This window comes from Streptomyces sp. NPDC029466, assembly GCF_055574515.1.
This window is the reverse complement of record NZ_JBVHZH010000005.1, coordinates 1-56,269: the sequence shown is the minus strand read 5'-3', so window position 1 is coordinate 56,269 and position 56,269 is coordinate 1. Positions and strand designations below refer to the sequence as shown.

51 protein-coding genes and 1 riboswitch (1 of these 52 cut by a window edge) are annotated in these 56,269 nt (G+C 71.7%); of the genes, 8 read left to right on the top strand and 43 right to left on the bottom strand.

Going from position 1 to position 56,269, the window contains the following annotated elements; translation table 11 throughout:
- Positions 1-861, bottom strand: the 5' portion of a protein-coding gene (ribD, locus tag ACZ4XD_RS06815) for a bifunctional diaminohydroxyphosphoribosylaminopyrimidine deaminase/5-amino-6-(5-phosphoribosylamino)uracil reductase RibD (RefSeq protein WP_468038887.1). The gene continues 267 nt to the left of window position 1, outside the view; the window shows 861 of its 1,128 coding nt (coding positions 1-861); the start codon lies at positions 859-861; the stop codon falls past the left edge of the window.
- Between the two features lie 153 nt (positions 862-1,014).
- A riboswitch (FMN riboswitch) is annotated at positions 1,015-1,145 on the bottom strand.
- A 174-nt stretch (positions 1,146-1,319) separates the two neighbouring features.
- On the opposite strand from ribD, the gene ACZ4XD_RS06810 reads away from it, so the two are divergent.
- Positions 1,320-2,102 (top strand): SDR family oxidoreductase, encoded by a 783-nt coding sequence (locus ACZ4XD_RS06810; protein ID WP_468038885.1) that lies wholly within the window; start codon positions 1,320-1,322, stop codon positions 2,100-2,102.
- A gap of 267 nt (positions 2,103-2,369) precedes the next feature.
- Here the strand turns inward: ACZ4XD_RS06810 and ACZ4XD_RS06805 are convergent, their stop codons facing one another.
- Complete coding sequence (locus ACZ4XD_RS06805; RefSeq protein ID WP_468038883.1) at positions 2,370-3,815, bottom strand: ROK family transcriptional regulator; 1,446 nt, start codon at positions 3,813-3,815, stop codon at positions 2,370-2,372.
- A 69-nt stretch (positions 3,816-3,884) separates the two neighbouring features.
- Between ACZ4XD_RS06805 and ACZ4XD_RS06800 the strand changes: the two genes are divergently transcribed.
- A complete protein-coding gene (locus ACZ4XD_RS06800) occupies positions 3,885-5,114 on the top strand; it encodes an MFS transporter (protein ID WP_468038881.1) in 1,230 nt (409 codons plus the stop codon).
- Between the two features lie 87 nt (positions 5,115-5,201).
- On the opposite strand, the gene ACZ4XD_RS06795 is transcribed toward ACZ4XD_RS06800, so the two are convergent.
- Positions 5,202-5,702 carry an acyl-CoA thioesterase gene (locus ACZ4XD_RS06795; RefSeq protein WP_468038879.1) on the bottom strand — a complete coding sequence of 167 codons (501 nt, stop codon included), beginning with the start codon at positions 5,700-5,702 and terminating at the stop codon, positions 5,202-5,204.
- Positions 5,703-5,853: 151 nt separating this feature from the next.
- Here ACZ4XD_RS06795 and ACZ4XD_RS06790 point away from each other — a divergent pair, with 151 nt between their 5' ends.
- Entirely contained in the window at positions 5,854-6,462 is a 609-nt protein-coding gene (locus ACZ4XD_RS06790; protein WP_468038878.1) for a hypothetical protein, read from the top strand.
- 278 nt (positions 6,463-6,740) lie between these two features.
- Positions 6,741-7,151, top strand: coding sequence for a RidA family protein (locus ACZ4XD_RS06785; protein WP_468038876.1), 411 nt, complete (start codon positions 6,741-6,743; stop codon positions 7,149-7,151).
- A gap of 63 nt (positions 7,152-7,214) precedes the next feature.
- Here the strand turns inward: ACZ4XD_RS06785 and ACZ4XD_RS06780 are convergent, their stop codons facing one another.
- Complete coding sequence (locus ACZ4XD_RS06780; RefSeq protein ID WP_468038874.1) at positions 7,215-8,600, bottom strand: uracil-xanthine permease family protein; 1,386 nt, start codon at positions 8,598-8,600, stop codon at positions 7,215-7,217.
- A 316-nt stretch (positions 8,601-8,916) separates the two neighbouring features.
- Between ACZ4XD_RS06780 and ACZ4XD_RS06775 the strand changes: the two genes are divergently transcribed.
- Complete coding sequence (locus ACZ4XD_RS06775) at positions 8,917-9,678, top strand: DUF5995 family protein (protein ID WP_468038872.1); 762 nt, start codon at positions 8,917-8,919, stop codon at positions 9,676-9,678.
- A gap of 61 nt (positions 9,679-9,739) precedes the next feature.
- On the opposite strand, the gene ACZ4XD_RS06770 is transcribed toward ACZ4XD_RS06775, so the two are convergent.
- The 3 genes from ACZ4XD_RS06770 to ACZ4XD_RS06760 form a co-directional block, all read right to left on the bottom strand.
- Positions 9,740-11,440: a flavin monoamine oxidase family protein gene (locus ACZ4XD_RS06770; protein WP_468038870.1), complete on the bottom strand. Its 1,701-nt coding sequence runs from the start codon at positions 11,438-11,440 to the stop codon at positions 9,740-9,742.
- Between the two features lie 94 nt (positions 11,441-11,534).
- Entirely contained in the window at positions 11,535-12,350 is an 816-nt protein-coding gene (locus ACZ4XD_RS06765; RefSeq protein WP_468038868.1) for a carbon-nitrogen hydrolase family protein, read from the bottom strand.
- 164 nt (positions 12,351-12,514) lie between these two features.
- A complete protein-coding gene (locus ACZ4XD_RS06760) occupies positions 12,515-13,450 on the bottom strand; it encodes a LysR family transcriptional regulator (RefSeq protein ID WP_468038866.1) in 936 nt (311 codons plus the stop codon).
- A gap of 54 nt (positions 13,451-13,504) precedes the next feature.
- Here ACZ4XD_RS06760 and ACZ4XD_RS06755 point away from each other — a divergent pair, with 54 nt between their 5' ends.
- Entirely contained in the window at positions 13,505-14,953 is a 1,449-nt protein-coding gene (locus ACZ4XD_RS06755) for an MFS transporter (protein WP_468038864.1), read from the top strand.
- A gap of 44 nt (positions 14,954-14,997) precedes the next feature.
- Here ACZ4XD_RS06755 and ACZ4XD_RS06750 read toward each other — a convergent pair whose 3' ends face one another.
- The 9 genes from ACZ4XD_RS06750 to fmt all read right to left on the bottom strand — a co-directional run bounded on the left by ACZ4XD_RS06750 (position 14,998) and on the right by fmt (position 24,637).
- The gene (locus tag ACZ4XD_RS06750) at positions 14,998-15,453 is read right to left on the bottom strand and encodes an Lrp/AsnC family transcriptional regulator (RefSeq protein ID WP_468038862.1); all 456 of its coding nucleotides are present in this window, start codon (positions 15,451-15,453) and stop codon (positions 14,998-15,000) included.
- A gap of 10 nt (positions 15,454-15,463) precedes the next feature.
- Entirely contained in the window at positions 15,464-16,936 is a 1,473-nt protein-coding gene (locus tag ACZ4XD_RS06745; RefSeq protein WP_468038860.1) for an amino acid permease, read from the bottom strand.
- 380 nt (positions 16,937-17,316) lie between these two features.
- On the bottom strand, positions 17,317-18,780 hold the full coding sequence (locus ACZ4XD_RS06740) for a GuaB1 family IMP dehydrogenase-related protein (RefSeq protein ID WP_468038858.1): 1,464 nt from the start codon (positions 18,778-18,780) through the stop codon (positions 17,317-17,319).
- Between the two features lie 166 nt (positions 18,781-18,946).
- Complete coding sequence (locus tag ACZ4XD_RS06735) at positions 18,947-19,390, bottom strand: barstar family protein (protein ID WP_468038856.1); 444 nt, start codon at positions 19,388-19,390, stop codon at positions 18,947-18,949.
- The gene (locus ACZ4XD_RS06730) at positions 19,387-19,854 is read right to left on the bottom strand and encodes a guanyl-specific ribonuclease (protein ID WP_468038854.1); all 468 of its coding nucleotides are present in this window, start codon (positions 19,852-19,854) and stop codon (positions 19,387-19,389) included. Before ACZ4XD_RS06730 ends, ACZ4XD_RS06735 begins: the two co-directional genes overlap by 4 nt.
- 238 nt (positions 19,855-20,092) lie before the next feature.
- Positions 20,093-21,109, bottom strand: coding sequence for a sugar-binding transcriptional regulator (locus ACZ4XD_RS06725; protein ID WP_042156821.1), 1,017 nt, complete (start codon positions 21,107-21,109; stop codon positions 20,093-20,095).
- Between the two features lie 220 nt (positions 21,110-21,329).
- On the bottom strand, positions 21,330-22,013 hold the full coding sequence (gene rpe / locus ACZ4XD_RS06720; protein WP_042156824.1) for a ribulose-phosphate 3-epimerase: 684 nt from the start codon (positions 22,011-22,013) through the stop codon (positions 21,330-21,332).
- Between the two features lie 53 nt (positions 22,014-22,066).
- Positions 22,067-23,500, bottom strand: a complete 1,434-nt coding sequence (locus ACZ4XD_RS06715) for an RsmB/NOP family class I SAM-dependent RNA methyltransferase (RefSeq protein WP_468038852.1) — start codon at positions 23,498-23,500, stop codon at positions 22,067-22,069.
- A 192-nt stretch (positions 23,501-23,692) separates the two neighbouring features.
- Complete coding sequence (gene fmt, locus ACZ4XD_RS06710) at positions 23,693-24,637, bottom strand: methionyl-tRNA formyltransferase (protein WP_468038850.1); 945 nt, start codon at positions 24,635-24,637, stop codon at positions 23,693-23,695.
- 251 nt (positions 24,638-24,888) lie between these two features.
- On the opposite strand from fmt, the gene ACZ4XD_RS06705 reads away from it, so the two are divergent.
- Positions 24,889-25,443, top strand: a complete 555-nt coding sequence (locus ACZ4XD_RS06705) for a hypothetical protein (protein ID WP_468038848.1) — start codon at positions 24,889-24,891, stop codon at positions 25,441-25,443.
- Between the two features lie 134 nt (positions 25,444-25,577).
- On the opposite strand, the gene ACZ4XD_RS06700 is transcribed toward ACZ4XD_RS06705, so the two are convergent.
- The 14 genes from ACZ4XD_RS06700 to pyrR all read right to left on the bottom strand — a co-directional run bounded on the left by ACZ4XD_RS06700 (position 25,578) and on the right by pyrR (position 42,244).
- A complete protein-coding gene (locus ACZ4XD_RS06700; RefSeq protein WP_468038846.1) occupies positions 25,578-27,716 on the bottom strand; it encodes a primosomal protein N' in 2,139 nt (712 codons plus the stop codon).
- Between the two features lie 113 nt (positions 27,717-27,829).
- A complete protein-coding gene (metK, locus tag ACZ4XD_RS06695) occupies positions 27,830-29,038 on the bottom strand; it encodes a methionine adenosyltransferase (protein ID WP_042156834.1) in 1,209 nt (402 codons plus the stop codon).
- Positions 29,039-29,290: 252 nt separating this feature from the next.
- Positions 29,291-30,526: a bifunctional phosphopantothenoylcysteine decarboxylase/phosphopantothenate--cysteine ligase CoaBC gene (gene coaBC, locus ACZ4XD_RS06690; protein WP_468038844.1), complete on the bottom strand. Its 1,236-nt coding sequence runs from the start codon at positions 30,524-30,526 to the stop codon at positions 29,291-29,293.
- A 126-nt stretch (positions 30,527-30,652) separates the two neighbouring features.
- Positions 30,653-30,925, bottom strand: a complete 273-nt coding sequence (gene rpoZ, locus ACZ4XD_RS06685) for a DNA-directed RNA polymerase subunit omega (RefSeq protein WP_005319902.1) — start codon at positions 30,923-30,925, stop codon at positions 30,653-30,655.
- A 71-nt stretch (positions 30,926-30,996) separates the two neighbouring features.
- A complete protein-coding gene (gmk, locus tag ACZ4XD_RS06680; protein ID WP_468038841.1) occupies positions 30,997-31,617 on the bottom strand; it encodes a guanylate kinase in 621 nt (206 codons plus the stop codon).
- A gap of 38 nt (positions 31,618-31,655) precedes the next feature.
- The gene (locus ACZ4XD_RS06675; RefSeq protein ID WP_006607450.1) at positions 31,656-31,979 is read right to left on the bottom strand and encodes an integration host factor; all 324 of its coding nucleotides are present in this window, start codon (positions 31,977-31,979) and stop codon (positions 31,656-31,658) included.
- Between the two features lie 215 nt (positions 31,980-32,194).
- Positions 32,195-33,052 (bottom strand): orotidine-5'-phosphate decarboxylase, encoded by an 858-nt coding sequence (gene pyrF / locus ACZ4XD_RS06670; protein WP_468038839.1) that lies wholly within the window; start codon positions 33,050-33,052, stop codon positions 32,195-32,197.
- On the bottom strand, positions 33,049-34,158 hold the full coding sequence (locus ACZ4XD_RS06665) for a quinone-dependent dihydroorotate dehydrogenase (protein ID WP_468039139.1): 1,110 nt from the start codon (positions 34,156-34,158) through the stop codon (positions 33,049-33,051). Before ACZ4XD_RS06665 ends, pyrF begins: the two co-directional genes overlap by 4 nt.
- An 81-nt stretch (positions 34,159-34,239) precedes the next feature.
- A complete protein-coding gene (carB, locus tag ACZ4XD_RS06660) occupies positions 34,240-37,551 on the bottom strand; it encodes a carbamoyl-phosphate synthase large subunit (protein ID WP_468038837.1) in 3,312 nt (1,103 codons plus the stop codon).
- A complete protein-coding gene (gene carA / locus ACZ4XD_RS06655; protein WP_468038835.1) occupies positions 37,544-38,686 on the bottom strand; it encodes a glutamine-hydrolyzing carbamoyl-phosphate synthase small subunit in 1,143 nt (380 codons plus the stop codon). The genes carB and carA overlap by 8 nt, the downstream gene beginning before the upstream one ends.
- Positions 38,683-39,294 (bottom strand): PH-like domain-containing protein, encoded by a 612-nt coding sequence (locus ACZ4XD_RS06650; protein WP_468038833.1) that lies wholly within the window; start codon positions 39,292-39,294, stop codon positions 38,683-38,685. The genes carA and ACZ4XD_RS06650 overlap by 4 nt, the downstream gene beginning before the upstream one ends.
- Positions 39,291-40,577 (bottom strand): dihydroorotase, encoded by a 1,287-nt coding sequence (locus ACZ4XD_RS06645; protein WP_468038831.1) that lies wholly within the window; start codon positions 40,575-40,577, stop codon positions 39,291-39,293. The genes ACZ4XD_RS06650 and ACZ4XD_RS06645 overlap by 4 nt, the downstream gene beginning before the upstream one ends.
- A gap of 5 nt (positions 40,578-40,582) precedes the next feature.
- A complete protein-coding gene (locus ACZ4XD_RS06640; protein ID WP_398831713.1) occupies positions 40,583-41,560 on the bottom strand; it encodes an aspartate carbamoyltransferase catalytic subunit in 978 nt (325 codons plus the stop codon).
- A gap of 93 nt (positions 41,561-41,653) precedes the next feature.
- Positions 41,654-42,244, bottom strand: coding sequence for a bifunctional pyr operon transcriptional regulator/uracil phosphoribosyltransferase PyrR (pyrR, locus tag ACZ4XD_RS06635; RefSeq protein WP_042156858.1), 591 nt, complete (start codon positions 42,242-42,244; stop codon positions 41,654-41,656).
- Positions 42,245-42,465: 221 nt separating this feature from the next.
- On the opposite strand from pyrR, the gene bldD reads away from it, so the two are divergent.
- A complete protein-coding gene (gene bldD / locus ACZ4XD_RS06630) occupies positions 42,466-42,966 on the top strand; it encodes a transcriptional regulator BldD (protein ID WP_018087605.1) in 501 nt (166 codons plus the stop codon).
- A gap of 205 nt (positions 42,967-43,171) precedes the next feature.
- Here bldD and nusB read toward each other — a convergent pair whose 3' ends face one another.
- From nusB to ACZ4XD_RS06565, 13 genes are all read right to left on the bottom strand, one after another.
- The gene (gene nusB, locus ACZ4XD_RS06625; protein ID WP_042156860.1) at positions 43,172-43,603 is read right to left on the bottom strand and encodes a transcription antitermination factor NusB; all 432 of its coding nucleotides are present in this window, start codon (positions 43,601-43,603) and stop codon (positions 43,172-43,174) included.
- Between the two features lie 2 nt (positions 43,604-43,605).
- Positions 43,606-44,172, bottom strand: a complete 567-nt coding sequence (gene efp / locus ACZ4XD_RS06620; protein WP_018087607.1) for an elongation factor P — start codon at positions 44,170-44,172, stop codon at positions 43,606-43,608.
- Positions 44,173-44,238: 66 nt separating this feature from the next.
- Entirely contained in the window at positions 44,239-45,345 is a 1,107-nt protein-coding gene (locus ACZ4XD_RS06615; RefSeq protein ID WP_468038827.1) for an aminopeptidase P family protein, read from the bottom strand.
- A gap of 68 nt (positions 45,346-45,413) precedes the next feature.
- Complete coding sequence (locus ACZ4XD_RS06610) at positions 45,414-46,328, bottom strand: Pro-rich N-terminal domain-containing protein (protein WP_468038825.1); 915 nt, start codon at positions 46,326-46,328, stop codon at positions 45,414-45,416.
- A gap of 254 nt (positions 46,329-46,582) precedes the next feature.
- Positions 46,583-47,041, bottom strand: a complete 459-nt coding sequence (gene aroQ, locus ACZ4XD_RS06605) for a type II 3-dehydroquinate dehydratase (RefSeq protein WP_468038823.1) — start codon at positions 47,039-47,041, stop codon at positions 46,583-46,585.
- Between the two features lie 5 nt (positions 47,042-47,046).
- Entirely contained in the window at positions 47,047-48,138 is a 1,092-nt protein-coding gene (gene aroB, locus ACZ4XD_RS06600; protein WP_468038821.1) for a 3-dehydroquinate synthase, read from the bottom strand.
- The gene (locus ACZ4XD_RS06595) at positions 48,135-48,692 is read right to left on the bottom strand and encodes a shikimate kinase (RefSeq protein WP_468038819.1); all 558 of its coding nucleotides are present in this window, start codon (positions 48,690-48,692) and stop codon (positions 48,135-48,137) included. The genes aroB and ACZ4XD_RS06595 overlap by 4 nt, the downstream gene beginning before the upstream one ends.
- Positions 48,689-49,873: a chorismate synthase gene (aroC, locus tag ACZ4XD_RS06590; protein WP_468038817.1), complete on the bottom strand. Its 1,185-nt coding sequence runs from the start codon at positions 49,871-49,873 to the stop codon at positions 48,689-48,691. The genes ACZ4XD_RS06595 and aroC overlap by 4 nt, the downstream gene beginning before the upstream one ends.
- A gap of 147 nt (positions 49,874-50,020) precedes the next feature.
- Entirely contained in the window at positions 50,021-50,848 is an 828-nt protein-coding gene (locus tag ACZ4XD_RS06585; protein ID WP_468038815.1) for a shikimate dehydrogenase, read from the bottom strand.
- The gene (gene mltG / locus ACZ4XD_RS06580; RefSeq protein ID WP_468038813.1) at positions 50,845-52,521 is read right to left on the bottom strand and encodes an endolytic transglycosylase MltG; all 1,677 of its coding nucleotides are present in this window, start codon (positions 52,519-52,521) and stop codon (positions 50,845-50,847) included. The genes ACZ4XD_RS06585 and mltG overlap by 4 nt, the downstream gene beginning before the upstream one ends.
- A 128-nt stretch (positions 52,522-52,649) precedes the next feature.
- Positions 52,650-53,114 (bottom strand): Holliday junction resolvase RuvX, encoded by a 465-nt coding sequence (gene ruvX / locus ACZ4XD_RS06575; RefSeq protein WP_018087616.1) that lies wholly within the window; start codon positions 53,112-53,114, stop codon positions 52,650-52,652.
- Positions 53,115-53,128: 14 nt separating this feature from the next.
- On the bottom strand, positions 53,129-55,798 hold the full coding sequence (alaS, locus tag ACZ4XD_RS06570) for an alanine--tRNA ligase (protein ID WP_042156878.1): 2,670 nt from the start codon (positions 55,796-55,798) through the stop codon (positions 53,129-53,131).
- A complete protein-coding gene (locus tag ACZ4XD_RS06565) occupies positions 55,798-56,142 on the bottom strand; it encodes a DUF6167 family protein (RefSeq protein ID WP_085924539.1) in 345 nt (114 codons plus the stop codon). Before ACZ4XD_RS06565 ends, alaS begins: the two co-directional genes overlap by 1 nt.
- Positions 56,143-56,269 lie beyond the last annotated feature (127 nt).

The following is a 56,269-nucleotide window of genomic DNA, read 5'->3' as shown; positions in this document are numbered from 1 at the left end:
CTGGAGCAGTGCGGGGATGTGCAGTCCGCGGCCGTCGGCGGCGCGCGGCAGCCGGACGATCGGGGCGAGCCCTTCGAGGTGGCCGGCGTCGGCGTCCTCGGCGACCGCGATGAGGGTGGGCGCGGTGCCGTCCAGGACGCGGGCGCCGGCCTTGACGGCGGTGGCGCCGGAGTCGACGACGACCCGCAGCGGCTGGCTGATCTCGTCGTCGGAGAGCCCGCCGATCCGGGCGCCGAGCTGCGGGTCGTCGGCGCGGGCGGTGCCGGAGCCGACGATCACGGCGTCCGCGGCGGCGCGCAGCCGGTGCACATCGGCCCGCGACTGGGGTGAGCTGATCCAGCGGCTGGTGCCGTCCGCGGCGGCGATCCGGCCGTCGAGGGTCGCGGCGTACTTCCACAGCACGAAGGGGCGGCGGCGCAGCACCGAGGTCAGCCAGGCCTCGTTGCCGGCGGCGGCCTCGTCGGCGAGCAGTCCGCCCTCGACGTCGATCCCGGCCTCGGCCAGGGTGACGGCGCCGCCGGTGGCGGTCGGGTTGGGGTCGGAGACGGCGTAGACGACGCGGGCGATCCCGGCGTCGATCAGCGCCTGGGCGCAGGGGCCGGTGCGGCCGGTGTGGTTGCAGGGTTCGAGGGTGACCAGTGCGGTGCCGCCCCGGGCCCGTTCGCCCGCGGCCCGCAGGGCATGGATCTCGGCGTGCGGCCCGCCGGCCCGCTGATGCCAGCCCTCGCCCGCCGTCCGGCCGGCGGAGTCGAGGATGACGCAGCCGACCACGGGGTTGGGGCTGGTGTGCCCGAGCCCGCGCGCGGCGAGCTCAATGGCTCGGCGCATCGCCGCGATCTCGACGGGGGCTGCGGTGGCCACCGGGTCCTCCTGCCTCTCAGGGCACGGACTCCGGGGCTGTCTGGACGACAGAAGCGGAAACGAGGCCACGGGAACACCGCGGCCGGAAATACGCGGACCGCCCGGCGAAATAGCCGGACGCGCCGCCGACGGCGGTGTACCGAAGCTCGCCCGCCGCGCACTGCCTCCCATCCGGACTTTCACCGTCGGTGCAGGAATTTCACCTGCTCAACCGGCCGCTGGCTGCGGACGGGTCGCGGACTATAACCGCCGGTTCGGAATTACACCGACCCCGGAGTGCGCTGCTGCTTTTATGTCAGTACAGCTTCAGTGTGCCACGCCGCGTCGTGGCCCATGCGAGCGAAGCCCTGTGGGCTGCCTCACAGCGCACGGCGCGCCGCCCGTGTCACACCCGGCTCGCGTAGGGCGTCATAGCGGGGACGCACCCGTCCCTTCTCCTCTGCAAGGACTGATCCGCGATGGCGACAATTCTGGTGACCGGCGGCACGGGCACACTCGGGCGGCCCCTGGTGCACCGGCTGCTCGACGACGGCCATGACGTCCGGTCACTGAGCCGGCGTCCGCACACCGGCACGGAGCGCCCCCGGCCGCAGTCGTACGCGGTCGATCTGCGCGACGGCACGGGTCTGCCCGAGGCGCTGACGGGTGTGGACGCGATCGTGCACTGCGCCTCGACACCGGCCGGCGGCGACATGGAGGCGGCCGGCCGGCTCGTCCAGGCGGCGAAGGCGGCAGGCGTCCCGCACCTGGTGTACATCTCGATCGTCGGGGTGGACCGGGTGCCGCTCCGCTACTACCGCACCAAGCTCGCGGTGGAGCGGCTGATCGAGGACTCCGGCATCGGCTGGACGGTGCTGCGCACCACGCAGTTCCACCAACTGGTGCTCCAGCTCATCAAGGCGGGCGCCCGGTCTCCGGTACTGCCGGTACCGACCGGGGTACGGGTCCAGCCGGTCGAAGTACGCGAAGTCGCCGCCCGCCTCGCCGAGTTGGCCGTCGCCCCACCGGCCGGCCGGGTCCCGGACCTGGGCGGCCCCGAGGTACTGACCGCCCGGGACCTCGTACGGACCACACTGGAGGCGGGCGGCCGGCACCGTCTCCTGATGCCGCTCTGGCTACCGGGCCCCACCGCCGCCGCACTGCGCCGGGGCGGAAACCTGACCCCGGAGCATGCCGAGGGCCGGCGGACTTATGCGGAGTTCCTGGCGGAGCGGGTGGGCGGGGGCCCAATGGGTGGGTGAGACCGGCCGGTTCGTGTGGCGGCTGCTGTTGGGGGTGCTCGTTTCGTCCGTTCTTGTGGGCCGCTGTTGAGAGTCCTCGTTCCGCCTGTTTTCGCGTGTCGGCTGATGTTCGCGGGTCCTCGTTCCGTCCGTTCGTGTTGGTCGCTGTCGGGAGTCTGGCCTGACTCTCCTCGTCCGGGAATACGCCCGGCCCCCCGGCACGTTGTGGCCCACAAGGGGCGCCCGCGCCCCCTACGGGATCTGTTCCCACCCCCCTGAAGGGATGCCTCAGGGACGCGGTGCCGCCTCCGGGCCCGCGGCTCCGAACAGGTCGTTCTGGGCGGCGTCCCGTGCGGCGAGCACCGCGCCGAGCAGTACCGCCCGTCCGCCCACCGCCCCGGCGCGTACGTCGGTACGCAGCGGGGAGAGCCGGGCCAGATGGCCGGTGACCCGGTCGGCGAGCTCGGCGCCGCCGCCGCGGCCGACCTCACCGCCGAGCACGACACACCCGGGGTCGAGTACGGCGCACACCGCCGCCACGCCGAGGGCGATCCGTGCGGCCAGTGCGTCGAGGAAGGCGGCACCGGCGTCGCCGGCGGCCACGGCGGCCCGGACGAGGGACTCGGCGGGCGGGCCGTCGGTGGCCTCGGCGCCGGGCGTTGGCTCGTACCTCCCGTCCGACCTGGCGGCCTTGCCGAACGACGACTCGTTCGTCCCAGCCGATCCGACGACATCACCGGACGACGGCACGCTCACCCCGGCCGCCCCGGCGGCCATGCCGGACGACGGCTCGCTCGCCCCCTCCGGCCCGGCGGCATTACCGGACGACGGCTCGTTCCTCCCGTCCGCCGCCCGGTCGGCGTCCCCCGGCGACAGACCGTGTTCCGCCGCGAGGGCGCAGATCGCGGCGGAGCCGGCCAGGGAGTGGAAGCCGCCGTCGCAGCCGTTCGCGGAGGGCAGCGCGCCGGTGCCGGGGACCGGCAGGAAGCCGATCTCTCCGGTGCCGCCCGAGGCGCCCCGCCGCAGCGCGCCGTCCAGGACCACGGCGGCGCCGGTCCCATGGCCGAGCCAGAGCAGGACGAAAGTGTCGCGGTCGCTGGCCGCGCCGTCGCGCTGCTCCGCGATGGCGGCGAGATTGACCTCGTTCTCCAGCAGGACCGCTACGCCCGTGCGTGCGCGCAGCGCGCCGACCAGCCCGACGTGCCAGGACGAGGTCCAGTCGGTGCCGGCGAGTCGCCCGGTGGCGGGGTCGACCAGGCCGGGCGCGCCGACGGCGATGGTGTGCGGCGCGTGTGCGCCCGCCGTGGCGAGCGCCTTGTCCACGGCGGCGAGGGCGGTGGCGACGGCAGTATCGGGGGCGCCAACCGGGCGGATGGCGATGGTGTGTTCGGTGCGCACCCGGCCGAGGAGGTCGGCGACCGCGACGGTGATGCTGTGCGTCCGCAGATCGAGGCCGACGAGATGGGCCCGGTCAGCGACGATCCCGTAGAGCCGGGCATTGGGCCCGCGCCGCTGCGCACCGCTCTCGCCGACCACGGCGATCAGCCCGGCCTCCTGGAGACGTTCGACGAGGTCCGCCACGGTCGGCCGGGAGAGTCCGGTCAGCGACTTGAGCTGACCTGCCGTCAAGGGGCCCTCGGACTGGAGGAGTTGGAGCGCTAGCCGATCGTTGATCAGCCGTGCCGTGGTCGGGGAGGCGGTGCGGCCGGCCACTGCCGCGCGCGGTGCATGCATGGCGGGATTCTTTCATTAGGCGGACCAACTCCCTTATTATCAGGCAGGGTTCCTGATAATTTACCGCGCATGGCTGGCATCAGCGTCCCCGACGGCGCCAACCCACTCCCCCACACCGAGCTGCGCCGGGCGCGCCGGTCCGTTGCCGCGGTGTTCCTCATCCACGGCTCGGTCACCGGAAACTTCGCGACCCGCATCCCCTGGATCCAGGACCACACCGCCATCTCACCGGGCCAACTCGGTCTGGCGCTCGCCTTCCCCGCGATCGGCGCGTCCCTGGCGATGCCGCTGGCCGGCCGGATCAGCCACCGCTTCGGCGCCCGCACCGCGCTCCGCGGTCTGCTCGCCCTGTGGACCCTGTCGTTGGTCCTGCCCGCCCTCTCCCCCGGCCTCTACGCCCTGTTCCCGGCGCTGCTGATGTACGGCGCGGCCTCCGGGATGTCGGACGTCGCCATGAACGCGCTGGGCGTGGAGACCGAGGACCGGCTCGGCAAACCGATCATGTCGGGGCTGCACGGGATGTGGAGCGCGGGCGCCCTGCTCGGCTCGGCGGCCGGCACCGTCGCCGCGCACGCCGACTGGGACGCCCGGCTCCATCTGACCGGCGCCGCCCTCGTGTTGACCCTGCTCGGCGTGCTCGCCTGCCGGGGCGTACTGGATCTGCGCAGCACCCCCGAGGAGCATCCGCCGCCGCGCTTCGCGCTGCCGCCGAGGTCGGCGCTGATCATCGGGGCCATAGGGTTCTGCGCGGTGTTCGCCGAGGGCGCCGGCCTGGACTGGTCGGCCGTCTACCTCCGCGACGAGCTGGGCACCGACGCGGGCCTGGCGGCCGCCTCGACCACCGCCTTCGCCTGCACGATGACGGTCGCGCGGCTGGCCGGGGACAAGGTGGTGGCCCGGTTCGGTGCGGTGCGTACGGTGCGGATCGGCGGCGTACTGGCCACGGCCGGCGGTCTGCTGATCGTCGCGGCGCGGCATCCGGCCATGGCGATGGGCGGGTTCGGCCTGATGGGCCTCGGCATCGCGGTGGTGGTCCCGCTGGCCTTCGCGGCCGCCGCGCGCAGCGGCCCCGCCCCCAGCCAGGCGATCGCGGGCGTCGCCACGATCACCTACACCTCCGGCCTCATCGCCCCGTCCGCGATCGGCGGCCTGACTCAAGCGACCTCGCTGCCGGTGTCGTTCATGCTGGTCACGACGCTGGCATGCGGGCTGCTGGCGGGCGCGCGGGTGCTGGGGATGCCGAGTCGTACGGCGTCGGGGAGCGCTCCGGCGGTGGCTGGGGAGTTGGAGAGGTCTTGAGTGGGGGGCGGTGAGGACGGGGCGGGCGGGGAGGTCTTGAGTGCCGGGCACGACGGTCAAGCGCCCCCACCCACGGCCCGGCGGGGCTCAGGCCGCCTCCGCCTCCGCGCCCGCCTCGGTGCCCGCGTCCGCGACCTCCGGCCGGAGCAGCCGGTCGGCGATGGCGCGGGCGCGGTCGGACCACGGGGTGGGGCGCAGCGTCTGCGCGTCGATGCGGACGAGCACCCGGTGACCCTGGGCGAAGGTCTCGGTGCCGTCGGCCGAGCAGAGCCGGAAGCCGTAGGTGAGGCCGGTGCGGCCGAGGCGTTCGACCCAGAGGTGCGCCGCGTAGCGGCCGGGCCGGGTGATCGGGCGCTCGTAGGAGACCTTCATCTCCTTGATGACGTTGCACATATCGCCCGCGGCGGCCCAGTCACCGTCGAAGGTGAAGCCCTGACCGTGCCAGTACTCCGCCCAGGCGCGCTCGGCGAGCAGCGGGTAGCGGGAGTTGTGGAGCATGCCGAGCGCGTCGAGGTCGTCGAAGTGGACGGTGACGGGCACCAGTTCGCCGTACGGGACGGTGCTGGTCTGAAGGGGTTCGACGCTCACGAAGGGTGCTCCTGGTTTTCTCGCGCTGACCGGCGCTGTTGGTGCGAAGGGTGCTGTTGGGGCGGGTGGGGCTCGTGTGACGAGCCGGGGCAATGGTAAGCGGCTGCTTAGAATGCCCGTTCGCCGGGATACCTCGGTCTAACCTCACCCCATGGGCATGGACATCACCGTCCTGATCGTCGACTGGGCGCACCTCATGGAGACCGCACCGGACGACCGGCTCGAGGTTCTCCAGGCGTCGGCGTACGCGGACGACGAAAGCGATGAGGTCGACGCGGGCTGGGTGTGGCCTGCCGAGCCGGACCGGTCCTGGCTGGGCCGGTACGAGTTCGGCGGCACCCTCGGCTCGTACAAGCCGCACTTTTGGGCCGCGCAGGCGTGGGAGGACGTCCGGGACGCCGCCGGGACCGCGCTGCGGACACCGCTGGACGACTTCCTCAATGCCCTGATCTGGTGGGGCCCTGAGGTCGAGAACGACACTGAGCACGTGGACGCTGACGTCTTCCCCTCCGAGGACGGCCTGTGGCGATCCGGGCCGCTCATCGTCCGCGGGCCCCGGTCAGTGGCCCGTCTGAACCGATGCTGGCGGGAGGCTGCCCCCGTTCTGCCGCAACTCCGTGCCCCGTTCGCGCGCCACGCGGCATGCCCGGGGCGCTGGATCGCGGACTTCGAGGAGTTCACCGCGCTGCTGTCCGGCTGGGCCGAAGTGGTCCGCGAAGCCGAACGACGCCGATGGGGACTGATGGGGCTCCCCATCTGAACCCGTCGAACCGCGACGCCCCCCCGTCAACGAGCATCGATACCCGGAGGATCTCCCCATCCCCCACCCCGTCCCGGCTCTTTCCCCAGACTTACTCTCGTCCCCGATCAAGAACGGAGCGCGCGGCCTCGCAGGCGGCGTCGTCTCCGCCTGCGAGACCTTCCCGGAGCAGGATGAGCCCACCGGAGCGGTCGCACCCGCCCGGAAATTGCGTCGAACGCGGAGTCGATCCTTGAGAAGGTCATGGGCGTCCCGGATCCACCGCGAAAGGAATGCCCGTGCCACGCGCCGTCACGTTGATTCGCTCCGCATCGCTGTCCGACGTTGCCGAGTACGCCTATGCGGCCACGGCCCCGGCCGAGGCGCGGCTGATCTTCCTCGCGGGTGCGTGTCCGCTGAACGAGGACGGCTCCACTGCGGCGATCGGGGACGTCGCGGGGCAGGCGGCCAAGGCCGTGGAGAATCTGCGGACCGCTCTGGCGGACGCCGGTGCGTCACTGCACGACGTCATCAGCACCCGCGTTCTCGTGGCCTCCACCCGGCAGGAGGACCTGGTGACGGCGTGGGAGGTGGTCCGGGACGCCTTCGGTGACCACGACGTGCCCAGCACCTTGATGGGCGTCACCGTGCTCGGCTACAACGACCAGCTGGTGGAGATCGAATCCGTCGCCGCCGTCATCGATTCCTGAGCCGCGGAACGTCGTTGCCGGGGCGGCCGACCTACTGAGCGTGTAGGGCGGCCGCCGGCCGCATCAGCTCTCCCCCTCGCCACGCTCCCCGTACTCGCTGGTCCCGGCGTCGAGGAGGGGCGTGCGGGGACGGCCCGCCGCGCTGGAGAGCCAGCGCAGGGAGTGGTAGCCGGTGAGCACGGTGAGTGTGCCCAGTGCGATGCCGCTGAGTTCGAAGTGGTCGGTGAACTTCAGCGAGACGCCGCCGATGGCGATGATGATTCCGGCCGCGGCGGGGATGAGGTTCAGGGGGACCGAGAAGTCCACCTTGTTCCGCACCCAGATCTGGGCTCCCAGCAGGCCGATCATGCCGTACAGGATGACGGTGATACCGCCCAGCACTCCGCCGGGGATCGCCGCCACCACCGCGCCGAACTTCGGGCACAGGCCGAAGAGCAGGGCGAAACCGGCCGCCGCCCAGTAGGCCGCGGTGGAGTAGACCCTGGTGGCCGCCATGACGCCGATGTTCTCGGCGTAGGTCGTGGTGGCGGGGCCGCCCACCGCGGTCGACAGGACGGTCGCCGTGCCGTCGGCGACGATGGCCATGCCCATCTTGTCGTCCAGGGGGTCACCGGTCATGGCGCCGACCGCCTTGATGTGGCCGGCGTTTTCCGCGATCAGCGCGATGAGGACCGGCAGCGCGACAAGGATCGCGGAGGCCGAGAAGTTCGGTGCGTGAAAGGTGGGAACGCCGATCCAGTCGGCCTTTTCGACGCCGGAGAAGTCGATGCGCCAGTGGTCCGTGAGCTTGCCCGCGCCATTGACGGAATGAATCTTTCCGGCGGTGCGGTCGAGAATCCAGGACAGTGCGTAGCCGAAGACCAGGCCCAGGAAAATGGCGATCCGCGACCAGAAACCCCGGAGCACGACGAGCGCGAGTCCGGTGAACATCATCGTCGCCAGGGCCGTCCACTGGTCCTGCGGCCAGTACGTGGAGGCCGTGACGGGGGCGAGGTTGAAGCCGATCAGCATCACCACCGCGCCGGTCACGGTCGGCGGGAGCACCGCGTGGATCACCCGGGCCCCGACGACATGAATGGCGATGCCGCAGCCGGCGAGGCAGGCACCCACCACGAGCATCGCGCCCGTCAGGGTGCCGGCGTCGCCTCCCTGGCCCGCGATCACGACGGAGACGCCCACGAAGGAGAGCGAGGAGCCGAGGTAGCTGGGGATGCGTCCGCGGGTCATCACCAGGAACAGCGCGGTGGCGACGCCCGAGGCCATCAGGGCAAGGCTGGGGTCCAGCCCCATCAGCACGGGGGCGACGAAGCACGCCCCGATCATCGACACCACATGCTGGGCGCCGAGCGCGATCGTCCGGCCCCACGTCAGGCGTTCGCCGGGCCTGACCACCTCGCCGGGCTTCAGATGGCGCCCGTCCCCATGCAGTTTCCACCCGAAGCCGGCCATGATCACTCTCCACTCTGCGACGCCCTGCACGTCACAGAGCCGAGGTGATTCATAGTCGAACGACTGCGTCTGGACAAACTGAAGCGGGCGGTCTTCGGGTAGCCGAGGAAAGGTGCGTATTTCAGCCGCTCTCCGCGCGGGGGTTCCGCGGTGTGCGGAAGGCCGCCGGGATCCGTGCGAGAAGGGCTGACCGGGCGGATTCCGGGGCGCGGCGGAGCAGGGCACGCCACAAGCGGGCGCGCCGTCGATTACCCCGTTTCGGTCATCGACGACCGGCGTACCTCACTATCCGCAATTCCACTGTCACGCTGAGTCGATGACGACAACTCAGGAATGCGGCGGTTCCGGCAGCCGTACGGACCCGGCCGGGGGATCCGCCGCCCGGCCCCCGACCGCCGCGGGGCCCGAGGCGAACCCGGGTGTGGCAGAGGTGCTGGCCCGGATGCGGGCGCTGGCCGCGGGGCTGCCCGCCGATGACGGGGTGGCGGTCTTCAACGAGGTCTATCTCGCCGTCACCGAAGCGGTGGCACGGCGCATCGGGGACGGTGCGTTCCGGGATCCGGCGGCCACCGGCGAGCTGGACATCCGCTTCGCGCGGCGTTACTTCGACGCGGTGGAGGCCGCGGCCGCCGGACTGCGGCCACCGGCCTGCTGGCGGCCGCTCTTCCAGCTCCGCCGCCACCCGGGGGTGCGTCCGCTCCAGTTCGCGCTGGCCGGGATCAACGCCCACATCGGCCACGATCTGGCACTGGCCGTACTGGACACCTGCCGGGCGCTGGAGTGCGAACCGGCGGCGCTGGAACACGACTTCGACCGGGTCGGCGGAGTGCTGACGAGCTTGGAGGAGCGGATCCGGGAGCTGCTGATGCCCGGCCCCGATGTGCTGGACGTCGCCGATCCGCTGACGCATCTGATCGGGTCATGGAGCCTGGACAAGGCCAGGGACGGGGCCTGGGTGGCGGCCCGGGCGCTGTGGAGCGTACGCCGCCTGCCGGATGTGACGGAGGAGCTCACCGAACGGCTGGACGCCGGGGTGGGGCTGGTCGGGAGGATGCTGCTGACTCCGCTGCCGGGCTGATCCGCCGGCGCGGGAGTGGATCACCGGGTGTGACCCACTCCTGCCATGCGCCCTGGTCCTCCTAGTCCTCCGGCAGTTCCACCGGTGCGATCTCGTCGTAGACATCGCCCGGGCCCGGGTTGGTGGCGTCCGTCGTGCCGCCGAAGTGGTGCATCACGCCCCACACCGCGTTCAGTGCGGTCTGCACCGCGCCCTCGGCCCAGCCGGCCGTCCAGGAGATGTCGTCGCCCGCGAGGAAGATGCCGCGCTTGTCCTCGGGGAGGCGGTCCTGCATGAAGTGCGTGAACAGGCGTCGCTGGTAGCGGTAGTGGCCGGGCAGGTTCGCCTTGAAGGCGCCCATGAAGTACGGCTCGTTCTCCCAGGAGACGGTGACCGGGTTGCCGATGATGTGCTTGCGGATGTCGACCTTCGGATAGATCTCCGAGAGCGACTTCAGCATGACCTCCATCCGCTCGTTCGCCTCCAGCGGCAGCCACTTGAGGCTGTCGTCGCACCAGGTGTAGGAGAGGCAGATGACGGCGGGTTCGTCCGGGCCGTTGTCGAGCAGGTAGGTGCCGCGGGTCATCCGGTCGGTCAGCGTCATCGACATGACGTCCCGGCCGGTGTCCTCGTCCTTGTCGAGCCAGAAGGGGCGGTCGACGGGGACGAAGAGCTTGCTGGACTCCATGTAGTGGGTGCGCTCCATCGCCGTCCAGTGGTCGATGGGGAAGAGCGAGTCATCGCAGGCGATCTTGCTCAGCAGCATCCAGGACTGCGCGGTGAAGACGGCGGCCTCGTAGGTGCGGATGTCGCCGTGGGCGTCGGTGACGGTGATGCGGTTGCCGGCGGTGCGGGTCAGGCGGGTGACCGCGGGCCGGGGCGTACCGTCGTGCAGCGACGACAGCGAGGTGCCCGGCGCCCAGTGCACGATCTTCGCCGGCTCGCGCTCCCACAGGCGCAGCGGCAGCTGCTGGCTGCCGCCGACGATGCCGCGGTGGTGGTCGTCGGCCTCGGTGTAGACGACCCGCAGGATCTCCAGGATGGAGTTGGGGAAGTCGGTGTCCCAGCCGCCGGTGCCGAAGCCGACCTGGCCGAAGATCTCCCGGTGGCGGAAGGACTTGAAGGCCGTCGAGTCGCAGAGGTAGCCGTAGAAGGTCTGGTTGTCGAGCTTCTCGACGAGCCGGGACCAGATCTCGCGGATGCGCGGGACATCGCGCTCGCGGATCGCCTGGTTCATGTCGGAGAAGTCCGCGCCCTCTTCCAGGCAGGCGTTCCAGGCGTCCATGACCTGGTGGTAGACCTCGGGAAGGTCCTCGACGGTACGGGCGTAATGCGACTCGCCCTTGAGGTCGACGACGGTCGACGGGGTGTCCGCGGCCAGCGGGTTGGGGAACGGCGTGGTCGTCAGGCCCACCAGGTCGATGTAGTGCTGGAGCGCCGTCGAGGACGGCGGGAAGCGCATCGCGCCCATCTCGGCGGTCAGGCCCGCGGCGTCGGCAGGGGTGCCCTCGAAGCCGACGGTCCGCAGCCGGCCGCCTATTCGGTCCGCCTCGTAGACGACGGGCTTGAGGCCCATCTTCATCAGCTCGTAGGCGGTGATGATGCCGGAGAGGCCGCCGCCGATGACCGCGACCTCCTTGCCGTGCTCGGTCGCGGGGATCTGGCCGAGGCCCGCCGGGTGGGCGAGGAAGTCGTCGTAGGCGTACGGGAAGTCCGGGCCGAACATGGTGATCGGCGGCTGGGCATCCGCGTGGTGGGCGGCGGTGGGCACCGTGGACGTCATCGGGGACGAGCTCCTTGCAGACAGGGCACAGCAGGCAGGGCAGCGCAGGCCGGGTGGGCCGGCCTGCGGCGGATCGGTGGGGCGGGGGGTCAGGTCACGTCAGCGGGCCGTACAGCTCCGGCCGGCGGTCGTGCAGATACGGGTTGTCCGCGCGGGACTGCTTCAGGAAGGCGGCGTCGACCTCGGCCCGGACCAGCTGCTCGGTGCGGCCGGCGCGGGTGCGGACCACACCGTCCGGGCCGGCCAGGCAGCTGAGGCCGACGAACTCGAACTCGCCCTCCGCGCCGACCCGGTTGACGTACGCGACGTACATCTGGTTCTCGAAGGCGCGGACCGGGATGACGGACTCGGCGACGAACTGGAAGGGGTGCATCTGCGCGGTGGGCACCAGCAGCAGATCGGTGCCGGCCAGCGCATGCGCCCGGACGTTCTCCGGGAACTCCACGTCGTAGCAGATCAGCAGACCGATCCGGAGGCCGGCCAGCTCGGCCTGGACGACGGTCCGCTCCCCCGGGGTGAACCATTCGTGCTCGAAGCAGCCGAAGAGATGGGTCTTGCGGTAGTTCGCGAGGCGCTCGCCCGAGGGGCCGATGAGCTGCGCGGAGTTGTACACGGCGGCGCTGTCGGGCTCGTCCTGCGCGGCGCGCTCGGGGTAGCCGTAGAGCACCGCGATGCCGTGCTCGGCGGCGATCTTCCCGATGGCCTGCGCGCTGTCGCCGTCGGCGGTCTCCGCGAGGCGGTGGACGTCGCCGCCGATGGCATAGCCGGTGAGGAAGAGCTCGGGGCAGGCGAGCAGTCCGGCGCCGGTGGCCGCCGCCTCGCGGGCCGCGTCCTGGAGCACCCGCAGATTGTGCGCGACATCGCCGGGCCGGCCCGAGCTCTGGAGCAGGGCGGTGTGCAGCGACGTCATGGGACCCCTCGGCGAGACGGTGCGGGCGGACGCATTGACGGTACGGGCCGCCGGTGATCCGGGACAAGGCGCCACCGTTGCGCGCCGATGGACGATTCATTGCGCGTTCAAGGGACTGTGCGGTGATTCGTTGCGCCGGCGCCGGGGCACGGCGCCGCGGCGGGTCAGCCCTCGCCGGGCGGCAGGTCCCGCAGGCTCTCCCGCACCGTCTCCCGGACCAGCCCGCGCAGCCAGCGGTGCCCCGCGTCGGCCTCCTGGCGCGGGTGCCAGGCCATCTCCATGGTCATCGGCGGCAGTTCGAGCGGGATCGGCAGCATGCGCAGTCCCAGACCGCGGACCGTCGCCACCCCGGCCCGCTCGCCGGTCAGGCCGACCGCGTCGCTGTCGCGGACCATCATCAGCGACGCGGCGAAGGTCGGGACGGTGGCGATCACCTTGCGCCGCAGCCCGCGGGCCGCGAGCGCCGCGTCGACCGGTCCGGTGAGCCGGCCGCGGCGGGAGAAAATGAGGTGTGACGCGTCAGCGAAGCGGCGCGCGGTGAGTTTCCCGGTGGTCAGCGGGTGGCCCTCGCGCACCACCGCGACACTGCGGTCGACGAACAGTTCCTCCCTGCGGATCTCCGGCTCCCGGCTGTCGATGACACCGAGCTCCAGGTCAGCGGCGCCATCCCGCAGCAGCGGCACATCGATATGGCTCTCGCCGAGGAAGCGCAGCACGACCTGCGGCGCTTCCTCGGCGACGCGGGCGACCAGGCGCGGCCCGAGGGAGGTGACGAAGAGGTCGTTGGCGTTGATGGTGAACACCCGGGCCATCCGGGCCGGGTCGGCCGGCGCGGTCGGGGCCAGGACGCCGTGTGCCGCCTCCACCAGCCGGCGCACCTCGGCCCTGATTTCCAGGGCGCGCGGGGTGGGCACCATATGGCGGCCGGCGCGCACCAGGACGGGGTCACCGATCGTGCGGCGGATACGGCCGAGGGCGCGGCTCATGGCCGGTCCGGAGAGCCCGAGCCGGTCGGCGGCCGCGGTCACACTCTGCTCTTCGAGCAGGGCGTCCAGCGCCGTCAGCAGGTTGAGGTCGATGTTTGCGTTACGCGCAATCATGGAGTGCACCCCTTGCAGTTGAGGTCAACTGAACGGGACCTTAGCGTCCCGGTCATGACCTCCACCGTTTCCCCTCCGGGCTCCCCTCCCGCGTCCGTCGGCCCCCTCGCCCGCCCGCGCCCGGTGACCGCCGCGATGTGTGCCTGTGTGCTGGTGGCGCAGTCGCTGGTGGCCGCGATGAACCTGGCGATACCCAAGATCGCCGCAAGCGCTCTGCACCCCTCCCCCGCCCAGCTGTTGTGGATCGTCGACACCTATGTGCTGGTCTTCGCGGGGCTGTTGATCCCGGCCGGCGCGGTCGGCGACCGGATGGGCCGCAAGGGGGTGCTGCTCACCGGGCTCGGTGTGTTCGCCGCGGGCGCGCTGCTGTGCGCGCCCGCGACCACGCTGCCGGTGCTGCTGGCGGGCCGGGCCCTGTCGGGCGCGGGCGCCGCGCTCCTGGTCCCCGCGACCATGTCCGTACTCCTGCACGCCGCGCCACCCGACCGCCGGGCCGGGGCCGTCGCCGCCTGGAGCACGGCGGTCGCTGTCGGCGGGCTGGCGGGCAATGCCGGCGGCGCGCTGATCCTGCAATTCCTGCCGTGGCAGGGGCTGTTCTGGGCGTATGTGCCCCTCGCCCTGGCCCTGCTGGCCTGGGTGGCAAGGGCCGCGCCCCGGATCCCCCGGCAGACCGCGGCGCTCGATCTGCCGGGCTCGGCGCTGCTGGTCCTCGGCGCGGCGGCGCTGCTCTTCGGGATCATCGAGGGCCCGGGGCGGGGCTGGGCCTCGGCCACGGTGACCGGCGCGTTCGCCCTGGCGCTGGTGGTGTTCGCGCTGTTCGTCCGGCACGGGCTGCGGGCCGCGCACCCGGTGCTGGACCCCCGGCTGTTCCGGCTGCCGCGGCTGCTCGCCGGGAGCCTCGGTATCGCCGTCACCTTCTTCGGGATGTTCGCGCTCTTCTACGTCAACGCCCAGTTCCTTCAGTACGTGAAGGCGTACTCACCCCTCCAGACGGGCTGCGCCATCGCGCCTCTGGCCCTCGGGATGATGGCGGTGACGAAGTACGGCATGCGCTGGGCGCAGCGGGCCGGCGAGGCCAGGACGGCCGGTGCGGGGCTGGCGCTGATCGCGGCCGGTCTGCTGCTGCTCGCCACCGCGGACGCCGGCACCCCGTACCTCTGCTACCTGGCGTTCCTGCTGGTGATGGCGGCCGGTGCGGGGCTGGCGATGCCGACGCTGTCGCATGCGATCGTGGCGTCCGTACCCGCCCGACGTTCCGGGATGGGGTCGGGACTCCAGGGCGCGGCACGGGAGTTGGGCGCGGCACTGGGCATCGCCGTGGTGGGCACCGTGCTGTCTGTGCGCTTCGCCGCGGGGACCGGGCACGGCGCCACGACGGTCACCGCGTTCGCCGACGCCACGGCGCTGGGCTACCGGATCGCGGCGGGGGTGGTGCTGGTGGTGGGATGTGCCGTGGTGTGGGGTCTGCGGGCCGGGACCCGGGCCGGGCGCGGCGGGTCTTGAGTGGGGTCGGGGGGCCGGCCCGGCGCCCTTGAGCGGGGCGGAAGCTAGCCCGGTGCCCCCGAGCTGTAGCGCCGCAGCAGCGGGGAGAGCACCAGCACGGACTTCGTCCGCTCCACGAACGGCTCGCCCGCGATCCGCTCCAGCACCCGCTCGAAGTGCCGCATGTCGGCGGCGAAGACCTGGACGACGGCGTCCGCCTCACCGGTGACGGTGGAGGCGGACGCCACTTCCGGGTAGCGCGACAGGCCGCGGTGGATCGACTCGGGCGAGGTGTTGCGGCGGCAGTAGATCTCGATGAACCCCTCGGTCTCCCAGCCGAGCGCGGCCGGATCGACCCGTACGGTGAATCCGGTGATCGCGCCGTCCGCCCGCAGCCGGTCCACCCGGCGTTTGACGGCCGGTGCGGACAGCCCGACCTCCTGGCCGATGTCGGCATAGCTGCGGCGGGCGTCCTCGGCGAGGGCGTGGACGATGCGTTCGTCGAGATCGTTCAGTCGCACTGCGGGTGGATCACTTCTCTGCGGTGGCCAATCGGGAGCGGCGCATGCCGTATCCGAAGTAGACCACAAGGCCCACGGCCATCCAGACACCGAAGACCACCCAGGTCACGGCGCCGAGGCTGCCCATCATGTAGACGCACAGCAGGAAACCGATCGCCGGGAAGAGCGGCGAGAGCGGAGTGCGGAAGCTGCGCGGCATGTCGGGCCGGGTGCGGCGCAGCACGATCACCGCGACATTGACCAGCGCGAAGGCGAACAGGGTGCCGATGCTGGTGGCGTCGGCCAGCTCGCCCAGCGGCACCGCCGCGGCGAGCACCCCGCAGAACAGCGAGACGATGATGGTGTTGGCACGCGGCGCACCGCTCTTCGGGTGCACCTTGGAGAACACCTTCGGCACCAGCCCGTCCCGGGACATCGCGAAGAGGATGCGGGTCTGGCCGTAGAGCACGGTCAGCACGACGCTGGCGATGGCGATGACCGCGCCGAAGGCGAGCAGCACGGCCCACCAGCTCTGCCCGGTGACCGCCTTCATGATCCCGGCCAGCGCGGCCTCCGAGCCCTCGAACTTCTGCCAGGGCATCGCGCCCACGGCGATCGCGGCGACCAGGCAGTACAGCGCCGTGACGATCACCAGCGAGAGCATGATCGCGCGCGGCAGGTCACGCTGCGGGTCCTTGGCCTCCTCACCGGCGGTGGAGGCGGCGTCGAAGCCGATGTACGAGAAGAACAGGGTCGCGCCCGCTGCGCTGACGCCCGCCATGCCCATCGGCATGAAGTTCGCGTAGTTGCCGGACCGCACGCCCTGGACGGCGACACCGCAGAACAGCAGCAGCGCGGCGATCTTGACGACGACCATGATCGTGTTGGCGCGGGCGCTCTCCTTGGCGCCGCCCAGCAGGAACACCATCGCGAGCAGCACGACCAGCAGCGCCGGCAGGTTGAAGACGCCGCCGTCACCGGGCGGCTGGGACAGCGCGTCCGGGATGGTGAAGCCGAAGACCCCGCCGAGCAGCTCGTTCAGGTACTGGCCCCAGCCCACGGCGACGGCCGCGACCGAGACGCCGTACTCCAGGATCAGGCACCAGCCGCAGACCCAGGCGACCAGCTCACCGAGGGTGGCGTAGGCGTAGGAGTACGACGATCCGGAGACCGGGATGCTGCCGGCCAGCTCCGCGTAGGACAGTGCGGAGAACAGGGCGGTGACCCCGGCGATCACGAAGGCGAGGATGACCGCGGGACCGGCGTCCGGGACGGCCTCGCCGAGGACCACGAAGATGCCGGTGCCGAGCGTGGCCCCAATGCTGATCATGGTCAGCTGCCACATGCCCATCGAGCGGCGCAGCGTTCCCCCCTGCCCCTTGCCGCCCTCGGCGACCAGCCGCTCGACGGGCTTACGCCGCATCAGCCGAGTGGCCAGGCCCCCTGACGAGGGGGGCCGGGGGTCGCTGGCCCCTGCGGGCGGGGCTGCGCCGTGCTCCAACACTGGGGTGGCTCCTTTATCGCTGCCGATCACATGACGGGTACGGATGACGGCGACCGGCAGCGGTCGGTTCACGGCATGCCGGAGCACACCGCAGCAGGAGACCGCCGAGCAGACGGTCTCCGCCACTCCACGTACAGCGCTTGACCTTACGGCCCGCCGCTGACCTGCCGTAATGCAGGTTCCTTGCGCAACAGTGCACGATCGTTGCGCACCGGCGCGGCGGGCGGTCGTTCGTTGCGCGCCAGGTTCTGATCGTACGGGTTCCCCCGCGTGGGACCGACCGGGGCCCCGGGTTCCACTTGCGCGAACGGCCCCGCACCGGGTCGGTGCGGGGCCGTTGAGCGGCGGTGATGACGGCCGGTGAGCGGCCGTGTGACGCGTCAGTTCCAGCTGTCGTGCAGCGGCTTGCCCTCGGCGTAGCCGGCGGCGCTCTGCACACCGACCACGGCCTTCTCGGCGAACTCGGCCAGGGAGGCCGCGCCCGCGTAGGTGCAGGAGCTGCGGACGCCCGCGATGATCGAGTCGATCAGGTCCTCGACGCCGGGGCGCGCCTGGTCGATGAACATCCGCGAGGTGGAGATGCCCTCCTCGAAGAGCCCCTTGCGGGCCCGGTCGTAGGCCGACTCGTCGCTCGTACGGTTGCGCACCGCACGGGCCGAGGCCATCCCGAAGCTCTCCTTGTACGGCCGGCCGTCGGCGGTGTGCTGGAGATCACCGGGCGATTCGAGGGTGCCGGCGAACCAGGAGCCGATCATGACGTTGGACGCGCCCGCGGCCAGCGCCATGGCGACATCGCGGGGGTGCCGGATACCGCCGTCGGCCCAGACGTGCTTGCCGAACTTCTTGGCCTCGGCGGCGCACTCCAGCACCGCGGAGAACTGCGGCCGGCCCACACCGGTCATCATCCGGGTGGTGCACATCGCGCCCGGTCCGACACCGACCTTGATGATGTCCGCGCCGGCGTCGATCAGATCGCGGACGCCCTCGGCGGAGACGATGTTGCCCGCCACGATCGGGACCTGCGGGTCCAGCGCCCGGACCGCCTTGATCGCGCTGATCATCGACTCCTGGTGACCGTGCGCGGTGTCCACGACGAGGGTGTCCACCCCGGCCGCCAGCAGGGCCTTGGCCCGGCCGGCCACATCGCCGTTGATGCCCACGGCGGCCGCGATCCGCAGCTTCCCGTCGGCGTCGGTGGCGGGGGTATACAGGGTGGCGCGGAGCGCGCCCTTACGGGTGAGGATGCCGATCAGCATGCCGTCCGCGTCGACCGCGGGCGCGAGCTTGCGGTTGGCGGCGTCGAGACGGTTGAAGGCGTCCCGCGGGTCGATGTCCGCGTCCAGGACCAGCAGGTCCCTGGACATGACCTCGGCCACCTGGGTGAAGCGGTCCACCCCGGCCAGGTCGTGCTCGGTGACGACGCCAACCGGGCGGCCGCCCTCGACGACGATGCCCGCGCCGTGCGCCCGCTTGGGCAGCAGCGCCAGGGCGTCCGCCACGGTCGCGACGGGGGACAGCACGATCGGCGTGTCCAGTACCAGATGACGGCGCTTGATCCAGGTCACGACGTCGGTGACGACATCGAGCGGGATGTCCTGCGGAATGACGACCAGGCCACCGCGGCGGGCCACGGTCTCGGCCATCCGGCGGCCGGCGATCGCCGTCATGTTGGCGACCACGAGCGGGATGGTGGTCCCGGTCCCGTCGTGCGAGGCCAGGTCCACGCTCTGGCGGGAGCCGACGGCGGAGCGGCCGGGCACCATGAACACATCGTCGTAGGTCAGGTCGTACGGCACCGAAGAACTCTCTTCGAGCGCGCCGTTCTTCGGGTTCAGGAATCGCATATGGCCAGGATACGGGCCCTGACCAGGGGTCATATGATTGTCCGAGCGTCTTGTCGGGCGTGTGTGCGATCCGCCAAGGGGCCTCGTGGCGCCCTCCGCGCGGGGAGGCTCCGCGCGGGCGGCCGACCACAGGACATCGTGGCTGGTCGGGCCGCCACGGCCGCCGTTACGCGCCCTGCCGGGCCCGCCCCCTGGCCATGATCACGGCCAGTCCGGCGTCCGTGTCACGCCAGTAACCCACCGCATCCGCCAGCACCCCCTCGACGATGCTCCACTCGTCGGGCGCCGCGGCCGCGTACCCGTGCCAGCCCGTCACCACGAGCAGCCGGCCGCGGTCGGCCGGGCACCAGGACAGATCGGTGAGGCAGTCGGCGAGCGCGTCCCAGTTGCGGCCGAACCACTCCGGCAGCCGCAGCGCGCGGGCACACCGCTCCATGAAGGCCGCCTTGTCCGCGACCCCGTCGAGATCCAGGGAGGATGCGGTCCAGCCGGCGTCCCGGGCGGCGGCCAGCGCGTCCGCCACCGCGCGCTCCGCGGGCCAGGGCAGCACCCCCGGGGGCGTGCTGCCGTCGAGCACCGCGGCGAGCGGCCGGGGTACGGGAGCCGTCATCGGAGCACCGCCTTGAAGGACCGGTAGTGATCTTCGGTGTAGTACGTCTCATGGCTCCGGCCGGTGACCAGCCGGCGGGCGCCGCGGTCCGGTGCGCCCGGCGTGCGAACGGTGTACTCGTGGTAGTAGCCGCGCGGCTGACGGGGCAGCAGTCGCTCCCGGTTGCCGAAGACCGTGCCGTCCTGGGCATACGGGAGGGGACCGCCGGCGTCGATGCGGCGCAGGGTCTCCCGTGCCTGGGAGGGCAGCGCGCCGACCGGCACGACCGGCATGCCCTGCGCCCAGTCCGGTACGCCGGAAGCGCGGGGCGTAGCGTCCACGGCCGTGGCGGTGGACCGCGGCACCACCGGTGAACTCCCGTTGGCGCCACCGCCCGTGGAGCACCCGGTCAGCACCAGGAGCAGCCCGGTGAGCAGCGCGCCGAAGACGGCGGCAGCGCGGCGCGGGGAGAAGCGGATCACCATGCGCCGATGCTGTCACAGGGCCGCGCAGGCTGCTCGTCGATGACCGCGCCCCGGGTGCCCGCCGGGGGCGCGGTCCCGGGCTCACGCGGACCGCGCCGCGCGGACGCCGGCTCCGGCCCGGCGTACGTCACGCACCGGGTCCGGGTCCGGGTCCGGCTGACGTCACCGCCTCGGCTCCGGCTCCGGCTCCGGCTCCAGCTCCGGCCCTGCCTACGTCACGCACTGGCTCCGGCGTACGTCACGCCCCGTCAGGGTCCGCCCGGTCCAGTGCGGGGCGCGGCCCCGGGCCGGTCTCCAGCAGCAGATGGTCGGCGGCGGCGGTGTCCGTGACCAGGCTCGTCACCAGCCCGGAGCGCAGCACCGCACCGATCGCGGCGGCCTTGCGCCGGCCGCCCGCGATGGCGACGACCTCCGGGATACGGCGCAGCCGGTCCGCCTCGACCGTGATGCACCGCTCGCCGAGGTCCCGGCCGATCCGCCGCCCCTCGGCGTCGAAGAGGTGCGCCGACATCTCGGCGGCGGCACCCAGCGAGGCGTAGTGCTCCCGCTCCTGGTCCGTCAGCATGTCGTAGACGGTCGAGACGCCCGGCTCCCAGGAGCCGATGGAGACACAGGCGACGGTGACCTTGTCGAAGTAGTCGAACGCGCGGGCGATGCCGGTCTGGCGGCGCAGCGCCTCGGCCGTCGCCGAGTCGGGCAGCAGCATCGGCGCGTAGATCGGGTGCGCCTCGCCACCGGCCACATCGGCCGCGCGGCGCACCGCCTCGACGGAGCCGCGGTCGGCGGTCCCCGCGTCGTAGACCCCGGTCAACTGCACGACGGTGCACGGCGGGAGGCGGTGCAGCGCGGCGGCCATGTGGATGGTCGACCGGCCCCAGGCCAGCCCCAGCACATCGCCCTCGGCGACCAGCTCACCGAGCAGGTCGGCCGCGACCTCGCCGAGGTTCTCCGGGTCGGCGGCGTCCTCGGGCGGGGTCTGGCCGCCGAAGGCGGGGGGAGCGTCGGCGGGCGACTCGACGACCACCGCGTGCCGCAGGCCGTAGCGGGCCCGCAGGGCGTCGGAGCGTTCGGCGTCCAGCTCGGAGGGCACCCGGATCTCGATCCGTACGAGATCACGCTCCAGCGCCGTCTCCAGCACCCGCGCGACCTTGAACCGGCTGACGCCGAATTCCTCCGCGATCTGGATCTTCGACTTGCCCTCAAGATAGAAACGGCGGGCCATGGCCGCGGCCTGCACCAGCTCGGCAGGGCCCATTCCGGACTGTGGGCGGCTGGCTACCACGAAATTCTCCCCTTTTGCGCATCTGATCGAGTCTTTGCTCATCCTTTCAGAAACCCGGCGGCAACGGGGACCATCAGCGCCCCGACCCTCATGAACGCTCGGTGGCGCCACGCACAAGCGGCGGCACGGCCGCGCCACGAGGAGATTCCGGTGGCCGGAATGGACCGGTCCGCCCGCGCCCCCGCCCCGGAATTCAGTGCGCGCAGCCCCAGCCCGCCGCCGCGGTCGCCGTCTCGGCCTTTTCCCGCAGATCCCGGACTGCCTTCGCCGGATCGTCCGCGCCGTACACCGCGGAGCCCGCGACGAACACATCGGCGCCCGCCTCCGCACACCGCTCGATGGTGGCCGCCGAGACCCCGCCGTCCACCTGAAGCGCCAGCTGAAGGCCGTGCCGGGAGATCAGCTCACGGGTACGGCGGATCTTCGGCAGCATGATGTCCAGGAACGCCTGGCCGCCGAAGCCGGGCTCCACGGTCATGATCAGCAGCATGTCGAGCTCGGGCAGCAGGTCCTCGTACGGCTCGATCGGCGTGGCCGGCTTCAGCGCCATCGACGCCCGCGCCCCCTTGGCCCGGATCTCCCGCGCCAGCCGCACCGGCGCGGCCGCCGCCTCCACATGGAAGGTCACGGAACCGGCCCCGGCCTCGATGTACTGGGGCGCCCAGCGGTCCGGGTCCTCGATCATCAGATGCAGATCGAGCGGGGTGTCCGTCGCCTTGCTCAGCGACTCGACCACCGGCACACCGAGGGTGAGGTTCGGAACGAAGTGGTTGTCCATGACGTCGACGTGCAGCCAGTCGGCGCCCTCCACCGCCTTCGCCTCCTCGGCGAGCCGAGCGAAGTCCGCGGACAGGATGCTGGGGTTGATCAAGGCCATGCCCCCAGTATGGCGTGCGGTCCGGGGGGCCAGGGAGGCGGGACGGCCGTCCCTCACGCCACCCGGCGCAGCAGGGCCAGGTACATCGCGTCCGTGCCGTGCAGATGGGGCCACAGCTGGACGTCCGGGCCGTCGCCGAGGGCCGGGACGCCGGGCATCAGGGGGCGGGCGTCGATCCATTCCGTCTCGACCGGTGCGCCGCCCCGGCCCTTGAGGACGTCGTCCACCACTGCGCGGGTCTCGGCCGGATGCGGTGAGCAGGTCGCATAGCCGACGACACCGCCGATCCGGACCGCCGCGAGCGCCTGCCGCAGCAGCTCCCGCTGGAGGGGGGCGAAGCCGTCCAGGTCCTCGGGGCGGCGGCGCCAGCGGGCCTCGGGGCGGCGGCGCAGCGCGCCCAGGCCGGTGCACGGCACGTCCACCAGCACCCGGTCGAAGGCGCCGGGCCGCCAGGCGGGGCGGGTGCCGTCGGCCGTGATGACCGCGTACGGGCCGGGGTTGCCCTCCAGCGCCCGGGCCACCAGACGGGCGCGGTGCGGCTGCTTCTCCGACGCCAGCAGGGCGGCGCCACGCTCCGCGGCGAGCGCCGCCAGCAGCGCCGCCTTGCCACCGGGGCCGGCGCAGCCGTCGAGCCAGGCGCGGTCGGGGCCCTCGACGGGCGCGTTCGCCAGCGCCAGGGCGACGAGCTGGCTGCCCTCGTCCTGCACCCCGGCACGCCCCTCGCGCACCGGGTCCAACGCGCCCGGCTCACCGCCCTCCGCGAGCCGCACGGCGTACGGGGACCAGCGCCCGGGGAGCGCGCTGTCCTCACCGGCCACCGTCAGCAGTTCCTCGGCGGTGCTCCGGCCGGGCCGGGCGACCAGGGTCACCTCGGGGCGCTCGTTGTCCGCCTCCAGCAGGTCCTCGATGCCGGCGCGGCCGCCGCCGAGCGCGTCCCACAGGGCCGAGACGATCCAGCGGGGGTGTGCGTGCACGAGGCCGAGGTGGTCCTCGGGGTCCTTGTCGTACTCCGGGGCGACCCGCTCCAGCCAGCCGTCCAGGTCATGCGCCGCGACCTTGCGCAGCACCGCGTTGACGAACTTCGCCCGGCCGTCGCCGAGCACCACCCGCGCCAGTTCGACGCTGGCGCTGACCGCGGCGTGGCTGGGGATACGGGTGCCGAGCAGCTGGTGCGCGCCGAGCGTCAGCACGTCCAGGACCGGTGGGTCCACCTCGCGCAGCGGCCGGTCCACGCACTGCGCGATGATCGCGTCGTACGTGCCCTGCCACCGCAGCGAGCCGTACACCAGCTCCGTCGCCAGCGCCGCGTCCCGGGCGTCGAAGTCACCGCCCTCACGCGCCTTGCGCAGCAGGGGCGGCAGGACCAGATTCGCGTAGGCGTCGCGCTCGTCGACGGCCCGCAGCGCCTCGAACGCGAGGATCCTGACCGGGTCCTTCTGCGGGCGGCGATAGGGCTTGCTGGGGCGACGGCCTGGCTGCTGACTCACAGAAAAGGTGCTCCGGATACGAGATGAGGGGTCCCTCCCAGCCTACGCGGACCCGGTGGCGGCGTCCCCGGGGGAGGAATGGGGATGCAGTGGTCGGCGGCGGCCGCCCCTCGGGAATACCGGCCCACCCCCGTCACGTTGTGGCCCCGAAGGGGGCACTTGCACCCCCTACGGGATCTGTTCGCCCACCCCCTACAGCTTGTCCCCCAGCCGCTCCCCGCCCTCGATGCGCACCCCGCGCGCCCAGTCGGCGGCCTTCATCGGCTTCTTGCCCTGCGGCTGGACCCAGATGAGTTCCACGGGGTGGCTGCCCGTGCCGACGTACACCGCCTTCTTGGTGACGGCGAGTTCGCCGGGCGCCAGGCCCAACTCCGCGTGGTCCGCGGCGGAGACGGCCGACATCAGCTTGAGGCGCTCACCGCGGAAGACCGTCCAGGCGCCGGGCGCGGGCGCGCAGCCGCGGATCACCCGGTCGACCCGCAGTGCGGGCGCCGCCCAGTCCACCTTGGCGTCCTCGACCTCGATCTTCGGGGCGAGCGTGACGCCCTCGGCCGGCTGCGGCACCGCCTGGAGCGTGCCGTCCTCGATGCCGTCCATCGTCGCCACCAGCAGCCCGGAACCGGCGAACGCCAGCCGGGTCAGCAGATCGCCGCTGGTGTCCGTCGGCCGGACCTCCTCGGTGAGCACCCCGAAGACCGGGCCGGAGTCCAGGCCGGTCTCGATCTGGAAGGTCGAGGCGCCGGTCACCTCGTCCCCCGCCAGCACCGCATGCTGCACGGGCGCCGCGCCCCGCCAGGCGGGCAGCAGCGAGAAGTGCAGATTGACCCACCCCTTGGCGGGAATGTCGAGCGCGGCCTTCGGGAGCAGCGCACCGTAGGCGACCACCGGGCAGCAGTCCGGCGCGATCTCCCGCAGCCGGGCCAGAAAGTCCTCGTCGCGCGGCTTGGCGGGCTTGAGCACCTCGATGCCCGCCTCCTCCGCACGCTCCGCGACGGGGCTGGCGACCAGCTTCCGGCCGCGTCCGGCGGGGGCGTCGGGCCGGGTCACCACGGCCACGACCTCGTGCCGGTCCGAGGCGATCAGGGCATCGAGGGCGGGTACGGCGACCTCGGGGGTGCCGGCGAAGACAAGCCTCATGGGTGGCGAACTACCTCTCACACGCAGCGGAACGACACACCAGTCTATGGGTCCCGCAGGAGGCCATGGGCGGTGGTTCGAGGGGGCGTACACGATTTCCCGCGCCTTGTAGGAAAGCTCGTACGCCCCCATACCGTGACCAGAGCCGCTGCTGTCGCGTTGGTCAAACAGCATTGACCCGGGCCGGGCCGCTCTGGCGGCCCGCTCGTATCACTTCCTTCCTATTTCACGCCGGTTCGAGAGGCTTGCTCATGGCCGACCACGCAACCCACGACGCCCAGGCGCGCGCCAGCCTGCATCTCCTGGTGCGGGACATCGAGCGGGTGCGCCGGCAGGTGGACGCACTGCGCACGCTGACCGCTCAGCTCGGCAACGTCTACCGGCCCCGGCGCACGGGCCCTTCCGCGGGCTTCGTCGTCTACGGGCGCGCGCCCGCTCCGACGGTGCGCCTCGCCCAGGAACTGCGGGACAGCATCGAAACCCTCGTCACGGCCGCGGTCGACTTCGACCGTTCGCTGGGATTCTCGTGGGACGCGGTGGGTTCGGCGCTCGGCGTCACCAAACAGGCGGTACACCGTCGTTACGGTGCCCGCAGAGCCGCGGCCCAGCCCGCCGCGGAGGCCAACGGCGCAGAGCCGGCGGTGCGTTCGCCCGAGTCCACCGCGACCCGTGCGGTGACCGTGGCCGCGGGGCTGCCCGGCGCGCCGTCCGTCCCGGCCGCCCGGTCCATGCCCTCCCAGCCCTCCGCGGCCGCCCGCGACGAACCGGCCCGGCCGGGCGCCTTCCCTGGCCCCCGCAACGGCTGAACCACCCGCGACACCGGGCGTCTTCGCCCCCACGCCGCTCGCCAACGCCCCGGGACGCCGCCCTCGGTCCCGGGGCGGCGCCATGTCCAGGGGTGGGGCCGCGCCGACGGGCCGCCCGGACCCCAGGCGGACGCTCACCCCAGATCGGGCGGATCGATCCGGACCCGTACGGCCTCCCCCTCCCGCTTGACCAAACGGGCCGCGCGGGCGGCCTTGAGCGCGGCGGCGAGGGCCGCACCCTGACCGGGGCGGACCCGGACCAACGCACGCTCCCACTGCTCGCCCGGCGGCGGGTCGCCCGGCCGGCGCGGGCGGGCGGGGTCCGGCACCGGAAGTGGTACGGGGCCCAACACCTCGGCGCCCGAAGGGAGTTCGGCGGAGCTCAACAGCTCGGTGACATCCTCGACGCGGCCCGCCACGGAGGCCATCCGCGACACCGGCGGGAAACCCAGCTCGGCCCGCTCGGCCAGCTCACGGACCGCGTGGCCGACCGGATCCCAGCGCACCAGCGCCTGCACCGGCCGCAGCGTCGGCTCCGCGATCACCGCGACTGTGCCGCCCGCCGCCTGGCCACGGACCAGCGCGGCGGCGCCCAGCCAGCGGCGCAGCGCCTCCTCCCCCGCCCGCAGATCCGGCCGCCCCAGCAGCGCCCAGCCGTCCAGCAGCAGCGCGGCCGCATACCCGCCGCCCTCGGCCACCGGCTCCGCGCCCGGGGTGCTCACCACCAGCGCGGGGGCACCGGGCACCGTGGCCAGCACATGGTCCCGCCCCGAGGTCCGCACCGGCACCGCCGGGAACACCCGGCCCAGCTCCTCCGCCGTCCGCCGCGCGCCCACGATCTGCGCCCGCAGCCGCGCGCCGCCGCACTCGGAGCAGTGCCAGTCCGGCTCCGGGCGCCCGCACCACGCACAGCACAGCTCGCCGGCCTCCCGCGCCTCCAGCGGGCCCGCGCAGGACCGACAGCGCGCGGGGGTACGGCACCGTTCGCAGGCCAGCCGGGGCGCGTACCCCCGGCGCGGGACCTGGATGAGCACCGGTCCGCGCTGGAGGCCCTCCCGCACCACCTGCCAGGCCATCGACGGCAGCCGGGCGGCCCGCGCGGCGGCATCCCGCGCCTCGTCACCGTCGCCGACCGTACGCACCAGTGGCGCCGCGGCCCGCACCTGTTCGCGCTCGGCGGTCAGCGGGCGCGCCCATCCCGTCTCGACCAGCTGGGCCGCCTCGACCGTGCAGCTCAGCCCGCCCAGCAGAAATCCCGCCCGCTCATGGACCGACCGCTGGATGAGGACCTCACGGGCATGCGGCTGCGGCGCATGCGGATCGCTGTGGCTGGCGTCCCCGTCGTCCCAGAGGGCGACCAGGCCCAGGTCGGCGACCGGCGCGAACATCGCCGCCCGGGTCCCGACCACGGCGCGCACCGCGCCCCGGCTCACCGCCAGCCAGCGGCGATAGCGCTCCTCGGGCCCGGCGTCGGCGGTCAGCAGCACATGCCGGCCGGCGCCGATCAGCTCGCCGAGCGCCGCGTCCACCCGCGCCGCGGCCCGCCCGTCCGGCACCACCACCAGCGCACCGCGGCCGCCCGCCAGCGCCGCGGCCGCCGCCCGCGCCAGCTCCTGCGGCCAGGTCGCCCCGGGCAGCGCCGTCCACACCGCCCGCGGCGCGTCCCCCCGGGTGAGCGCCGCGAGGAATCCGGCGCCGGCGCCGTAGCGCTCCCAACTTCCTGCTTCCGGGGGCGGGTTGGGCGGCAGAGGGGCGGGCGAGGGCTTGGCCTCCGCGCGCGCCCGTCGGGGCGGGACCGCCAGCTGCACCACATCGGCGAGCGTCCCGGCATAGCGGTCCGCGACCGACCGGCACAGGGCCAGCAGCTCGGGCGTCAGCACCCGCTCGGACGACAGCACCTGTGCGATCGGGGCGAGCACCCCCCGGTAGTCGCTCTCCGCGACCCGCTCCACGATGAATCCGCTGACCAGCTTGCCGCCCTCGCGCCGGCCGCCCTTCTCCCCCGCTCCGAAGCGCACCCGGACGCGGACGCCGGGCTGCGCCTCGTGATCCATCGCCGCCGGGACCGCATAGTCGAAATACCGGTCGAGGTGCACCAGCCCCTTGTCGACCAGCACCCGCGCCACCGGCAGCTCGGCGGCCAGCTCGGCCCCCCGCCAGGTCCGCGGCTTGGCCCGCTCGGCCTTGGTCTCCCGCACGGCCTCCCGGATGAGGGCCAACTGCTCGCCCGCATCCGCCGCCCCCGCCTCCGGTCGCCCGTTCTCCCTGCTCACAGCATCAGTCTTAGCAGACCGCACGGACAGTGCCCGGCGGGCTGTCAACAACCGAAGGCCCCGGACCGCCGAGCGGTCCGGGGCCGTGGTACCTCACACGGGCGTTACGGGACTTACAGCCCCGCGGCCGCCTTCAGGGCCTCCACGCGGTCCGTGCGCTCCCAGGTGAAGTCCTCCAGCTCACGGCCGAAGTGGCCGTAGGCGGCGGTCTCCGCGTAGATGGGACGGAGCAGGTCGAGGTCGCGGATGATGGCGGCCGGGCGGAGGTCGAAGACCTCGCCGATGGCCTGCTCGATCTTGTCGGTGTCGACGGTGGCGGTGCCGAAGGTCTCGACGAAGAGACCGACCGGCTCGGCCTTACCGATCGCGTAGGCGACCTGGACCTCACAGCGGGCCGCGAGGCCGGCCGCGACGACGTTCTTGGCGACCCAGCGCATCGCGTAGGCGGCCGAGCGGTCGACCTTGGACGGGTCCTTGCCGGAGAAGGCGCCGCCACCGTGGCGGGCCATGCCGCCGTAGGTGTCGATGATGATCTTGCGGCCGGTCAGACCGGCGTCACCCATGGGGCCGCCGATCTCGAAGCGCCCGGTCGGGTTGACCAGCAGACGGTAGCCGTCGGTGTCCAGCTTGATGCCGTCCTCGACCAGCTGGTTGAGGACGTGCTCGACGACGAACTCGCGGATGTCGGGTGCGAGCAGCGAGTCCAGGTCGATGTCGCTGGCGTGCTGCGAAGAAACCACGACGGTGTCGAGGCGGACGGCCTTGTGGCCGTCGTACTCGATGGTGACCTGGGTCTTGCCGTCGGGACGGAGGTAGGGGATGGTCCCGTTCTTGCGGACCTCGGACAGCCGGCGGGAGAGCCGGTGCGCGAGGTTGATCGGGAGCGGCATCAGCTCAGGGGTCTCGTCGCAGGCGTAGCCGAACATCAGGCCCTGGTCGCCGGCGCCCTGCCTGTCGAGCTCGTCGTCATCGCCCTCGACGCGGTTCTCGTACGCGGTGTCGACACCCTGGGCGATGTCCGGGGACTGCGCGCCGATGGACACCGAGACGCCGCAGGAAGCGCCGTCGAAGCCCTTCTTGGACGAGTCGTAACCGATGTCCAGGATCTTGTTGCGGACGAGGTTGGGGATGTCGGCGTACGCCTTCGTCGTCACCTCGCCGGCCACATGCACCAGGCCGGTGGTGATCAGCGTCTCCACGGCGACCCGGGACGTCGGGTCTTCCTTGAGGAGAGCGTCGAGGATGGTGTCGCTGATCTGGTCAGCGATCTTGTCGGGGTGGCCCTCGGTGACGGATTCCGAGGTGAACAGGCGGCGGGACACATCGCTCCCTGGGGTTGCAGCGGCTGCTGGCTGATCATTGGCGGACGGGCCGAGAGCTGCGCTCGGCCCGATCCACTCGCCAGTTTATCGGTCGGATGCGGCGTTCGGGCACACGGTCTCGATTTATGGACCCCCCGTGACCTGGGACACCGCGGCTTACGCTAGGACGATCACCTTGAGAATGTGCCGAGTCAAGGGGACATGCCCGATTTTGCAGGGCTGACGGAGTGATTCCGGGGCCGCTTCGGCGCTTCAGCGGCGAGTCTCGGCCAGGCGGGGTGCGACCAGGTCCCAGACCGTGTCGGCCAGGGTTTCTTTGGGCCCGAACGGCACCGGGGTCTCGGTTCCGTCGGCCGCGAGGATCACCGCTTCGTTCTCCGCCGAGCCGAAGGCCTTGTGCTCGCCGACCTCATTGACGACGAGCAGGTCACAGCCCTTGCGGGCGAGTTTGGCGCGTCCGTTGGCCAGCACGTCGTCGGTCTCGGCGGCGAAGCCGACCACGAGCTGGCCCGGGTGGGCCCGCTCCGCGGAGAGCTCGGCGAGGATGTCCGGATTTCGCACCAGGGCGATGGGTTCCGGCTCCTGGCCCTCCACCTTCTTGATCTTGCCGGAGGCGTAGACGGCGGGGCGGAAATCGGCGACGGCGGCGGCCATGACCACCGCGTCGGCATCCGCGGCGGCCTTCACCATCTCCTCACGGAGCCGGCCGGCCGTACCGACGGGGATCACGTCCACACCGGCCGGATCGGGCAGCTCGGTGTTGCCGGCGACCAGGGTGACCCGGGCACCGCGGGCCACCGCCGTACGGGCGAGCGCGTAGCCCTGCTTGCCCGAGGAGCGATTACCCAGGTAGCGGACGGGGTCCAGCGGCTCGCGGGTGCTGCCCGCGCTGATCACGACATGGCGCCCGGCGAGATCCTGCTCGGCCGCCCGCGCGCCGCGGGCCAGCACCCGGCGGCAGAACTCGAAGATCTCGACCGGGTCGGGGAAGCGGCCCTTACCGGTGTCGACGCCGGTCAGCCGGCCCACCGCGGGGTCGATCACCAGCGCGCCGCGGCGGCGCAGGGTGGCGACGTTCTCCTGGGTGGCGGGGTTCTCCCACATCTCGGTGTGCATCGCGGGCGCGAAGATCACCGGACAGCGGGCGGTGAGCAGGGTGTTGGTCAGCAGATCGTCGGCGAGGCCGTGCGCGGCCTTGGCCAGCAGGTCGGCGGTGGCGGGCGCGACCACGACGAGATCGGCGGCCTGGCCGATACGGACGTGCGGGACCTCGTGGACGGACTCCCAGACCTCGGTGCCGGCCGGGTTGCCGGACAGCGCCGACCAGGTGGCCTCCCCGACGAAGTGCAGCGCCGAAGCGGTCGGCACCACTCGTACGTCGTGCCCGGACTCGGTCAGCCGCCGCAGCAGTTCGCACGCCTTGTACGCGGCGATCCCGCCGCTGACCCCCAGGACGACCCTGGGCCGCTCCCGCTCCCGCTTGTCCATCGCTTCGCCGCTCCCCGGGCTAGGTCCCTACGTATGCCCCTATGACACACCAAGGGCCCGGCTGGGGGCCCCTCACAGCGTTAGCTGGGGGAGCGCCGCCGGGCCCTTGGTGAATGCGTCAGCTGCTTACTGGGCGGGGCCCTCGATGGCCTCCGAGGTCAGCAGACCCGCGTTGATCTCGCGGAGCGCGATCGAGAGGGGCTTCTCGTGGACGTGCGTGTCCACGAGGGGGCCGACGTACTCGAGCAGGCCCTCGCCGAGCTGGGAGTAGTACGCGTTGATCTGGCGCGCGCGCTTGGCGGCGTAGATCACGAGGCTGTACTTCGAATCGGTGGCCTCGAGAAGCTCATCAATGGGCGGGTTGATGATGCCCTCGGGTGCAGTGATGGAAGAGGACACTCTCTACCTTCCGAAGGGGGATGAAGCGTGGGTGTAACGCAGAAGTCCTGGTCGGCCGGGGAGCTGCGCGGTCAGCCGCTGGTGTTCCGGTCCCCGGATCGATTCAGCATCAAGGCTAGCAGCTCACGGCTGACGTCCTCGACGGAGGTGTTGACAAGCGTCACATCGAACTCTTTCTCCGCCGCCAGCTCGACCCTGGCAGCGGCCAGCCGGCGCTCGATGACCTCCGGCGCCTCCGTGCCCCGTCCGGTGAGCCGGCGGACCAGCTCGTCCCAGCTCGGCGGGGCCAGGAAGACCAGCTCGGCCTCCGCCATGGACTCGCGGACCTGGCGGGCGCCCTGAAGATCGATCTCCAGCAGGACCGGTTCCCCGGACGCCAGACGGTCCAGCACCGCCTTGCGGGGGGTGCCGTAGCGGTTGCCCGCGAACTCGGCCCATTCGAGCAGCTCACCGTTGGCGATGAGCTTGTCGAACTCCTCGTCCTCGACGAAGAAGTAATGGATGCCGTGCTGCTCCCCGGGCCGTGGCTTGCGGGTGGTGGCCGAGACCGAGAGCCAGACCTCGGGGTGGACCTTGCGCATATGCGCGACGACCGTGCTCTTGCCGACCCCGGAGGGGCCGGAGAGCACGGTCAGCCGCGGCTGTCTGGCCGGGGGCGCGGGGGTCGTCCCCCGGGAGACGTCAGAACTCATGCAGCGATTATTCCAGCTTCCCGGTGATGCCGGAAAATTCAGGAAGCGGTGCTGCCGAACTCGCGCTCCAGCGACGCGATCTGGTTGGAGCCAAGACCCCGGACTCGGCGGCTTTCGGAGATGCCGAGCCGCTCCATGATCTGCTTGGCGCGGACCTTGCCGACGCCCGGCAGGGACTCCAAGAGGGCGGAGACCTTCATCTTGCCGATGACGTCGTTCTCCTGGCCCTGCTTGATGACCTCATGGAGGGAAGCACCGGAGTGCTTGAGCCGATTCTTGACCTCGGCGCGCTCCCGGCGAGCCGCGGCGGCCTTCTCGAGCGCGGCTGCGCGCTGTTCAGGGGTAAGGGGCGGAAGAGCCACGCCTACGTCACCTCGGATGTCGAACTGTCGGATACGGACCAGTGTGGAACCTAGTCACCCCACACGTGCGGAGCAACGAGCAACGCGCTTACGTGCAGTGCTCTCGACGGAGACTAGCGGCCGAGGGCGCCGGAGTCAGCGAGAACAGACGAAAAGTCCTGGTCAGACTCTGCTGACCAGGACATTTCGGGACCAATGTCCCCGACTTTCCGCTCCTAGGCGAGCGCGGTGCGCACTTCGTCGGCGAAGCGGTCCGCCGCAGCTCGGAGCGCCGCGGCGTCCGGACCGTGCCGCAGCACCCCCCTGCTGACGCTCGGAACGACGTTGCGTACGGCGTTTCCGAAGACCTTCGGCAGGTCGGCGGGCGTGGCGCCCTGTGCGCCGATGCCGGGGGCGAGCAGCGGACCGTTGATCGCCAGATCGAACGAGGAGAGATCGCCGAGCGTGGCGCCGACGACCGCGCCGAAGGAACCCAGCGGTTCGGCTCCGGCGTTCTCGGCCGCAAGATGGCCGAGCATCGTCGCCGCGAGGGTGCTGCCGTCCTCGCGCACCGCCCGCTGGACCTCCGCGCCCTCCGGGTTGGAGGTGAGGGCGAGGACGAAGAGACCGGCGCCGCTCTCGCGGGCCAGGTCGACGGCCGGCCGGAGCGAGCCGTATCCGAGGTACGGGGAGACCGTCAGCGCGTCCGAGAACAGCGGGGAGTCCTGGCGCAGGAAGGTCTCGGCGTAGGCGGCCATGGTGGAGCCGATGTCGCCGCGCTTGGCGTCCATCAGGACCAGGGCACCGCGTTCGCGCGCCTCGACGACGGCGGTCTCCAGGACTGCCAGGCCGCGCGAGCCGAAGCGCTCGAAGAACGCGGACTGCGGCTTGAAGACGGCGACCGTCTCGCCGAGGGCCTCCACGACCGTGCGGGTGAAGCGGGCCAGGCCCGCGACATCGTCGTTCAGGCCCCAGTCGGCCAGCAGCGAGGCATGCGGGTCGATCCCGACGCAGAGCGGGCCGCGCTCGTCCATGGCCCGGCGCAGGCGTGCGCCGAAGGGGGCGGCCGGCGGGTGGGCGGCTTCCCGGGTCATCCGGTCACCTTCTTGTGCTCGGCGCCGACGGCGTCGGCGAGGGTGGCGTAGGGGCTGTTGCGCAGGCGGGCGGCCAGCCCCTTGTGGATCGCGCGGCACCAGAAGGGGCCCTGGTAGATGAAGGCGCTGTAGCCCTGGACCAGGGTGGCGCCGGCGAGGATGCGCTGCCAGGCGTCCTCGGCGGTCTCGATGCCGCCGACCCCGATGAGGGTGATCTTGTCGCCGACGCGGGCGTAGAGGCGGCGCAGGACCTCCAGGGAGCGCTCCTTGACGGGCGCGCCGGACAGTCCGCCGGTCTCGGCGATCAGCTTCGGGTCGGAGGTCAGCCCGAGGCCGTCGCGGGCGATGGTGGTGTTGGTGGCGATGATCCCGTCCAGGCCGAGCTCGACGGCGAGGTCGGCGACCGCGTCCACGTCCGCGTCGGCGAGGTCCGGGGCGATCTTGACCAGCAGCGGGACCCGGCGGTCGGTGACCGTACGGTCGGCGGCCGCGCGGACCTCGGTCAGCAGCGGGCGCAGATGCTCGACGGCCTGGAGGTTGCGCAGCCCCGGCGTGTTCGGGGAGGAGACATTGACGACCAGGTAGTCGGCGTGCGGGGCGAGCCGCTCGGTGGAGGTGACGTAGTCCGCGGTCGCCGCGTCCTCCGGTACGACCTTGGTCTTACCGATGTTGACGCCGACGGTGGCCGGGAACACCGGGTTGCGGGCCGCCAGGCGGGCCGCCACGGACGCGGAGCCGTCGTTGTTGAAGCCCATCCGGTTGATCAGCGCGCGGTCCGGTACGAGCCGGAACAGGCGCTTCTTGGGGTTGCCGGGCTGCGGCTGGGCGGTGACCGTGCCGATCTCGACGTGGTCAAAGCCGAGCATGGTCATCCCGTCGATGGCGACGGCGTTCTTGTCGAAGCCGGCGGCCAGGCCGAAGGGGCCGTGCATCCGGCGGCCCAGGGCCTCGGTGCGCAGCTCCTTGTAGCGGGGCGCGAGGGCGGCCGCTAGGAAGGTGCGCAGCACGGGCAGGCGCACGGCCAGCTGGATCCAGCGGAAGGCCAGGTGGTGGGCCTTCTCGGGGTCCATGCGCTGGAAGATCAGTTGGAAGAAGAGGCGGTACATCGTCGGTGGTGCCTTCCGCACGGGGGAGGGATGGGGGCTCATGAAGAGGGGGACACCGTTTCGGTGTCCCCCTCCTGGCCGCTACTCCTGGCGGGCCGCGGTGAGATGTTCGGCGTGTTCCTGGAGGGAACGCACGCCCACGTCTCCGCGGGACATGGCCTCGATGCCCTGTACGGCGGCGGCCAGCGCCTGGACCGTGGTCAGGCACGGGACGCCGCGGGCGACGGCGGCGGTGCGGATGTCGTAGCCGTCCAGCCGGCCACCGGTGCCGTAGGGGGTGTTGACGATCAGGTCGACCTGGCCGTCGTGGATCAGCTGGACGATGGTCTTCTCACCGTCCGGCCCCTCGCCCTCGGACTGCTTGCGCACCACGGTGGTGTTGATGCCGTTGCGGCGCAGCACCTCGGCGGTGCCGGAGGTGGCGAGCAGCTCGAAGCCGTGGGCGACCAGCTCACGGGCCGGGAAGATCATCGAGCGCTTGTCCCGGTTGGCGACCGAGACGAACGCGCGGCCCTTGGTGGGCAGCGCCCCGTAGGCGCCGGACTGGGACTTGGCGTACGCGGTGCCGAAGACCGAGTCGATGCCCATGACCTCGCCGGTGGAGCGCATCTCCGGGCCGAGGACGGTGTCCACCCCGCGGCCGTGGATGTCGCGGAACCGCGACCAGGGCATCACGGCTTCCTTGACGGAGATCGGCGCGTCCAGCGGCAGGGTGCCGCCGTCGCCGGTCTTGGGCAGCATGCCCTCGGCGCGCAGCTCGGCGATGGTGGCGCCCAGCGAGATCCGGGCGGCGGCCTTGGCGAGCGGTACGGCGGTGGCCTTCGAGGTGAAGGGCACCGTACGGGAGGCGCGGGGGTTGGCCTCCAGGACGTAGAGGATGTCCCCGGCCATCGCGAACTGGATGTTGATCAGTCCGCGGACGCCGACGCCCTTGGCGATGGCCTCCGTCGAGGCGCGCAGCCGCTTGATGTCGAAGCCGCCGAGGGTGATCGGGGGCAGCGCGCAGGCGGAGTCGCCGGAGTGGATACCGGCCTCCTCGATGTGCTCCATGACGCCGCCGAGGTAGAGCTCATGGCCGTCGTAGAGCGCGTCGACGTCGATCTCTATGGCGTCGTCCAGGAAGCGGTCGATGAGGACCGGGTGGCGGTCGATCAGGCCGGCGTGCCGGGTGAGGTACTCCCCCAGCGAGGGCTCGTCGTAGACGATCTCCATACCGCGGCCGCCGAGCACGTAGGACGGGCGGACCATGACCGGGTAGCCGATCTCGGTGGCGATCTGCTTGGCCTCGGCGAAGGAGAAGGCGGTGCCGTACTTGGGGGCCGGCAGTCCGGCCTCGGTCAGCACCCGGCCGAAGGCGCCGCGTTCCTCGGCGAGGTCGATCGCCTCGGGCGAGGTGCCGACGATCGGCACACCGTTGTCCTTGAGCGCCTGCGCCAGGCCCAGCGGGGTCTGCCCGCCGAGCTGGACGACGACACCGGCGACCGGACCGGCCTGGGTCTCGGCGTGCACGATCTCCAGGACGTCTTCCAGCGTCAGCGGCTCGAAGTACAGGCGGTCGGAGGTGTCGTAGTCCGTCGAGACGGTCTCCGGGTTGCAGTTGACCATCACGGTCTCGTAGCCGGCGTCGCTGAGCGCGAACGAGGCGTGGACGCAGGAGTAGTCGAACTCGATGCCCTGGCCGATGCGGTTGGGGCCGGAGCCGAGGATGATCACGGCCGGCTTCTCGCGCGGGGCGACCTCGGTCTCCTCGTCGTAGGACGAGTAGAAGTACGGCGTCTTCGCGGCGAATTCGGCGGCGCAGGTGTCGACCGTCTTGTAGACCGGGCGGACCCCGAGGGAGTGCCGGACCTCGCGGACGACGTCCTCGCGCAGCCCGCGGATCGCGGCGATCTGGGCGTCGGAGAAGCCGTGGCGCTTTGCGTCCGCGAGGATCTCCGGGTCGAGCTTGTCGGCCGCGGCGATCTCGTCGGCGATCTCCTTGACGAGGAAGAGCTGGTCGACGAACCACGGGTCGATCTTCGTGGCGTCGAAGACCTCCTGCGGGGTGGCCCCGGCCCGGATCGCCGCCATGACCGTGTTGATCCGGCCATCGGTCGGGACCTGGGCCTTCTCCAGCAGCGCGGCCTTGTCCCCCGGCTCGGAGACGAAGTCGAACTGGCTGCCCTTCTTCTCCAGGGAGCGCAGGGCCTTGTTGAGCGCCTCGGGGAAGTTACGGCCGATGGCCATGGCCTCGCCGACCGACTTCATGGTCGTGGTCAGCGTGGCGTCGGCGACCGGGAACTTCTCGAAGGCGAAGCGCGGCACCTTGACGACGACATAGTCGAGAGTCGGCTCGAAGGAGGCCGGGGTCTTCTCGGTGATGTCGTTGGGGATCTCGTCGAGGGTGTAGCCGACGGCGAGCCGGGCGGCGATCTTCGCGATCGGGAAGCCGGTGGCCTTGGAGGCCAGCGCCGAGGAGCGCGAGACGCGGGGGTTCATCTCGATGACGATGACCCGGCCGTCCTCGGGGTTGACCGCGAACTGGATGTTGCAGCCGCCGGTGTCGACGCCGACCTCACGGATCACCGCGATGCCGATGTCCCGCAGGATCTGGTACTCGCGGTCGGTGAGCGTCATGGCCGGCGCGACGGTGATCGAGTCGCCGGTGTGCACGCCCATCGGGTCGAAGTTCTCGATGGAGCAGACGACCACGACGTTGTCGTTCTTGTCGCGCATCAGCTCCAGCTCGTACTCCTTCCAGCCGAGGATGGACTCCTCCAGGAGCACCTCGGTGGTCGGCGAGAGCGTCAGGCCCTGGCCGGCGATCCGGCGCAGCTCCTCCTCGTTGTGGGCGAAGCCGGAGCCGGCGCCGCCCATGGTGAAGGAGGGACGGACGACGACGGGGTAGCCGCCGAGTGCGTCGACGCCCTTCAGGACGTCGTCCATGGAGTGGCAGATGTACGAGCGGGCGGACTCGCCGTGGCCGATCTTGCGGTTGACGGCCTCGACGACCTCCTTGAAGAGGTCGCGGTCCTCGCCCTTGTTGATCGCCTCGACGTTGGCGCCGATCAGCTCGACGTTGTACGCGTCGAGGGTGCCGGACTCGTGCAGCGAGATCGCGGTGTTCAGCGCGGTCTGGCCGCCCAGGGTCGGCAGCAGCGCGTCGGGGCGCTCCTTGGCGATGATCTTCTCGACGAACTCCGGGGTGATCGGCTCGACATACGTCGCGTCGGCGATCTCCGGGTCGGTCATGATCGTCGCTGGGTTGGAGTTCACCAGGATGACGCGCAGGCCCTCGGACTTGAGGACCCGGCACGCCTGGGTACCGGAGTAGTCGAACTCGGCGGCCTGGCCGATGACGATCGGGCCGGAGCCGATGACCAGGACGGACTGGATATCGGTGCGCTTAGGCACGCTGGCCCTCCATCAGGGATACGAAGCGGTCGAAGAGGTACGCGGCGTCGTGCGGACCCGCTGCTGCTTCGGGGTGGTACTGGACGCTGAAGGCCGGCTGGTCGAGGAGGTGCAGACCCTCCACCACGTTGTCGTTGAGGCAGACGTGGGAGACCTCGGCGCGGCCGAAGGGGGTGTCGGAGACCTTGTCGAGCGGGGCGTCGACGGCGAACCCGTGGTTGTGCGCGGTGACCTCGACCTTGCCGGTCGTACGGTCCTGCACCGGCTGGTTGATGCCGCGGTGGCCGTACTTGAGCTTGAAGGTGCCGAAGCCCAGGGCGCGGCCCAGGATCTGGTTGCCGAAGCAGATGCCGAACAGCGGCGTCCTGCGCTCCAGCACTCCGCGCATGACGGCGACCGGGTGGTCGGCGGTGGCCGGGTCACCGGGGCCGTTGGAGAAGAACACGCCGTCCGGGTTCACCGCGTAGATGTCCTCGACGGTGGCGGTGGCGGGGAGCACGTGCACCTCGATGCCGCGCTCGGCCATCCGGTGCGGGGTCATGCCCTTGATGCCCAGGTCGATCGCGGCGACGGTGAACTTCTTCGTACCGATCGCCGGGACGACGTAGGACTCCTTGGTGGCGACCTGCGTGGACAGGTCGGCGCCCTGCATCTCGGGGGCCTGGCGCACCTTGGCCAGCATCGTGCCCTCGTCGGGCAGCGCCTCGCCGGAGAAGATGCCGACCCGCATGGCGCCGCGCTCGCGCAGGTGCCGGGTCAGCGCGCGGGTGTCGACGCCGCTGATGCCGACGACGCCCTGGGCGACCAGCTCGTCGTCCAGGGAGCGCACCGAGCGCCAGTTGGACGGGAGCCGGGCGGGGTCACGGACGACGTAACCGGCGACCCAGATCCGCTGCGACTCCGGGTCCTCGTCGTTCACCCCGGTGTTGCCGATGTGCGGGGCGGTCATGACGACGACCTGGCGGTGGTACGAGGGGTCGGTCAGCGTCTCCTGGTAGCCGGTCATGCCGGTGGAGAACACCGCTTCGCCGAAGGTCTCCCCCACGGACCCGTAGGCGCGGCCGCGGAACGTGCGGCCGTCCTCCAGGACGAGTACGGCGGGGATCTTGGCGGTCCCCCTGGTGGAGGTCGTCATCGTGCGCCTTCCGTTTCGGTGTGCTCGGTGGTGCTGGTGTGGTGCTCGGTGGTGCTGTGCTCGGTACTGCTCAGCCGGTCGACGGCCGCGACCCAGGCCGGGTGCTCGCTCGCCTGGTCGGAGCGGAAGCCGGAGTCGATCTCCTTGTCCCCGTGCCGCCAGGTGACGATCAGCAGGCCGCCCTCGGGGAGGACCTTGCCGGCGATGCCCTTGTCGAGGCGGGCGCCGCGCAGTGCGGCGGCCGGCACGAAGAAGTCCTGGGCGCCCGGCCGTACGACGTCCAGGCCCTGGTCGGTCAGGGTCAGCTCGACGCGGCTGCGGGTGCCCAGACCGCGGGCCACGATCCGGTCGAGCCACTGCCCGGCGGTGGTGGATCCGTGATAGCGGCCGCTGAGGGTCAGCTCGGGCCTGCCGGGGTCGTCCGGGGTGGCCGGCAGCTCGGGCAGATCACCCTGGAGCGTGCCGCGCCACTTCCAGCCCTGGCGCATCAGCCAGTAGACGAAGGCGACGAAGACCAGCAGGCCGACGACCCAGGAGATCCGGGCGGCCCAGTCGGTGACCGGCGCGGACTGCTGCGCTTCGGCCAGGTGGATCAGTGGAGGAATCACGCCAGCTTCCCGTCGACGACCGTTGCCCGGCCCCGCAGGAAGGTGTGGGTGACGCGTCCCGGCAGCTCACGGCCCTCGTAGGGGGTGTTGCGGCTGCGGGAGGCGAAGCCCGCGGGGTCCACCTCTCCACGGTAAGCGGAATCGAGCAGCGTGAGGTTGGCGGGCTCACCAGCCGAGACGGGACGGCCGTGGCCCGTGGCCTGCCCGATCCGCGCGGGCGCGTAGGACATCCGGTCCGCGACGGCCTCCCAGGTCAGCAGACCGGTCTCGACCATCGTCTGCTGCACGACCGACAGCGCGGTCTCCAGGCCCACCATGCCCATGGCGGCCGCGGCCCACTCGCAGTCCTTGTCCTCGTGCGGGTGCGGGGCGTGGTCGGTGGCGACGATGTCGATCGTGCCGTCGGCGAGCGCCTCGCGCAGGGCCAGCACGTCGCGCTCGGTGCGCAGCGGCGGGTTGACCTTGTAGACGGGGTTGTAGGTGCGCACCATCTCGTCGGTGAGGAGCAGGTGGTGCGGGGTGACCTCGGCGGTGACGTCGATGCCGCGGGACTTGGCCCAGCGGACGATCTCGACGGAGCCGGCGGTCGACAGGTGGCAGATGTGCACCCGCGAGCCCACGTGCTCGGCGAGCAGCACATCCCGGGCGATGATCGATTCCTCGGCCACCGCCGGCCAGCCCCCGAGCCCCAGCTCCGCCGAGACGATGCCCTCGTTCATCTGGGCGCCCTCGGTGAGCCGCGGCTCCTGGGCGTGCTGCGCGACCACGCCGCCGAACGCCTTCACGTACTCCAGCGCCCGGCGCATGATCACGGCGTCGTGCACGCACTTGCCGTCGTCGGAGAAGACGGTGACCCCGGCGGCGGACTCGTGCATGGCACCCAGCTCGGCGAGCTTGCTGCCCTCCAGGCCGACGGTGACGGCACCGATGGGCTGCACATCGCAGTAGCCGTGCTCCTTGCCGAGGCGGTAGACCTGCTCGACCACGCCGGCGGTGTCGGCGACGGGGAAGGTGTTGGCCATGGCGAACACCGCGGTGTAGCCACCGGAGGCGGCCGCCCGGGTACCGGTCAGCACGGTCTCGGAGTCCTCGCGGCCCGGTTCGCGCAGGTGGGTGTGCAGGTCGACGAGGCCCGGCAGAAGGATCTTGCCCTCGGCCTCGATGACCTCGGCGCCCTCGGCGGACAGCCCGGCGCCGACGGCCTCGATGGTCTCGCCGTCGATCAGGACGTCCTGGGCCTCGCCGCCGAGCACCTTCGCACCACGGATCAGGATCTTGCTCATGGGTCTTACTTCTCCTCGGTACGGGTGTGGGTGACAGCGGGCTCGTTGCCGCCGAGCAGCAGGTACAGGACGGCCATGCGGACGGAGACGCCGTTGGTCACCTGCTCGACGACCGTGCAGCGGTCGGAGTCGGCGACCTCGGCGGTGATCTCCATGCCGCGGACCATCGGGCCGGGGTGCATCACGAGGGCGTGCTCGGGCATCCGCGCCATCCGCTCACCGTCCAGGCCGTAGCGGCGCGAGTACTCCCGCTCGGTCGGGAAGAAGGCGGCGTTCATCCGCTCGCGCTGCACCCGCAGCATCATCACGGCGTCGGTCTTCGGCAGGACGCGGTCGAGGTCGTAGGACACCTCGCACGGCCAGGTCTCGACGCCGACCGGCACCAGGGTGGGCGGGGCGACGAGGGTGACCTCGGCGCCGAGGGTGTGCAGGAGGTCGACGTTCGAGCGCGCGACGCGGCTGTGCAGCACGTCGCCGACGAGGGTGATGCGCCGCCCGCTCAGATCCTGGCCGAGCCCGGCGTCCGGGCCGATGAGCCGGCGCCGCATGGTGAAGGCGTCGAGCAGGGCCTGGGTGGGGTGCTGGTGGGTGCCGTCACCGGCGTTGATGACGGGAGCGTCGATCCAGCCGGAGTTGGCGAGCCGGTAGGGGGCACCGGAGGCGCTGTGCCGTATGACGACGGCGTCGACGCCCATCGCCTCCAGGGTCTGGGCGGTGTCCTTGAGGGACTCTCCCTTGGAGACGCTGGACCCCTTGGCGGCGAAGTTGATGACGTCCGCGGAGAGCCGCTTCTCGGCGGCCTCGAAGGAGATCCGGGTCCGGGTGGAGTCCTCGAAGAAGAGATTGCAGACCGTGCGTCCCCGCAGGGTGGGGAGCTTCTTGATCGGCCGGTCGGCGACCCGGGCCATCTCCTCGGCGGTGTCGAGGATCAGGACGGCATCGTCGCGCGTGAGGTCGGCGGCCGAGATGAGGTGACGCTTCATCCGGTGTTCTCCGTGGGTGAAGGAGGTGTACGGGAATATCCGTTGAGCGGGCATGCCTGCGGGCCCGGGGTCACCGGGTCCGTGCGTGGTGCGCTATCGCTCGCCGGCCGGGGCGGTGTGCTTCACGCCGAGCAGCACGGCGTCCCGGCCGTCCTCCTCGGTGAGCTGGACCTTGACCGTCTCCCGCAGCGACGTGGGGAGGTTCTTGCCCACGTAGTCGGCACGGATCGGCAGTTCGCGGTGGCCCCGGTCGACGAGGACCGCCAGCTGCACGGCGCGCGGCCGGCCGATGTCGCCCAGCGCGTCCAGCGCGGCGCGGATCGTGCGCCCGGAGAAGAGGACGTCGTCGACGAGCAGGACGACCCGGCCCTCGATGCCGTCGGCGGGGATGTCCGTGCGGGCGAGCGTGCGGGCGGGGCCCAGGCGCAGGTCGTCGCGGTACATCGTGATGTCGAGCGAGCCGACCGGGACCGTACGGCCGGTGATCTCTTCGAGCTTCTCGGCCAGTCGCCGGGCGAGGAAGACGCCGCGGGTGGGGATCCCCAGGAGCACCACATCGTCCGCGCCCTTGGCGCGCTCGACGATCTCGTGGGCGATACGGGTGAGCATGCGCGCGATGTCCGGGCCTTCGAGCACCGGCCGCGCGGGGAGCTGAACCCTCGTGTCGGAGTTGCTTGCGTCCATACGAAACGGACCTCCTTCTCCGCCTCACGGGACGGACCTTAAAGGACGTCGGAATTACGCGCCCCAGGCTACCAGGGGGCCCGCCACGGCCCGTCCGCACCCCTGACGGGTGAGGGTCTGCCCCGTTCCGCTTGACGAAGTCAGATTACGCTGCGTAACCTCACAGTGAGTTACCAGCCCGCGGCGGAGCCGCATGTCGATAGAGCCGTCTGGGGAGTTTTATGTCCAGCGAATACGCCAAACAGCTCGGGGCCAAGCTCCGCGCCATCCGCACCCAGCAGGGCCTTTCTCTCCATGGCGTCGAGGAGAAGTCCCAGGGCCGCTGGAAGGCCGTGGTGGTGGGTTCGTACGAGCGCGGCGACCGCGCCGTGACCGTACAGCGCCTTGCCGAGCTGGCGGACTTCTACGGCGTCCCGGTGCAGGAACTGCTGCCGGGCACGACACCGGGCGGAGCGGCCGAGCCGCCGCCGAAGCTGGTGCTCGACCTGGAGCGCCTCGCCCATGTCCCGCAGGAGAAGGCCGGCCCGCTGCAGCGCTACGCCGCCACCATCCAGAGCCAGCGCGGTGACTACAACGGCAAGGTGCTCTCGATCCGCCAGGACGATCTGCGCACCCTCGCGGTCATCTACGACCAGTCGCCCTCGGTGCTGACCGAGCAGCTGATCAGCTGGGGCGTGCTCGACGCCGACGCACGCCGTGCCGTGTCACACGAGGAGCTCTGACCCCTCGCACCGCAGAAACGTACCGCCGCTCCGGGCTCCCCGGGGCGGCGGTTCTGCGTTCCGGGGCCTCTCCCGGCCACTCCGGACGCACCGGTCGCCCGCGAAACACCCCCACGAGGCCGCTGACGGCGTTCTGCGGGCATGCGAAGGGCCCGGAGCCTTGCCCTTGGCTCCGGGCCCGTTCACACGCTCTGCCGACCGCCTGCTACGCCTCGCGCCGCAGGCTCGGCTTCAGCTCCTTGAGCCGGCCGAGGAGGCCGTTGACGAAGGCCGGGGAGTCGTCCGTGGAGAACTCCTTGGCGAGCTGCACGGCTTCGTCGATCGCCACCGCGTCCGGCGTGTCGTCCACCCAGAGCAGCTCGTAGGCACCGAGCCGCAGGATGCTGCGGTCGGCCGCCGGCATCCGGTCCAGGTCCCAGTCGACCGCGTAGGTGGAGATCAGCTCGTCGATGCGGGTGACATGGTCCGCGTATCCCTCGACCAGCTCCAGGGTGTATTCGTTCACCGGCGGCTGTCGTGGATCGGTCCGGGCGTGCCGCATCCAGTCCGCGAGCACGGACTGCACATCGGCACCGCGCTGGTCGGCCTCGAAGAGTATCTGGAAGGCGCGCTTACGGGCCTTGGTGCGGGCAGCCACGGTTAGCTGTTCACCCGGCCGAGGTAGTCGCCCGTGCGGGTGTCGACCTTGATCTTCTCACCGGTGGTGATGAAGAGCGGCACCTGGATGGAGTAGCCGGTCTCCAGCTCGGCGGGCTTGGAGCCGCCGGTGGAGCGGTCGCCCTGCACACCGGGCTCGGTGTGCTTGATGGTCAGCTCGACCGCGGCGGGGAGCTCGACGTAGAGCACCTCGCCCTCGTGCTGCGCCACGACCGCCTCGAAGCCCTCGATGAGGTAGTTCGCGGCGTCACCGACGGCCTTGCGGTCGACGTGCAGCTGGTCGTAGGTGTCCATGTCCATGAAGACGAAGTAGTCGCCGTCCATGTACGAGAACTGCATTCCGCGCTTGTCGACGGTGGCCGTCTCGACCTTCACGCCGGCGTTGAAGGTCTTGTCCACCACCTTGCCGGACAGCACGTTCTTGAGCTTCGTGCGGACAAAGGCGGGGCCCTTGCCGGGCTTGACGTGCTGGAACTCGACGACGGACCAGAGCTGGCCGCCTTCGAGCTTGAGCACCATGCCGTTCTTGAGGTCGTTCGTGGATGCCACGGTTGCGGAATCTCCTGGACTGCCAGTGGTGGGACCCCGGAGCGGCGCACGCCGAAACCCTACGGCTCAGAGTGCGAGCAGCTCCTTGGTCGTGATCGTGAGTAGCTCGGGCCCGCCGTCCGCCTCGGGGCGGACGACGAGTGTGTCGTCGATCCGGACACCCCCACGGCCCGGGATGTGAACCCCCGGCTCGACGGTGACCGGCACGCAAGCGTCCAGTTTACCCATGGCGGCAGGGGACAACTGAGGGTCCTCATCGATTTCGAGTCCCACACCGTGCCCGGTCCACGGTCCGAGCCGTTCCCCGTAGCCCGCGGCATCCAGGACATGGCGGGTCACCCGGTCCACTTCGCGGCATTCCACACCCGGTGCGAGCGCCTCGCGGCCGGCGCGCTGGGCTGCGAAAACGAGATCGTACAGCTCGATCTGCCAGTCCGAGGGCGTGGTGCCGATGACGAAGGTCCGGCCGATCTCGCAGCGGTAGCCGCGGTAATTGGCGCCGAGCCCGACGCTGAGGAAGTCGCCCTCCTCGACCCGCCGGTCGGTGGGCAGATGCCCGGGGCGGCCGGCGTTCGGGCCGGTCGCGACGGAGGTGGGAAAGGCCGGGCCGTCCGCGCCGTGGTCGACCAGCCGGCGCTCCAGTTCCAGCGCGAGATGCCGCTCGGTACGGCCGACCAGGATCGATTCCAGGAGCTCGCCCAGGGCCTGGTCGGCGATCTCCGCGGCGATCCGCAGACAGGCGATCTCGTCGTCGTCCTTGACCAGCCGCTGCGCCTCGACCGCGCACGCCATATCGGTCAGCCGCAGGTGCGGCGCGACCTGCGAGAGCGCCCGGTGCCGGGTGACGGTGAGGTGGTGCTCCTCGACGGCCAGGGTGTCCGCGCCGGCCTTCGCGGCCAGGTCGGCGCCGGCCACCACCGGGTCGCCCCCACGGGTCGGCAGCACCGAGACCCGTACGTCCTCGGCCGGGCGCCCCTCGGAGGGGTCACCGCTCAGCGGTCTGCCGCAGAGCAGCACATCATCGGCCGGTCCCAGCAGCAGCGCGGCGCCCGGCGGGGCACAACCGGTGAGGTAGCGGACGTTCGCGGGGCGCGAGATCAGTGCTCCGGCACTTCCGGCCCCGGCTACGCGGCCGCGCAGACGCGTGCGTCGGGCCGCGTACAACTCGGACATATCACGAGCGTACGGCGACTCCCCCGAGGCGGCCGGTCGAGCGGGGCCGCCCGGGGTACCGGTGCCGTCTACCAGTTGGGCGGGCTGGCGATGCTGCGGGCGACGACGTCGTCCAGCACCCGCACCGTGGTGGCGACGTCGTGCTGGGAATTGTCGATGATCGGCAGGCCGGAGCCGTACCAGCCGGCCATCCGCCCGTGGATCCTGGCCACCTCTTCGTCGGAGAGCCGGCGGTTGCCGCTGCGCCGGGCGTTGCGCTCCAGCACGATCTCCAGGCCGGGCAGCAGCACGATCGGCAGCAGTCCGGGCCCCACATGCCGCTTCCAGCCGCCGAGGCCGACGACCGGCCGGTCGGGGAAGACGGCGTCGTCGAGGATGCAGGAGATGCCGTTGGCGAGGAAGTTACGGGCCGCGAAGCCGCAGGTGCGGCGGGCGAGGCGGTATTGCGCCTCGGAGTGGTCGTTCCAGCCGGACTGCGGGTCGGCGAAGCCCGAGCGGACCCATTCGCGGACATCGTCGAGGCTGATGTGCGCGGTGGGCACCCGCCGGGTGTCGGCCCAGTGGCGCGCCACGCTCGTCTTGCCGGCCCCGGCCGGGCCGATGAGCAGCACCGCGACGGCCGTGTGCGCGGCGTCCGGTGCGGCATCGGTGGGCGGGCTGGGCAGCGGCACCGGGGCGCCCGGGGGCAGCGGCACATGGCCGGTGACGTCCATGCTCTGCTGAGTGGGCGGGGCCTGCTGGGGTGCGGGCCCGTGCCAGCCCTGGCCGGCGGCCGGGGCGGGCTGCTGCGCGGGCGGCTGCGGAGCGGCGGGGGCCTGCGGCGGGGGCGAAGGGGCCGGGGGCGAGGCGGGCGGAGGGTGCCCACCCGGTGCGTGCCCTCCGGGCGTGTGCCCTCCCGGGTGGGGCGTCCAGTGCATGGATGCCCCGGGTCCTGATGCCTGCCCGCGGGGCGGTGGCAGCGGAGCCCCCACTGCGTACTGCATCCGGTGGCTCTCCGTCTCGTGCGGTCGACGTGGTGCGGTGCTCCCGGCTCACGCCGGAGGGCGCCCGGGCGCCGGGCTCGGCTGCCCGGTGCCCCCTGCGGTAACCCACCGGCCCGGAGGGGCCGTTGTGCCCCACAGCCGTCGGCGTGGGTGGTGCTGCTGCGAACGGTACCCTCCCGGACACGGCCGGTGGGGCTCCTGCCCCCGGCGCTCGCTGCGGGAACGGCCGGGGGCACCGTACGTGCCGAGCGGCGTCAGTCGCCCAGTTCCCCGGCCAGTGCGCGGAGCGCGAGCCGGTAGGAGCCGATGCCGAAGCCGGCGACCGTACCGCTGGCGATGGCCGAGATGACCGAATTGTGGCGGAACTCCTCGCGGGCGTACGGGTTGGAGATGTGCACCTCGATCAGCGGGGCGGTGCGCTGGGCCGCCGCGTCCCGCATGCCGTACGAATAGTGCGTGAAGGCACCGGGGTTGATGATGACCGGAATCGATCCGTCGGCGGCCTCGTGCAGCCAGCGGATCATCTCGCCCTCGTCGTTGGTCTCCCGGACCTCCACCTCGAAGCCCAGCTCCTTGCCGAGCCCGGTGCACTCCTCGACCAGGCCGGTGTAGGAGGTGGCGCCGTAGACATCGGGCTCACGGGAGCCCAGCCGGCCGAGGTTGGGCCCGTTGAGGACGAGTACCCGACGGGGCTTGCCGCGCGTACCGGTCATGCCGCTCACGCGGCGATCTCGGCGTGTGCGGCGAGCAGCATGGCCGGGTCCGGGCCCTCCAGGACGGTCGGCTTGGCGAGGCCGTCCAGGACGATGAAGCGCAGCCGGTCACCGCGGGACTTCTTGTCGACCTTCATGGTCTCCAGCAGCTTGGGCCACTGGTCGCCCCGGTAGGTCAGCGGCAGCCCGACGGACTCCAGGACGGAGCGGTGCCGGTCGGCGGTGGCGTCGTCCAGGCGGCCGGCGATCCGGCCGAGTTCGGCGGCGAAGACCATGCCGACGGAGACGGCAGCGCCGTGCCGCCAGTTGTAGCGCTCGTTCTTCTCGATGGCGTGCGCGAGGGTGTGGCCGTAGTTGAGGATCTCCCGCAGTCCGGACTCCTTGAGGTCCGCGGAGACCACCTCGGCCTTGACCCGGATCGCCCGCTCGATCAGCTCGGCGGTGTGCGCACCGTCCGGGCGCTTGGCGGCCTCCGGGTCCGACTCGATCAGGTCGAGGATCACCGGGTCGGCGATGAAGCCGGCCTTGATGACCTCGGCCAGTCCGGAGACGTAGTCATTGACCGGCAGCGAGTCCAGCGCGGCCAGGTCGCAGAGCACCCCGGCCGGCGGGTGGAAGGCGCCGACGAGGTTCTTGCCCTCGGCGGTGTTGATGCCCGTCTTGCCGCCGACCGCCGCGTCCACCATGCCGAGCACGGTGGTCGGTACGGCGATCCAGCGCACCCCGCGCAGCCAGGTCGCGGCGACGAAGCCGGCCAGGTCGGTGGTGGCCCCGCCGCCGACGCCGACGATGACATCGCTGCGGGTGAAGCCGGACTGGCCGAGCGCCTTCCAGCAGTAGGCCGCGACCTCGGCGGTCTTGGACTCCTCGGCGTTCGGCAGCTGGATGGCGATCGCCTCGTAGCCCTGGGAGGCGAGGTCCTCGCGCAGCGCCTCTCCGGTGGCGGCCAGCGCCTCCGGGTGCAGCACCGCGACCCGCTTGACCCCCTCGCCGATCAGGCCGGGCAGTTCACCGAGCAGCTGCCGCCCGACGAGCACCTCGTACGGATCGGTGCCCGCCGTGCCGCCTACCTGGATACGGGTGGCCTGCTCCGTCATGCCTGTTCCTCCCTGTGGGCGGCCTGCGGGGCGTCTCCCGCGGCCTGGGGTAGCTCCAGCGCGTCCATGATCGCCTCGGCGACCTGCTCGGGGGTCCGCTCCCCCGTGGCGATCACGGCACGCGCGACCTCGGTGTACAGCGGGCGGCGGCGCTCCATCAGTTCGCGCCACTGCTTGCGCGGATTGACGGCCAGCAGCGGGCGGGGCGCGTCCAGGCCCACCCGCTTGACGGCGTCCGCGAGTTGGACGTCCAGGAAGACCACCGGCAATCCGGTCAGCAGCTTGCGGGTGCCCTCGTCGAGGATCGCGCCGCCGCCGAGCGAGAGCACGCCCGGGTGGCCGTCGAGCGCGTCACGCACCGCGGCCCGCTCCAGCTCGCGGAAGTGCGGCTCGCCCTGGTCGATGAAGATCTCGGCGATCGGCCGGCCGGCCGTGGCGACGATATCGGCGTCGGTGTCCCGGTAGCCGACGCCCAGCCGCTCGGCCAGCAGTGCGCCCACCGTCGACTTGCCGGCCCCGGGCGGGCCGATCAGCACGACGACCGGGGACGTCACTTGATCGCCAGGTGATCGAGGTAGTTCCGCACGTTGCGGCGGGTCTCCGGCACGCTGTCGCCGCCGAACTTCTCCACCACCGCATCCGCCAGCACCAGCGCCACCATGGCCTCGGCGACGATGCCTGCGGCCGGCACGGCGCAGACGTCCGAGCGCTGGTGGTGCGCCTTGGCCGCCTCACCGGTGGTCACATCGATGGTCGCCAGCGCCTTCGGCACCGTCGCGATCGGCTTCATCGCGGCACGCACCCGCAGCAGCTCGCCGGTCGTCAGCCCGCCCTCGGTGCCGCCGGAGCGGCCCGAGCTGCGCTTGATGCCGTCCTCGGTGGAGACGATCTCGTCATGGGCCTTCGAGCCCGGCACCCGCGCCAGGTCGAAGCCGTCGCCGACCTCGACGCCCTTGATGGCCTGGATGCCCATGAGGGCGGCGGCCAGCCGGGCGTCCAGACGCCGGTCCCAGTGCACATGCGAGCCGAGGCCCACCGGCACGCCGTAGGCCAGCACCTCGACCACACCGCCGAGGGTGTCGCCGTCCTTGTGGGCCTGGTCGATCTCCGCGACCATCGCCTTGCTCGCGTCCGCGTCCAGGCAGCGCACCGGGTCGGCGTCCAGCTTCTCGACGTCGGAGGGCTTGGGGTGGACGCCGTACGGGGCCTTGGCCGCGGCCAGCTCGACGACATGCGAGACGATCTCGATTCCGGCCGTCTCCTTGAGGAAGGACCGGGCGACCGTGCCGAGGGCGACCCGGGCCGCGGTCTCGCGGGCGGAGGCGCGCTCCAGGATCGGGCGGGCCTCGTCGAAGCCGTACTTCTGCATACCGGCGAGGTCGGCGTGGCCGGGGCGGGGACGGGTCAGCGGCGCGTTACGGGCCAGCGCGGCCAGCTCCTCCGGGTCCACCGGGTCGGCCGCCATCACCTGCTCCCACTTGGGCCACTCGGTGTTGCCGACCATGATCGCCACGGGCGAGCCCATCGACAGACCGTGCCGCACCCCGCCCAGGAAGGTGACCTCGTCCTGCTCGAACTTCATCCGGGCACCGCGGCCATAGCCGAGCCGGCGCCGCGCCAGCGCGTCCGCCACCATCTCCGTGGTGATCGGCACGCCGGCCGGAAGGCCCTCCAGCGTCGCCACGAGTGCGGGGCCGTGCGACTCCCCCGCCGTCAGCCAGCGCAACCTGCTCAACGGTGCTCCTCATGTACTGCTCATCCGCGTACGGTCTCTCCCTGATCCTCCCACGTCGCGCGGGACGACCGGCGCCCAGTCCAGGGTGCGGACCGGGCGCGCGGGGACGGACGGGACGGACCGGACGGAAGGGCCCGGTGCGGAGGGTCAGCGGGCGGTGAGCGCCGCCTCGCCCGCCGTGCGCATCGCGGCCAGCGGCGCCGGGGACCGGCCCGTCATCCGCTCCACCTGGAGCACGGCCTGGTGGACCAGGAGGTCGAGGCCGCCGACCACGGCGCCGCCGCGTTCGGACCAGGCCGTGGCCAGCGCCGTCGGCCAGGGCTCGTAGAGCACGTCGAAGAGCGTGCCGGGCCGGTCGGGGACCGCGGCGGCGAGCGCGTCGGTGGTCCCGGCCGGGGTGGTGGCGATGGTCAGCGGTGCCTCGAAGGCCGCGGCGGCGTCCTGCCAGGCGGCGGTGCGGACGGTGACGCCGAGCCGCTCGCCCCAGCCGCGCATCTCGTCGGCGCGCGCCGCGCTGCGGACGTACGCGGTGACCTCGCCGGTGCAGATCCGGGAGAGCGCGGCGAGCGCGGAGGAGGCGGTGGCCCCGGCCCCCAGGACCGACGCCCGCTCGACCTGTCCCACCCCGCGCTCACGCAGCGCCGCGAGCATGCCGGGGATGTCGGTGTTGTCGCCGACGCTCCGGCCGCCCTCGGTGAAGACCACCGTATTGACGGCCTCCACCGAAGCAGCGACCTCGCTGACCTCGTCCAGCAGCGGAATCACCGCGCGCTTGAGCGGCATGGTCAGCGAAAGTCCGGCCCACTCGGGGCCGAGCTTCTCCAGAAATCCGGGCAATGCCGCCTCGTCGACCTCGTAGCGGTCGTACGCCCAGTCCTCCAGCCCCATTTCCGCATACGCGGCGCGGTGCAGCACCGGGGACAGGGAATGGGCGATCGGGGAGCCGAGTACCGCAGCCCGACGGGTGGTGCTCATTGCTTGGCTTTCTCTTGTTCCTTGAGGTAAATGCGGCGGTTGCGTTCGTGCTCTTCGTTCGTCTCGGCGAACAGCGTCTTTTCCGGATTGATCGAGACGAAGTAGTACCAGTTGCCCTTGGTCGGGTGGATCGCCGACTTCAGTGCCTCTTCACCCGGGTTACCGATCGGCCCCGGCGGCAGTCCCTTGAACTTGTAGGTGTTGTAGGGATCGTTGAAGTTCCGCAGATCGTCGACGGAGCCCGTGTCGAGCGTGCTCTGGGACCTGGCGTAATTCACCGTCGAGTCGAAATCCAGCAGACCGTAGGTCTCGGTGTTGTTCGGCTTGAGACGGTTGTAGACGACCCGCGCGACCCGGTCGAAGTCGTGCTTGTACTTGCCCTCGGCCTGCGTGAGGCTGGCGACGGTGAGCAGCTGCGCCGGCGAATCGAGGTGCAGCTTCCGGGCATTCGCCTCCAGGTCGTACTTCGCATAGACCTGGTTCGCGCGCGCCACCATCTGCTTCAGGACCGCCGCCGGCTTCGTGTTCTCCCCCACGCTGTACGTCGACGGATAAAGGAACCCCTCCAGCGGGTCCTTCGTCTTCGTGGATTCTTTGGCCCACGAGGGCAGGCCGAGGCTCTTGGACTCGGTCTTGGCGATGCCCTTGGTCGTGCCCGTCTTGAGGTGGAGCTTTTTGTCGATGAGTTTGTAGACGTCGCCGGAGCGCAGCCCTTCACGGATCGTGAGGCCGTTGCGGCTCTTGGGGTCCGCCATCAGCTCGACGGCCGAGGCCGCGGACATGTGCTTGCGCAGGGAATATGTCCCCGGCTGAAGGACTTTGTCCTTCTTGCTGTCGACGGCCGCCTCGGAGAACGCGTCGGCGCTCTTGACCACGCCGGCCTTCTTGAGGGCCAGACCCATCTCAAGGATCGTGGAACCGTCCGGGACCTCGACCTGGACCTCGCCGGTCCCTTCGCCCTCGTAGTCGGGGGCCGAACCGAGGTGGCTCATGATGAAGTCATAGCCGAAGTAGCCGACGACGCCGACGGCTCCGGCGAAGAACAGGGTGACGACCAGGCAGGTCCGGCCGCTGTGCCGTTTGTTCTTCTTGTCCTTCTTGTTCTTCTTGCCGCGGCGGTCGCGGCCGCCGCGGCCCTCTTCGCGCGGGTCGTGGTCGTCGCGGTCGTCGTCCTCGCCGTGGTCCGCGAAGAACGCATGCTCCGGCTCCGGCTCGCGCGGCCCCGGCTCGGCCCGCCAGTCGTCGCCGGCCCCGGTGCCCTCGTCGTAGTAGGGCTCCCGCTGCTGGGGGTGCGGCGGCTGCTGGTACTGCTGCTGTTGCTGCTGCAAGCCCTGCTGGGCCTGCATCGCCTGCTGCCGCGGATGCTGGGGCTGCGGCGGATAGGACTCGGGAGCGGCGTAGTAGTCGGGGCTCGCCCCGCCGTACGGGTCGGCCGGTGGCTGCTGCCCGTAGGGGTCGTAGGGGTCGTACGGCGCCTGCCCGCCCTGCGTCCCGTCCCAGCCGCCGTTGTAGTGCTGCTGGGCGTACGGGTCAGCCTGCTGCTGGGGATACCGGTGGGCCTGCTGTCCGTCCCACTGAGGCTGCTGGTCCTGGCCTCTGGAGGAACCGTCTCCGTAGAGCGGGTCCTCCGGATGCCACGGTTCGGAGCCGTAGCCCCGGCCATACTCGGTCATCGATCCCCTAGAGCCGAGAGGCGGTGCACTCCGGCCCGGCAGTGCGCTTGCGGTAACCCGGTCCGCCTCTACTTGCACGCGCGGCTGTTCGAACGCCGCACATCGCGCGGAACGTTACCGTACCGCGATCAGATGACCACTTCGACGCTCTCGCCCGGAGGTTCCCCGGAGACGCGTTCGGTCTCCAGCGCGCTCTGAAGGATCACCACAGCGGCGGCCTGGTCGACCACCGAGCGGCCCTTCTTACTCCGGACCCCGGAGGCCCGCAGGCCCTGGGTGGCGGTGACCGTCGACATCCGCTCGTCGACCAGCCGGACCCCTACGGGGGCGATGTTCCGGGCCATCTCCTGAGCGAAGGCCCGGACCTTGGCCGCGGCCGGCCCCTCTCCCCCACTGAGGGAGCGGGGCAGGCCGACCACGACTTCGAGGGGCTCGTACTCCTCGACGATCGCCTTGAGCCGGCGGTGTGCTGACGGGACATCACGTCCCGGCACGGTCTCGACGGGGGTGGCGAGGACCCCGTCGGGGTCGCACGAGGCGACCCCGATACGGGCGTCCCCGACATCCACGGCGATGCGCCGGCCGCGTCGCATCTCACTCACGCGCGTCAGGCCGCCTCGGCGACGAGGCGCTCGACGGCCTCGATGGCCTCGGGCACCGCGGCGGGGTTCTGACCGCCGCCCTGGGCGACGTCCGGCTTGCCGCCGCCACCGCCGCCGAGCGTCTTGGCGGCCGTACGGACCAGGTCACCGGCCTTGATGCCGCGCTCGCGGGCGGCCTCGTTGGTGGCGATGACCGTCACCGGGCGGCCATTGGCGACCGAGAACAGCGCCACGACGGCGGCACGGTCGCCCTGGATCCGGCCGCGGACGTCCAGCACCAGCTTGCGCAGATCGTCGGCGGAGGTGCCGTCCGGGACCTGCCCGGCGGCCAGCGCCACCCCGCGCACGTCCTTGGCGCCCTCGGCCAGCCCGGCGGCGGCCTGAAGCACCTTCTCGGCGCGGAACTTCTCGATCTCCTTCTCGGCGTCCTTCAGCTTGGCCAGAACACCGGAGATCTTCTCCGGCAGCTCCTCCGGGCGGCCCTTGACGAGCTCGGTGAGCTGGGAGACGACGGTGTGCTCACGGGCCAGGAACTTGTAGGCGTCCACGCCGACCAGTGCCTCGACCCGGCGCACGCCGGAGCCGATGGACGACTCGCCGAGCAGCTTCACCAGGCCCAGCTGAGCGGTGTTGTGGACGTGGGTCCCGCCGCACAGCTCCTTGGAGAAGTCGCCGATGGTGACGACCCGGACACGGTCGCCGTACTTCTCACCGAATTCGGCGATGGCTCCCTGCTTCTTGGCGTCCTCCATGCTCATGACCTCGGCATGCACATCGAGCTCACGGGCGAGGACGTCGTTGATCTTCTGCTCGACGTCGGTCAGCACCGTGCCGGGCACGGCGGCCGGCGAGCCGAAGTCGAAGCGGAAGCGACCCGGGGAGTTCTCCGAACCGGCCTGCGCGGCCGTCGGGCCGAGGGCGTCGCGCAGCGCCTGGTGGGTGAGGTGGGTGGCGCTGTGGGCGCGGGCGATGGCGCGGCGGCGGCTGACGTCGATGGTGGCGAACGCGGCCGAGCCGAGCACCACCTCGCCGACCTGGACGACGCCCTTGTGGACCGTCACGCCGGGCACCGGCTGCTGGACGTCGCGGACCTCGACGACGGCGCCGGAGTCCAGCTTGATCCGGCCGGTGTCGGCGAGCTGGCCGCCGCCCTCGGCGTAGAAGGGGGTGCGGTCCAGGACGACCTCGACCTCGTCGCCCTCGTGGGCGGCGGGGGCCGGGGCGCCGTTGACCAGGAGGCCGACGATGGAGGACTCGCCCTCGGTGGCGCTGTAGCCGGTGAACTCCGTGCTGCCGGACTTGTCGGCGACCTCGCGGTAGGCGGACAGATCGGCGTGGCCGCTCTTCTTGGCCTGGGCATCGGCCTTGGCGCGGTCCCGCTGCTCCTTCATCAGACGGCGGAAGCCGTCCTCGTCCACCGAAAGGCCCTGCTCGGCGGCCATTTCGAGGGTGAGGTCGATCGGGAAGCCCCAGGTGTCGTGGAGCAGGAACGCCTTGTCACCGGGCAGGACCGAGGAGCCGGCGGCCTTGGTGTCCGTGACGGCGGTGTCGAGGATGTTGGTGCCGGCCTTCAGCGTCTTGACGAAGGCGGCCTCCTCGGCGAGGGCGACCGTCTCGATCCGGCGGCGGTCCTCCAGCAGCTCCGGGTACTGCTGGCCCATGGTCTTGATGACCACGTCCAGCAGCTCGCCGATGACCAGTCCGGTGGCGCCGAGCAGCCGCATGTTGCGGATGGCGCGGCGCATGATGCGGCGCAGGACGTAGCCACGGCCCTCGTTGCCGGGGGTGACGCCGTCGCCGATGAGCATCGTGGACGTACGGATGTGGTCGGCGACGACGCGGAGCGAGACATCGGTGGCGTCGGAGTCGCCGTAGCGCACCCCGGAGAGCTCGGTGGCCTTGTCGATGACGACGCGCAGGGTGTCCGTCTCGTACATGTTCGGGACGTCCTGGAGGATCATCGCCAGGCGCTCGAGACCGAGGCCGGTGTCGATGTTCTTGCTGGGCAGCTCGCCGAGGATCTCGAAGTCCTCCTTGCCGGTGCCCGCACCCCGCTCGTACTGCATGAAGACCAGGTTCCAGATCTCCACGTACCGCTCGTCGTTGACGGCCGGGCCGCCCTCGACTCCGAACTCCGGGCCGCGGTCGTAGTTGATCTCGGAGCACGGGCCGCAGGGGCCCGGGACGCCCATGGACCAGTAGTTCTCCTTCTTGCCCAGGCGCTGGATGCGCTCCTTGGGCACCCCGATGACCTCGTGCCAGATGCGCTCGGCCTCGTCGTCCTCGAGGTAGACGGTGATCCAGAGGCGCTCGGGGTCGAGGCCGTAGCCGCCGTCGGCCTGCGAGCCGGTCAGCAGCTCCCAGGCGTACTTGACGGCGCCTTCCTTGAAGTAGTCGCCGAAGGAGAAGTTGCCGCACATCTGGAAGAACGTGCCGTGCCGGGTGGTCTTGCCGACCTCTTCGATATCCGGCGTACGGACGCACTTCTGCACGCTGGTGGCGCGCGGGGCGGGCGGCTTGACCTCACCGAGGAAGTACGGCTTGAAGGGGACCATGCCCGCGTTGACGAGGAGCAGCGTCGGGTCGTCCGCGATGAGCGACGCCGACGGCACGACGGTGTGCCCGCGCTCCTCGAAGAAGCGCAGCCAGCGGCGGCGGATTTCAGCCGACTCCATCAGTGGTCCTCTTTTCCAGTCGGTCCGGTCAGACCGGTAGGTCCGGTTGTTCTCGTGGTTCGGTACTGCGGTTCGAGCACCGCACGGCGCGGTGCCGGCAGCTCGCGCACCCCGTCCGGCTCGCCGAGCCCCAGGGCGTCGTGCAGCTGCTCTTCACGGTCCGCCATTCCGGTGCGTACGTCCAATGCAAATTGGCGCAGCCGGTGTCCGGTCTCGACGGCCTTGTCCGCGGCCTGTGCGGCGAGGCTGTCGGGCTGGAGCTTGCGCAGCTTGCGGTGGACCTTGTTGGTGGCCCACACGCCGGCGGCGGCGCCGGTGGTGAACCAGAATGCGCGGCGGAACATCGCTGTGATCAGTCCTTGGAGCGACGGTTGCGGGGGGGGGGGGGGGGGGGGGGGGGGGGGGGGGGGGGGGGGGGGGGGGGGGGGGGGGGGGGGGGGTTGTGTCTTTTTTTCTCTCCCGCGGGGCATA

Bases quoted from the DNA above. Each gene is read 5' to 3' on its own strand.
- ACZ4XD_RS06725 (WP_042156821.1), bottom strand. From the start codon at position 21,109: ATGGGCCCTGCCGAGCTGGTGCAGGCCGCGGCCATGGCCCGCCGTTTC.
- pyrR (WP_042156858.1), bottom strand. From the start codon at position 42,244: ATGGACGCAAGCAACTCCGACACGAGGGTTCAGCTCCCCGCGCGGCCG.
- ACZ4XD_RS06565 (WP_085924539.1), bottom strand. From the start codon at position 56,142: ATGTTCCGCCGCGCATTCTGGTTCACCACCGGCGCCGCCGCCGGCGTG.
- ACZ4XD_RS06810 (WP_468038885.1), top strand. From the start codon at position 1,320: ATGGCGACAATTCTGGTGACCGGCGGCACGGGCACACTCGGGCGGCCC.
- ACZ4XD_RS06730 (WP_468038854.1), bottom strand. From the start codon at position 19,854: ATGGTGATCCGCTTCTCCCCGCGCCGCGCTGCCGCCGTCTTCGGCGCG.
- fmt (WP_468038850.1), bottom strand. From the start codon at position 24,637: ATGAGGCTTGTCTTCGCCGGCACCCCCGAGGTCGCCGTACCCGCCCTC.
- rpe (WP_042156824.1), bottom strand. From the start codon at position 22,013: ATGGCCTTGATCAACCCCAGCATCCTGTCCGCGGACTTCGCTCGGCTC.
- ACZ4XD_RS06760 (WP_468038866.1), bottom strand. From the start codon at position 13,450: ATGATTGCGCGTAACGCAAACATCGACCTCAACCTGCTGACGGCGCTG.
- bldD (WP_018087605.1), top strand. From the start codon at position 42,466: ATGTCCAGCGAATACGCCAAACAGCTCGGGGCCAAGCTCCGCGCCATC.
- pyrF (WP_468038839.1), bottom strand. From the start codon at position 33,052: ATGACCCGGGAAGCCGCCCACCCGCCGGCCGCCCCCTTCGGCGCACGC.
- ACZ4XD_RS06755 (WP_468038864.1), top strand. From the start codon at position 13,505: ATGACCTCCACCGTTTCCCCTCCGGGCTCCCCTCCCGCGTCCGTCGGC.
- ACZ4XD_RS06665 (WP_468039139.1), bottom strand. From the start codon at position 34,158: ATGTACCGCCTCTTCTTCCAACTGATCTTCCAGCGCATGGACCCCGAG.
- ACZ4XD_RS06585 (WP_468038815.1), bottom strand. From the start codon at position 50,848: ATGAGCACCACCCGTCGGGCTGCGGTACTCGGCTCCCCGATCGCCCAT.
- coaBC (WP_468038844.1), bottom strand. From the start codon at position 30,526: ATGGACAAGCGGGAGCGGGAGCGGCCCAGGGTCGTCCTGGGGGTCAGC.
- alaS (WP_042156878.1), bottom strand. From the start codon at position 55,798: ATGGAGTCGGCTGAAATCCGCCGCCGCTGGCTGCGCTTCTTCGAGGAG.
- ACZ4XD_RS06770 (WP_468038870.1), bottom strand. From the start codon at position 11,440: ATGACGTCCACGGTGCCCACCGCCGCCCACCACGCGGATGCCCAGCCG.
- ACZ4XD_RS06780 (WP_468038874.1), bottom strand. From the start codon at position 8,600: ATGGCCGGCTTCGGGTGGAAACTGCATGGGGACGGGCGCCATCTGAAG.
- ACZ4XD_RS06800 (WP_468038881.1), top strand. From the start codon at position 3,885: ATGGCTGGCATCAGCGTCCCCGACGGCGCCAACCCACTCCCCCACACC.
- ACZ4XD_RS06640 (WP_398831713.1), bottom strand. From the start codon at position 41,560: ATGAAGCGTCACCTCATCTCGGCCGCCGACCTCACGCGCGACGATGCC.
- ACZ4XD_RS06740 (WP_468038858.1), bottom strand. From the start codon at position 18,780: ATGCGATTCCTGAACCCGAAGAACGGCGCGCTCGAAGAGAGTTCTTCG.
- ACZ4XD_RS06765 (WP_468038868.1), bottom strand. From the start codon at position 12,350: ATGACGTCGCTGCACACCGCCCTGCTCCAGAGCTCGGGCCGGCCCGGC.
- ACZ4XD_RS06790 (WP_468038878.1), top strand. From the start codon at position 5,854: ATGGGCATGGACATCACCGTCCTGATCGTCGACTGGGCGCACCTCATG.
- ACZ4XD_RS06610 (WP_468038825.1), bottom strand. From the start codon at position 46,328: ATGCAGTACGCAGTGGGGGCTCCGCTGCCACCGCCCCGCGGGCAGGCA.
- ruvX (WP_018087616.1), bottom strand. From the start codon at position 53,114: ATGCGACGCGGCCGGCGCATCGCCGTGGATGTCGGGGACGCCCGTATC.
- ACZ4XD_RS06805 (WP_468038883.1), bottom strand. From the start codon at position 3,815: ATGCATGCACCGCGCGCGGCAGTGGCCGGCCGCACCGCCTCCCCGACC.
- carA (WP_468038835.1), bottom strand. From the start codon at position 38,686: ATGACGACCTCCACCAGGGGGACCGCCAAGATCCCCGCCGTACTCGTC.
- ACZ4XD_RS06645 (WP_468038831.1), bottom strand. From the start codon at position 40,577: ATGAGCAAGATCCTGATCCGTGGTGCGAAGGTGCTCGGCGGCGAGGCC.
- aroQ (WP_468038823.1), bottom strand. From the start codon at position 47,041: ATGACCGGTACGCGCGGCAAGCCCCGTCGGGTACTCGTCCTCAACGGG.
- ACZ4XD_RS06735 (WP_468038856.1), bottom strand. From the start codon at position 19,390: ATGACGGCTCCCGTACCCCGGCCGCTCGCCGCGGTGCTCGACGGCAGC.
- ACZ4XD_RS06615 (WP_468038827.1), bottom strand. From the start codon at position 45,345: ATGTCCGAGTTGTACGCGGCCCGACGCACGCGTCTGCGCGGCCGCGTA.
- mltG (WP_468038813.1), bottom strand. From the start codon at position 52,521: ATGACCGAGTATGGCCGGGGCTACGGCTCCGAACCGTGGCATCCGGAG.
- aroB (WP_468038821.1), bottom strand. From the start codon at position 48,138: ATGACGGAGCAGGCCACCCGTATCCAGGTAGGCGGCACGGCGGGCACC.
- ACZ4XD_RS06775 (WP_468038872.1), top strand. From the start codon at position 8,917: ATGACGACAACTCAGGAATGCGGCGGTTCCGGCAGCCGTACGGACCCG.
- ACZ4XD_RS06705 (WP_468038848.1), top strand. From the start codon at position 24,889: ATGGCCGACCACGCAACCCACGACGCCCAGGCGCGCGCCAGCCTGCAT.
- gmk (WP_468038841.1), bottom strand. From the start codon at position 31,617: ATGAGTTCTGACGTCTCCCGGGGGACGACCCCCGCGCCCCCGGCCAGA.